Origin of the sequence: Rhodococcus sp. IEGM 27, from assembly GCF_033142305.1 — a bacterium.
GTDB classification, from domain to species: Bacteria; Actinomycetota; Actinomycetes; order Mycobacteriales; family Mycobacteriaceae; genus Rhodococcus_F; species Rhodococcus_F oxybenzonivorans.
The window spans coordinates 1-56,584 of sequence record NZ_JAWLSG010000006.1; the positions used below are offsets into that span (position 1 = coordinate 1).

At 65.9% G+C, this 56,584-nt stretch carries 57 protein-coding genes, 2 tRNA genes and 1 pseudogene (1 of these 60 cut by a window edge); 17 read left to right on the plus strand and 43 right to left on the minus strand.

Annotated features, from left to right (window positions below):
• Window positions 1–183: 183 nt before the first annotated feature.
• The 8 genes from R4P95_RS20755 to R4P95_RS20790 all read right to left on the minus strand — a co-directional run bounded on the left by R4P95_RS20755 (window position 184) and on the right by R4P95_RS20790 (window position 6,535).
• On the minus strand, window positions 184–381 hold the full coding sequence (locus R4P95_RS20755) for a hypothetical protein (protein WP_317745143.1): 198 nt from the start codon (window positions 379–381) through the stop codon (window positions 184–186).
• 48 nt (window positions 382–429) lie between these two features.
• A complete protein-coding gene (locus R4P95_RS20760; protein WP_257792467.1) occupies window positions 430–552 on the minus strand; it encodes a hypothetical protein in 123 nt (40 codons plus the stop codon).
• A gap of 41 nt (window positions 553–593) precedes the next feature.
• Window positions 594–1,025, minus strand: a complete 432-nt coding sequence (locus R4P95_RS20765) for a DUF2752 domain-containing protein (RefSeq protein WP_213577378.1) — start codon at window positions 1,023–1,025, stop codon at window positions 594–596.
• A 142-nt stretch (window positions 1,026–1,167) separates the two neighbouring features.
• A tRNA-Thr gene (locus tag R4P95_RS20770) sits at window positions 1,168–1,240 on the minus strand.
• Between the two features lie 31 nt (window positions 1,241–1,271).
• A complete protein-coding gene (locus R4P95_RS20775) occupies window positions 1,272–2,486 on the minus strand; it encodes a DNA polymerase III subunit delta' (protein WP_109326390.1) in 1,215 nt (404 codons plus the stop codon).
• Between the two features lie 52 nt (window positions 2,487–2,538).
• Complete coding sequence (gene topA / locus R4P95_RS20780; protein ID WP_317745144.1) at window positions 2,539–5,463, minus strand: type I DNA topoisomerase; 2,925 nt, start codon at window positions 5,461–5,463, stop codon at window positions 2,539–2,541.
• A gap of 136 nt (window positions 5,464–5,599) precedes the next feature.
• A complete protein-coding gene (locus tag R4P95_RS20785; protein ID WP_317745145.1) occupies window positions 5,600–6,184 on the minus strand; it encodes a hypothetical protein in 585 nt (194 codons plus the stop codon).
• A gap of 147 nt (window positions 6,185–6,331) precedes the next feature.
• Window positions 6,332–6,535 (minus strand): cold-shock protein, encoded by a 204-nt coding sequence (locus R4P95_RS20790; protein ID WP_005248460.1) that lies wholly within the window; start codon window positions 6,533–6,535, stop codon window positions 6,332–6,334.
• Between the two features lie 398 nt (window positions 6,536–6,933).
• On the opposite strand from R4P95_RS20790, the gene R4P95_RS20795 reads away from it, so the two are divergent.
• Complete coding sequence (locus R4P95_RS20795; protein ID WP_317745146.1) at window positions 6,934–9,282, plus strand: DEAD/DEAH box helicase; 2,349 nt, start codon at window positions 6,934–6,936, stop codon at window positions 9,280–9,282.
• 9 nt (window positions 9,283–9,291) lie between these two features.
• Here R4P95_RS20795 and R4P95_RS20800 read toward each other — a convergent pair whose 3' ends face one another.
• Genes R4P95_RS20800 through ssd form a run of 7 tightly spaced genes read right to left on the minus strand, consistent with a single transcriptional unit; the run spans window position 9,292 to window position 13,920 of the window.
• The gene (locus R4P95_RS20800) at window positions 9,292–9,642 is read right to left on the minus strand and encodes an Rv3654c family TadE-like protein (RefSeq protein ID WP_317745148.1); all 351 of its coding nucleotides are present in this window, start codon (window positions 9,640–9,642) and stop codon (window positions 9,292–9,294) included.
• On the minus strand, window positions 9,639–10,007 hold the full coding sequence (locus tag R4P95_RS20805; protein WP_159918988.1) for a TadE family type IV pilus minor pilin: 369 nt from the start codon (window positions 10,005–10,007) through the stop codon (window positions 9,639–9,641). Before R4P95_RS20805 ends, R4P95_RS20800 begins: the two co-directional genes overlap by 4 nt.
• Window positions 10,007–10,210 (minus strand): DUF4244 domain-containing protein, encoded by a 204-nt coding sequence (locus tag R4P95_RS20810; protein WP_159918987.1) that lies wholly within the window; start codon window positions 10,208–10,210, stop codon window positions 10,007–10,009. Before R4P95_RS20810 ends, R4P95_RS20805 begins: the two co-directional genes overlap by 1 nt.
• A 50-nt stretch (window positions 10,211–10,260) precedes the next feature.
• Window positions 10,261–10,842, minus strand: coding sequence for a type II secretion system F family protein (locus R4P95_RS20815; protein ID WP_213574401.1), 582 nt, complete (start codon window positions 10,840–10,842; stop codon window positions 10,261–10,263).
• A complete protein-coding gene (locus tag R4P95_RS20820; protein ID WP_249354080.1) occupies window positions 10,839–11,630 on the minus strand; it encodes a type II secretion system F family protein in 792 nt (263 codons plus the stop codon). Before R4P95_RS20820 ends, R4P95_RS20815 begins: the two co-directional genes overlap by 4 nt.
• Window positions 11,627–12,832, minus strand: coding sequence for a TadA family conjugal transfer-associated ATPase (locus R4P95_RS20825; RefSeq protein WP_397517709.1), 1,206 nt, complete (start codon window positions 12,830–12,832; stop codon window positions 11,627–11,629). The genes R4P95_RS20820 and R4P95_RS20825 overlap by 4 nt, the downstream gene beginning before the upstream one ends.
• The gene (gene ssd, locus R4P95_RS20830; RefSeq protein WP_317745151.1) at window positions 12,829–13,920 is read right to left on the minus strand and encodes a septum site-determining protein Ssd; all 1,092 of its coding nucleotides are present in this window, start codon (window positions 13,918–13,920) and stop codon (window positions 12,829–12,831) included. The genes R4P95_RS20825 and ssd overlap by 4 nt, the downstream gene beginning before the upstream one ends.
• A gap of 405 nt (window positions 13,921–14,325) precedes the next feature.
• On the opposite strand from ssd, the gene R4P95_RS20835 reads away from it, so the two are divergent.
• The gene (locus R4P95_RS20835; RefSeq protein ID WP_208962821.1) at window positions 14,326–15,162 is read left to right on the plus strand and encodes an HAD family hydrolase; all 837 of its coding nucleotides are present in this window, start codon (window positions 14,326–14,328) and stop codon (window positions 15,160–15,162) included.
• A gap of 389 nt (window positions 15,163–15,551) precedes the next feature.
• On the opposite strand, the gene R4P95_RS20840 is transcribed toward R4P95_RS20835, so the two are convergent.
• From R4P95_RS20840 to R4P95_RS20860, 5 genes are all read right to left on the minus strand, one after another.
• Window positions 15,552–16,301 carry an oxidoreductase gene (locus R4P95_RS20840; protein ID WP_109326370.1) on the minus strand — a complete coding sequence of 250 codons (750 nt, stop codon included), beginning with the start codon at window positions 16,299–16,301 and terminating at the stop codon, window positions 15,552–15,554.
• A gap of 32 nt (window positions 16,302–16,333) precedes the next feature.
• Window positions 16,334–18,079: a dipeptide ABC transporter ATP-binding protein gene (locus R4P95_RS20845; protein WP_397517708.1), complete on the minus strand. Its 1,746-nt coding sequence runs from the start codon at window positions 18,077–18,079 to the stop codon at window positions 16,334–16,336.
• Window positions 18,076–19,053 (minus strand): ABC transporter permease, encoded by a 978-nt coding sequence (locus R4P95_RS20850; RefSeq protein ID WP_317745154.1) that lies wholly within the window; start codon window positions 19,051–19,053, stop codon window positions 18,076–18,078. The genes R4P95_RS20845 and R4P95_RS20850 overlap by 4 nt, the downstream gene beginning before the upstream one ends.
• On the minus strand, window positions 19,046–19,972 hold the full coding sequence (locus R4P95_RS20855) for an ABC transporter permease (protein ID WP_317745156.1): 927 nt from the start codon (window positions 19,970–19,972) through the stop codon (window positions 19,046–19,048). Before R4P95_RS20855 ends, R4P95_RS20850 begins: the two co-directional genes overlap by 8 nt.
• 68 nt (window positions 19,973–20,040) lie before the next feature.
• The gene (locus tag R4P95_RS20860) at window positions 20,041–21,654 is read right to left on the minus strand and encodes an ABC transporter substrate-binding protein (protein ID WP_317745158.1); all 1,614 of its coding nucleotides are present in this window, start codon (window positions 21,652–21,654) and stop codon (window positions 20,041–20,043) included.
• Window positions 21,655–21,938: 284 nt separating this feature from the next.
• Here R4P95_RS20860 and acs point away from each other — a divergent pair, with 284 nt between their 5' ends.
• From acs to R4P95_RS20880, 4 genes and pseudogenes are all read left to right on the plus strand, one after another.
• Window positions 21,939–23,903, plus strand: coding sequence for an acetate--CoA ligase (gene acs / locus R4P95_RS20865; protein ID WP_317745160.1), 1,965 nt, complete (start codon window positions 21,939–21,941; stop codon window positions 23,901–23,903).
• 91 nt (window positions 23,904–23,994) lie between these two features.
• A pseudogene (gene nhaA, locus R4P95_RS20870) lies at window positions 23,995–24,177 on the plus strand (Na(+)/H(+) antiporter NhaA); the annotation flags it as partial.
• The gene (locus R4P95_RS20875) at window positions 24,174–24,698 is read left to right on the plus strand and encodes a phage holin family protein (RefSeq protein ID WP_213574417.1); all 525 of its coding nucleotides are present in this window, start codon (window positions 24,174–24,176) and stop codon (window positions 24,696–24,698) included. The pseudogene nhaA and the gene R4P95_RS20875, both read left to right, overlap by 4 nt.
• A gap of 9 nt (window positions 24,699–24,707) precedes the next feature.
• Window positions 24,708–25,646, plus strand: coding sequence for an alpha/beta hydrolase (locus tag R4P95_RS20880; RefSeq protein ID WP_317745161.1), 939 nt, complete (start codon window positions 24,708–24,710; stop codon window positions 25,644–25,646).
• Between the two features lie 7 nt (window positions 25,647–25,653).
• On the opposite strand, the gene R4P95_RS20885 is transcribed toward R4P95_RS20880, so the two are convergent.
• Genes R4P95_RS20885 through nth form a run of 4 tightly spaced genes read right to left on the minus strand, consistent with a single transcriptional unit; the run spans window position 25,654 to window position 29,053 of the window.
• Window positions 25,654–26,844 carry a MarP family serine protease gene (locus R4P95_RS20885; protein ID WP_317745162.1) on the minus strand — a complete coding sequence of 397 codons (1,191 nt, stop codon included), beginning with the start codon at window positions 26,842–26,844 and terminating at the stop codon, window positions 25,654–25,656.
• A complete protein-coding gene (locus tag R4P95_RS20890; RefSeq protein ID WP_159918974.1) occupies window positions 26,841–27,602 on the minus strand; it encodes an NUDIX hydrolase in 762 nt (253 codons plus the stop codon). Before R4P95_RS20890 ends, R4P95_RS20885 begins: the two co-directional genes overlap by 4 nt.
• Window positions 27,599–28,255, minus strand: a complete 657-nt coding sequence (locus R4P95_RS20895) for a TlpA disulfide reductase family protein (protein ID WP_317745163.1) — start codon at window positions 28,253–28,255, stop codon at window positions 27,599–27,601. Before R4P95_RS20895 ends, R4P95_RS20890 begins: the two co-directional genes overlap by 4 nt.
• Window positions 28,256–28,267: 12 nt before the next feature.
• On the minus strand, window positions 28,268–29,053 hold the full coding sequence (gene nth, locus R4P95_RS20900; RefSeq protein ID WP_159918972.1) for an endonuclease III: 786 nt from the start codon (window positions 29,051–29,053) through the stop codon (window positions 28,268–28,270).
• A gap of 81 nt (window positions 29,054–29,134) precedes the next feature.
• Here nth and R4P95_RS20905 point away from each other — a divergent pair, with 81 nt between their 5' ends.
• Window positions 29,135–29,407, plus strand: coding sequence for a hypothetical protein (locus tag R4P95_RS20905; RefSeq protein ID WP_109334827.1), 273 nt, complete (start codon window positions 29,135–29,137; stop codon window positions 29,405–29,407).
• Window positions 29,408–29,616: 209 nt separating this feature from the next.
• On the plus strand, window positions 29,617–30,291 hold the full coding sequence (locus R4P95_RS20910) for a Crp/Fnr family transcriptional regulator (protein WP_005256089.1): 675 nt from the start codon (window positions 29,617–29,619) through the stop codon (window positions 30,289–30,291).
• A 58-nt stretch (window positions 30,292–30,349) separates the two neighbouring features.
• Here the strand turns inward: R4P95_RS20910 and R4P95_RS20915 are convergent, their stop codons facing one another.
• Genes R4P95_RS20915 through R4P95_RS20925 form a run of 3 tightly spaced genes read right to left on the minus strand, consistent with a single transcriptional unit; the run spans window position 30,350 to window position 31,791 of the window.
• Window positions 30,350–31,141 carry an MBL fold metallo-hydrolase gene (locus R4P95_RS20915; RefSeq protein ID WP_317745164.1) on the minus strand — a complete coding sequence of 264 codons (792 nt, stop codon included), beginning with the start codon at window positions 31,139–31,141 and terminating at the stop codon, window positions 30,350–30,352.
• Between the two features lie 4 nt (window positions 31,142–31,145).
• Complete coding sequence (locus R4P95_RS20920; protein WP_317745165.1) at window positions 31,146–31,622, minus strand: RidA family protein; 477 nt, start codon at window positions 31,620–31,622, stop codon at window positions 31,146–31,148.
• Between the two features lie 4 nt (window positions 31,623–31,626).
• The gene (locus R4P95_RS20925) at window positions 31,627–31,791 is read right to left on the minus strand and encodes a DUF4177 domain-containing protein (RefSeq protein ID WP_005248493.1); all 165 of its coding nucleotides are present in this window, start codon (window positions 31,789–31,791) and stop codon (window positions 31,627–31,629) included.
• Window positions 31,792–31,845: 54 nt separating this feature from the next.
• Here R4P95_RS20925 and R4P95_RS20930 point away from each other — a divergent pair, with 54 nt between their 5' ends.
• Window positions 31,846–32,862 (plus strand): ArsA-related P-loop ATPase, encoded by a 1,017-nt coding sequence (locus tag R4P95_RS20930; protein WP_213574431.1) that lies wholly within the window; start codon window positions 31,846–31,848, stop codon window positions 32,860–32,862.
• Entirely contained in the window at window positions 32,859–33,998 is a 1,140-nt protein-coding gene (locus R4P95_RS20935; RefSeq protein WP_213574433.1) for an ArsA family ATPase, read from the plus strand. The genes R4P95_RS20930 and R4P95_RS20935 overlap by 4 nt, the downstream gene beginning before the upstream one ends.
• A 69-nt stretch (window positions 33,999–34,067) precedes the next feature.
• Here R4P95_RS20935 and R4P95_RS20940 read toward each other — a convergent pair whose 3' ends face one another.
• Entirely contained in the window at window positions 34,068–34,391 is a 324-nt protein-coding gene (locus tag R4P95_RS20940) for a WhiB family transcriptional regulator (protein WP_005248496.1), read from the minus strand.
• A 258-nt stretch (window positions 34,392–34,649) separates the two neighbouring features.
• Between R4P95_RS20940 and R4P95_RS20945 the strand changes: the two genes are divergently transcribed.
• The gene (locus tag R4P95_RS20945; protein WP_213577380.1) at window positions 34,650–36,995 is read left to right on the plus strand and encodes a penicillin-binding protein; all 2,346 of its coding nucleotides are present in this window, start codon (window positions 34,650–34,652) and stop codon (window positions 36,993–36,995) included.
• 48 nt (window positions 36,996–37,043) lie between these two features.
• Here the strand turns inward: R4P95_RS20945 and R4P95_RS20950 are convergent, their stop codons facing one another.
• Window positions 37,044–37,511: a GatB/YqeY domain-containing protein gene (locus R4P95_RS20950; protein WP_159918966.1), complete on the minus strand. Its 468-nt coding sequence runs from the start codon at window positions 37,509–37,511 to the stop codon at window positions 37,044–37,046.
• Window positions 37,512–37,623: 112 nt separating this feature from the next.
• Here R4P95_RS20950 and R4P95_RS20955 point away from each other — a divergent pair, with 112 nt between their 5' ends.
• From R4P95_RS20955 to R4P95_RS20965, 3 genes are all read left to right on the plus strand, one after another.
• Window positions 37,624–38,595, plus strand: a complete 972-nt coding sequence (locus R4P95_RS20955; RefSeq protein ID WP_317745166.1) for a metallophosphoesterase — start codon at window positions 37,624–37,626, stop codon at window positions 38,593–38,595.
• Window positions 38,596–38,649: 54 nt separating this feature from the next.
• Window positions 38,650–38,723 (plus strand) — tRNA-Pro (locus tag R4P95_RS20960).
• A 118-nt stretch (window positions 38,724–38,841) separates the two neighbouring features.
• Window positions 38,842–39,849, plus strand: coding sequence for an iron-siderophore ABC transporter substrate-binding protein (locus R4P95_RS20965; protein ID WP_317745167.1), 1,008 nt, complete (start codon window positions 38,842–38,844; stop codon window positions 39,847–39,849).
• A gap of 6 nt (window positions 39,850–39,855) precedes the next feature.
• Here R4P95_RS20965 and R4P95_RS20970 read toward each other — a convergent pair whose 3' ends face one another.
• The 9 genes from R4P95_RS20970 to R4P95_RS21010 all read right to left on the minus strand — a co-directional run bounded on the left by R4P95_RS20970 (window position 39,856) and on the right by R4P95_RS21010 (window position 49,695).
• Window positions 39,856–40,659: a metal-dependent hydrolase gene (locus R4P95_RS20970; RefSeq protein WP_317745168.1), complete on the minus strand. Its 804-nt coding sequence runs from the start codon at window positions 40,657–40,659 to the stop codon at window positions 39,856–39,858.
• Window positions 40,660–40,815: 156 nt separating this feature from the next.
• Entirely contained in the window at window positions 40,816–41,289 is a 474-nt protein-coding gene (locus R4P95_RS20975; RefSeq protein ID WP_317745169.1) for a DNA starvation/stationary phase protection protein, read from the minus strand.
• 64 nt (window positions 41,290–41,353) lie between these two features.
• Entirely contained in the window at window positions 41,354–42,823 is a 1,470-nt protein-coding gene (locus R4P95_RS20980; RefSeq protein WP_317745170.1) for a catalase, read from the minus strand.
• 49 nt (window positions 42,824–42,872) lie between these two features.
• Window positions 42,873–43,313 carry a Fur family transcriptional regulator gene (locus R4P95_RS20985; protein WP_317745171.1) on the minus strand — a complete coding sequence of 147 codons (441 nt, stop codon included), beginning with the start codon at window positions 43,311–43,313 and terminating at the stop codon, window positions 42,873–42,875.
• A gap of 48 nt (window positions 43,314–43,361) precedes the next feature.
• On the minus strand, window positions 43,362–44,048 hold the full coding sequence (locus tag R4P95_RS20990; protein WP_317745172.1) for a hypothetical protein: 687 nt from the start codon (window positions 44,046–44,048) through the stop codon (window positions 43,362–43,364).
• Complete coding sequence (locus R4P95_RS20995; protein WP_317745173.1) at window positions 44,032–45,744, minus strand: GMC family oxidoreductase; 1,713 nt, start codon at window positions 45,742–45,744, stop codon at window positions 44,032–44,034. The genes R4P95_RS20990 and R4P95_RS20995 overlap by 17 nt, the downstream gene beginning before the upstream one ends.
• Window positions 45,741–47,231: an NAD(P)/FAD-dependent oxidoreductase gene (locus R4P95_RS21000; protein ID WP_317745174.1), complete on the minus strand. Its 1,491-nt coding sequence runs from the start codon at window positions 47,229–47,231 to the stop codon at window positions 45,741–45,743. Before R4P95_RS21000 ends, R4P95_RS20995 begins: the two co-directional genes overlap by 4 nt.
• Window positions 47,228–47,752 carry a TetR/AcrR family transcriptional regulator gene (locus tag R4P95_RS21005; protein WP_213577381.1) on the minus strand — a complete coding sequence of 175 codons (525 nt, stop codon included), beginning with the start codon at window positions 47,750–47,752 and terminating at the stop codon, window positions 47,228–47,230. The genes R4P95_RS21000 and R4P95_RS21005 overlap by 4 nt, the downstream gene beginning before the upstream one ends.
• Window positions 47,753–47,910: 158 nt before the next feature.
• Entirely contained in the window at window positions 47,911–49,695 is a 1,785-nt protein-coding gene (locus tag R4P95_RS21010; protein ID WP_317745175.1) for a multicopper oxidase family protein, read from the minus strand.
• Between the two features lie 138 nt (window positions 49,696–49,833).
• Here R4P95_RS21010 and R4P95_RS21015 point away from each other — a divergent pair, with 138 nt between their 5' ends.
• Window positions 49,834–50,772, plus strand: a complete 939-nt coding sequence (locus R4P95_RS21015; RefSeq protein ID WP_317745176.1) for a formylglycine-generating enzyme family protein — start codon at window positions 49,834–49,836, stop codon at window positions 50,770–50,772.
• Window positions 50,773–50,858: 86 nt separating this feature from the next.
• Window positions 50,859–51,764 (plus strand): hypothetical protein, encoded by a 906-nt coding sequence (locus tag R4P95_RS21020; RefSeq protein WP_317745710.1) that lies wholly within the window; start codon window positions 50,859–50,861, stop codon window positions 51,762–51,764.
• Here the strand turns inward: R4P95_RS21020 and R4P95_RS21025 are convergent.
• From R4P95_RS21025 to R4P95_RS21045, 5 genes are all read right to left on the minus strand, one after another.
• Window positions 51,711–52,376, minus strand: coding sequence for a GAP family protein (locus tag R4P95_RS21025; RefSeq protein ID WP_317745177.1), 666 nt, complete (start codon window positions 52,374–52,376; stop codon window positions 51,711–51,713). The genes R4P95_RS21020 and R4P95_RS21025 overlap by 54 nt on opposite strands.
• A 98-nt stretch (window positions 52,377–52,474) precedes the next feature.
• Window positions 52,475–53,506, minus strand: coding sequence for an aspartate-semialdehyde dehydrogenase (locus tag R4P95_RS21030; RefSeq protein ID WP_213574454.1), 1,032 nt, complete (start codon window positions 53,504–53,506; stop codon window positions 52,475–52,477).
• Window positions 53,507–53,509: 3 nt separating this feature from the next.
• Window positions 53,510–54,775 carry an aspartate kinase gene (locus tag R4P95_RS21035; RefSeq protein WP_159918953.1) on the minus strand — a complete coding sequence of 422 codons (1,266 nt, stop codon included), beginning with the start codon at window positions 54,773–54,775 and terminating at the stop codon, window positions 53,510–53,512.
• 95 nt (window positions 54,776–54,870) lie between these two features.
• A complete protein-coding gene (locus R4P95_RS21040) occupies window positions 54,871–55,839 on the minus strand; it encodes a hypothetical protein (RefSeq protein WP_317745178.1) in 969 nt (322 codons plus the stop codon).
• 121 nt (window positions 55,840–55,960) lie between these two features.
• The gene (locus R4P95_RS21045) at window positions 55,961–56,398 is read right to left on the minus strand and encodes a hypothetical protein (RefSeq protein ID WP_159918950.1); all 438 of its coding nucleotides are present in this window, start codon (window positions 56,396–56,398) and stop codon (window positions 55,961–55,963) included.
• 159 nt (window positions 56,399–56,557) lie between these two features.
• Here R4P95_RS21045 and R4P95_RS21050 point away from each other — a divergent pair, with 159 nt between their 5' ends.
• A protein-coding gene (locus R4P95_RS21050) for an AI-2E family transporter (RefSeq protein WP_317745179.1) crosses the window boundary here: on the plus strand, window positions 56,558–56,584 show its start. 1,092 nt of this gene lie beyond the right edge of the window; the window shows 27 of its 1,119 coding nt (coding positions 1–27); the start codon lies at window positions 56,558–56,560; the stop codon falls past the right edge of the window.

The window sequence follows — 56,584 nt, forward strand, 5'->3', positions numbered from 1 at the left end:
CCAGGACATCTCGAACACACCAATCGAAATCAGCATCTTCGGGAAGTTCAGGCGCCTTCGTCCAACCTCGTGTCCCCGGCCCTTGCAGGCGGAGTCGGTGTCCGTGTCGCTCTGACTTCGAATAAGTTACGCGACGAACACCCGCTACGCCAAATTGCCTGGTCAGGCTGCTGGAGCGCCTTCTTACGGAACCCAGTACTTTGCGGCGAGTTCCTCGATGACCAGATCGCCGTCGGCTGCCTGCTCCAGCGCGGCAAGATCCGCATCGATCGACACCAGCCGGGGATCGTCACCTTCCGCCTCCTGGACCGGGTGGCCCCCGTCTTCGGCGAGCTGGCGGAGCAACTTCTCCCGGACCCGGTCCTTCAGCGAATCACTCATACACGAATCATGACCGTGGGACGGAGGGTTGTCGAGAGCAGCGCCCGGTCACTCTTCGGCGTCGTCGGGTGCCTTCACGTTGTCGCTCTTACCGAAGACTCGGAGCGCTGTCGGAATGAGCACGATCAATGCTCCGAGGATCGCAATCAACGAGAAAACCTGCATTGCCATCTGTGAACCGACTCTCTGTTTCATGCCGGCGGCGACCGTCGTCAAGCCGGCGCCAGCCAGCTTCCCCAAGATGTATTCCTCGTGACCGTAAACGCCGCGAGAGTGATCAGCACACCCACCATCACATATGGACGGATGACGATCGATCGAGCTCGCGCTCCCGCCCAGCGACGCTGCGCCCACCGCACCCACAGGTACACCGAGACAGCGAGCAACGGAACGATCAAGGCGTTGCTCGACAACGCGGCCCCGATGTCCAGATCGGTGAGGTCGTGGACAGCCCGAAGGCCCCCGCAGGCCGGACACCACCAGCCCGTCAATGCGTACACGGGGCAGAAGCCGTACGCACCCGACTGATGTGGATCGCGAAAGTGCAGGAGAGCGACGGCGGCGGCCGCCCCTGCAGCAACCGTCGCCGGCGCACCGAGCGCACGTAGACCCGCCACCTGTGAGGTACGGGCCCGATTCTCCATGTCCACGCTTCCAGTCTTCCGGATCTTTCCCCGCCGTGGCGGGTCTGGACTGCGAACGACACAGATCCCCGTCCTCGACGTGTCGGATCCGAATACGACTCTGGCCCTCCCCGAGGAATCGGGAAGGGCCAGAGAACCGCTGAGCTGCCTGAGAGAATCGAACTCTCGACCTTTTCATTACGAGTGAAATGCTCTACCGACTGAGCTAAGGCAGCGGTGCCTTTCGGCGGTGGCGAGTCTAGCGCCTCAACCCCGAGTATGCGAAAACGGCTCCCTGAACGCGTCGCCGAGGCTGGCCACCATGGCGTCGACAGCCCACTGTGGTTTGACGTTGACAGCGATCGCCTCACGGCATTCGAGTACCGCTTCGATGCACTTCAGCAGGCCTTCCGGCGAGGTTCTCGACGCGAGTTCCGCAGCTCGGTCGGCCATGTCGGGATGGTTTGCTGCGGCTGCCGATCCCCACGTGGCGGCGAGGGCGTCGCGGTAGAGACCCGCGAGATCGATGAGAGCGCGATCCAGCGCATCACGACCCGTGCGGGTAGCCCTCGACTTCTGCCGCTTCTCCAGATCCTTGAGTACACCGGCCGATCCTCGGATGGCCCCGGCAGCGCCCTTGCCGGTGCCTCCTGCACCGAGGGCAGTGCGCAACTCTTCCGTCTCCTGCTCGTCTCGAGCCGCACTCATCTCTTTTGCTTCGGCATCGGCTGAGCGCACCAACTCCTCGGCAGCCGCGAACGCAGTCGCGGGTCGCAATGCCGCGACCGCAAGGTCCAGGGCTTCCTTGCGACGAATGCGGGAATTCAAGTCGGTCGCCAGTCGCCGTGCCCTCCCGACATGACCGCCACTGATCGACGCGGCAAGGCGCGCCTCTTCGGGCTCCACACCATCCCTCTCGCGCAGAACCTGAGCGATCGCGTCCGCCGACGGAGTGACGAGGGCGACGTGCCGGCAGCGCGACCGCAGGGTCACCGAGATGTCTTGGGGATCGACGGAAGGAGCGCACAGCAAGAACACGGTGCGATCCGGCGGCTCCTCGACAACCTTGAGGAGAGCGTTGGCCGCGCCCTCGGTGAGACGGTCTGCGTCCTCCACAACGACGATCTGCCAGCGACCGGTACTGGGCCTGCGGGAGGCCGTCTGCACGATGGCCCGCATCTCCCTCACGCTGATGCTCAGTCCTTCTGGAACCACCCGCCGCACATCACCGTGGGTGCCTGCCATTGCAGTGGTGCAGGAGTGGCACGCACCGCAGCCAGGGACGCCGTCACTGGTGCATTGCAAGGCCGCAGCGAAGCACTGTGCGGCCACCGACCTGCCCGAGCCTGGGGGGCCCGTGAAAAGCCACGAATGCGTCATCGACGACCCCATTGAGCCGAGTCCGAGACGGGCCGCCGTAGCAGCGGCCGTCAGTTCGGCCTCGACGTCTGCCTGGCCCACCAACCGGTCGAATACGGTCACGACGTCAGACTATCCCGCACCTGCGACACCCCCGACGCCCCGCCGTACCGGCTCACGCCTTCTTGTCCGCAGCCTTCTTCGCAGCAGCCTTCTTCGCCGGTGCCTTCTTGGCAGCAGTCTTCTTCGCCGCAGCCTTCTTGGCCGGTGCCTTCTTGGCGGGAGCCTTCTTCTTGACAGGTCCGCGCGCCCGACGCTCCGCCAGCAGTTCCGACGCCCGAGCGTCGGTGATGCTTTCCACTTCATCGCCCTTGCGAAGGCTGGCGTTGGTTTCGCCGTCCGTTACATACGGTCCGAACCGGCCGTCCTTGATCACCATCGGCTTCTCACTGACCGAGTCGACGCCCAGCTCCCGCAGGGGCGGCGTCGCCGATGCCTGCCGTCCGCGGCGCTTGGGCTCCGCGTAGATCTTCAAGGCCTCTTCCAGCGTGACCGTAAACATCTGGTCTTCGGTGGCGAGTGACCGCGAATCGGTGCCCTTCTTGAGGTAGGGACCGTATCGGCCGTTCTGAACGGTGATCTCTTCCTTCGATTCGGGATCGATACCCACCACACGCGGCAACGACAGCAACTTCAGGGCGTCGTCGAGGGTGACCGTGGCCAAATCCATGGACTTGAGAAGCGAACCGGTTCTCGGCTTGGGGCCCGCTGTCTTCTTCGCCGCCTTCTTGGCAGGGGCTTTCTTCGCAGCCGTCTTGGTCTTGGTGGTGCCCTCGGCAGGCTCCGGCTCGATGACCGGCACCACGGCCGGTTCGGGCTCGGGTTCCGGCTCGGGAAGAATCTCCGTGACGTAAGGGCCGAACCGGCCCTCCTTCGCTACGATCTCGTGCCCGGTCAGTGGATCGACACCGAGCTTGCGACCCTCCTGGGGGGTCGAGAACAGCTTCTCGGCGTACTCGGGTGTCAGCTCGTCCGGCGGAAGGTCGTCGGGCAGGTTCGCCCGCTGCGAGATGAGGTCACCCTCGGGGTCGTCCGGGTTGCGAACCATCCGCTCGAGATAAGGACCGAAGCGTCCGACACGGACGTGAACTTCGCGGCCTTCGGCGTCGTCGAAGAGTCGGATGGAGTTGACCTCGCGGGCGTCGATCTCTTCGAGATTGACACCGACCATCTTCTTCAGGCCACCCTCGCGGGCGACGGAACCCTCGGCGCCGTGATCACCGCCGAAGTAGAAACTGCTCAGCCAGTTGCCGCGCTGTTCCCGGCCACCGGCGATTGCGTCGAGGTCGTCCTCCATCCCGGCGGTGAAGTCGAAGTCGACCAGCCGACCGAAGTGCATCTCGAGGAGACCGATGACGGCGAACGCGACCCAGGACGGCACCAACGCACTACCGCGCTTGTAGACGTATCCACGGTCGAGGATGGTCTTGATGATCGACGAATAGGTGGACGGGCGACCGATGCCCAGCTCTTCGAGGGTCTTGATCAGGCTCGCCTCGGTGTACCGGGCCGGTGGATTGGTGGTGTGACCGTCCGGATCGAGTTTGGTCGCGGTAACCGCCTGGCCCTCGACGAGCACCGGCAGGCGCGACTCGGCGTCGTCGGACTGGCCGCCGGCTTCTTCGTCGACACTTTCGACGTATGCCTTCAGGAAGCCGGCGAACGTGATGGTGCGGCCCGACGCGGAGAACGTGCACTCTTCGCCCGTACCTGCCGTACCCGAGATCCGCAGGGTGAGCGTGGTGCCGCGGGCATCGGCCATCTGGGACGCCACGGTGCGCTGCCAGATCAATTCGTAGAGCCGGAACTCGTCGGTGTCGAGCCGTGAGTGCAGCTGCCCCGGAGTCTGGAAGACGTCACCCGCAGGACGGATCGCCTCGTGCGCTTCCTGGGCGTTCTTCACCTTGCGGGTGTACTGGCGCGGCGACGCGTGAACGTACTCTGCGCCGTACAACTCGGTGGCCTGCGCGCGCGCTGCGGCGATGGCCGATGTAGACAACGTCGTCGAGTCGGTACGCATGTAGGTGATGTAGCCGTTTTCGTACAACCGCTGGGCGATGCGCATCGTCCGCTCCGACGTGAATCGGAGCTTGCGTCCCGCTTCCTGCTGGAGCGTCGACGTCATGAATGGTGGGTAGGGCTTGCGCGTGTACGGCTTGCTCTCCGCGGACGACACGGTGAGGTCGACACCGGCGAGGGATTCGGCGAGCCTCTGTGCGCGGGCCTCGTCGAGCACCGTGACCGTGCCGGTCTTCAGCTGGCCGTCCGAGCCGAAATCGCGACCCGACGCGACCCGTGAACCGTCGACACTCACCAGACGTGCCCCGAAGCTGCGCGGGCTCGCGTCGGCGCCTGCGTCGAGGGTGGCCGAGATGTCCCAGTAGGACGCGGACCGGAATGCCATCCGCTCGCGTTCACGCTGAACGATGACACGGGTGGCGACGGACTGCACTCGGCCCGCCGACAACTTCGGCATGACCTTCTTCCACAGGACCGGACTGACCTCGTAACCGTAGAGACGGTCGAGGATGCGCCGAGTTTCCTGGGCATCCACCAGGTCGGTGTCGAGTTCGCGGGTGTCGTCGGCAGCCGCTCGGATGGCCGGCTCGGTGATCTCGTGGAAGACCATCCGCCGAACCGGAATCTTCGGCTTGAGAGTTTCGAGCAGGTGCCAGGCGATGGCCTCGCCCTCACGGTCGGGGTCGGTGGCGAGGAATAGTTCGTCGGCGTCCTTGAGGAGGCCCTTCAGTTCCGTGACCTTGGACTTCTTCTCTGGACTGACCACGTACAGCGGCTCGAAATCATGATCGACGTCGACACCGAGTCGGGCCCACGGCTCACCTTTGTACTTGGCCGGAACGTCGGCGGCCCCGCGAGGAAGGTCACGAATGTGCCCCACCGACGCCTCGACGACATAGTTCTTTCCGAGGTACGGAGCTATCTTGCGGGCCTTGGTCGGCGACTCGACGATCACGAGGCGGCGAGGCTGGCCGGACGCTCCCGCCGCATCCTGTGCACTGCCGTTGTCACCTTTTGCCACCTGTTGCCCGAGCCTTCCTGAAGTCGATCGCTGCCACCCGATAGTTGTGCAGACAAACCGTTTATACCGGGTTCACCTATTACTAGAGTGACATACCCGCGACCCGTCCTCGCAGATCAGTACTGCCTACGCGGTCCTACACGTGGGGCCAACCGGTACGATCGTCCATATTTGCGGGTGCTTCGCCGATACTCTCGACCAGTCTGCCGAGCCTACGCCGACCCGATATTCGGAGGCCGGGACCCGACCCGCGCGTGCCGATCAACGTCGGCGCCATACCCGCCCTCATCAAGGCCTGAGCCAGTGGCGCGTGGGTGTCCGGGGCGTGAGGATCGAGTCCGAGAACGAAGCGTTCCCCGTCCGCTTCGCCGTGGCCCGCAGCCAGAGCCCAGAACCGCAGCTGCCTCCCGGACGGCACCCAGCCCGGCGGCACCGCCTTCACCGCGCCCCTCGTCCACTGCTCCGCGAGAGGCCGCACGTCGACTACCGAAGCGGTGCGCACGAGCGGGCTGCCCTCGTCGCTCCGGGTGATCTCGGCTTCCAGCCCCGCCTCCGCGATCATCTCGGCGATTCCTTCCGCCCGCCACAGCGCATCCACCACTATGGAAATCCGCGCGCGGCCGCCGCCGGAGACCACCTGGCCCGACGCTGCGAGAAGCCCACCCAGATCCGCAACCGCCGGTGGAAGTGCCTCTGCAGAGAAGAAGGAGAGCTGACTCATCGACGTACCCCCTTCTGCCACGTCACTGTGGCCGCCAGCATGGAAAAACGAATCGTCCCCCACCGCCTCGGGCGATGGGGGACGATTCGGACGGAATCGCGAGATCCCGCCTATCTGATTTTCGTGTCCACGGAATGGACGGCAGAATCAGACTGCGCGAACGCCGGTTGCCTGGGGGCCCTTGGTGCCCTGGCCGACCTCGAACTCCACGCGCTGGTTCTCCTCGAGAGTGCGGAAACCGCTGCCCTGGATCTCGGAGTAGTGAACGAAGACGTCAGCGGAGCCGTCCTCGGGTGCGATGAAGCCGAAGCCCTTTTCCGCGTTGAACCACTTCACAGTGCCCTGTGCCATGCTTTTCCTTCTCTTTCTAACCACCGGATTCGGCGGACAGCACGTACAGTCCGCCGGGCCGGTTCCGACCGCTGTACTTCTTGATTTCCCCCTCAGGAAAAGCAGAGCACCGCGTTCGCAACATCGATCCTGCGAACGCTCACTCTTTCAAGCCCACGAACACAGAAGCTGCGACCAAGATGTAGTCAACCATGAACTCCGCGAACGCAACAGTCGAAAACGGAACAATTCACACAAAATGTTGATCTTGTAGCGAACAGCCGCGAATCGACGCATCCGGTCGGCACGTGCCGTACCCCCGGAAACATCCTGAAGAGTCGACTCGCTATCATCATATATGCAGGTCGTGGCGGTGTAGAAGCTCCTCGCCCCGCTCCATCGACAGCCCGGAGAGATCAGTGAGCACACCGTTTTCGCCCCGTGACGACAGTGGAAATACTGGCGAAACATACGGTCGCGAGTTGCTCGACAGGGTGCTCGACGGCGTCCCGCCGAACGAAACGCCATTGACATTTGCCGCCGAAATGCCTGCTCGGACGTCGGCACTGACGGATTGGCCCACGTGGGCGCACCCCTCGGTCGTCTCGGCCCTCCAGCAGAACGGGATCGCCCGCCCGTGGAGCCATCAAGCGGCTGCCGCCGATTTTGCCCACCAGGGCACGAACGTGGTGGTGTCGACCGGAACGGCATCGGGAAAGTCGCTCGCCTACCAGCTACCGGTACTCACCACTCTGGCAATGGATCCGCGGGCGACCGCCCTCTACCTGTCACCGACCAAAGCCCTGGGCGCAGACCAGTTGCGGGCGGTGACCTCGATCATCGACGCTACGGACGACCTTCGGGGCGCTTGCCCTTGCATGTTCGACGGTGACACCCCGTCGGAGGTGCGTCAGTGGGCGCGCGAGAACTCACGGTGGCTCTTCACCAACCCCGATATGCTGCACATCTCCCTTCTCCGGACCCATCAACGGTGGTCGCACTTCTTCCGCAATCTGGCGTTTGTCGTAATCGACGAATGCCACTCCTACCGTGGTGTCTTCGGCTCCAATGTGGCTCTCGTCCTGCGCCGACTCCGACGCATCGCGGCGCGATACGGGGCCGACCCTGTCTTCGTCCTCGCCTCCGCCACCACAGCGGAACCCGGCGCCGCCGCGTCCCGCCTCATCGGGGCCCCGTGCGCCGAGATAGTGGACGACGGGTCGCCTCACGGCCCGCGGACCATCGCCCTCTGGGAGCCACCCCTCATGCGGGAGGTGACGGGAGAGAACGGGAGTCCGGTCCGCAGGCCTGCAGGTTCGGAGGCCGCACGCATCATGGCCACCCTGATGACCGAGGGGGCACGTACTCTCACCTTCGTCCGTTCGCGGCGCGGCGCCGAGCTGACTGCCATGGCCACCAAACGCCTACTCGCGGAGGTCGATCCCGACCTTGCCACACGGGTCGCGTCGTACCGCGCCGGCTACCTGGCCGAAGACAGACGCGCGCTCGAGGCTGCCCTCGCCGACGGCACGCTGCTCGGTGCGGCAACGACAAACGCGCTCGAACTCGGAGTCGACATCGCCGGACTCGACGCCGTGGTGGTGGCGGGATTTCCCGGGACGGTCGCCTCGTTCTGGCAGCAGGGAGGCCGCTCCGGCCGGCGCGGTGAAGGATCGCTCGTCGTCCTGGTAGCCCGCGACGATCCGCTGGACACCTACCTCGTGCACCACCCGTCCGCACTCTTGGACAAGCCGGTGGAGGCCACCGTCACCGACCCGTCCAATCCGTACGTCCTCGGTCCACAATTGCTGTGCGCAGCAATGGAGTTGCCGCTTTCCGATGCCGAAGCGGAAAAATTCGGCGGTCTCGACGTCCTCGCAAAGCTGTCCGAACAGGGCTTGATTCGCAGGCGCGCCCACGGCTGGTTCGTGACTGCGGGAACAAATCCGCATGGCGCACTGGATATCCGGGGTGGAATCGGTACACAAGTAGCAATAGTGGTGTCGGAAACCGGACGTCTGCTGGGAACCGTCGACACCGGTCGCGCCCCGGCGACCGTCCATCCCGGCGCCGTACACATCCATCAGGGGGAGTCGTATGTCATCGACGAACTCGATCTCGATCAAGGTCTTGCCCTGGTTCACGCCGAGGACCCCGATTGGACGACCTCGGCCCGGGAAACCACCGAGATCACCGTGACGGCTGTGCTGGAGCAGAAACTTTTCGGTGACGTCGAAGTGGCACTCGCCGAGGTAGAGGTAACGCACCAGGTGATCGGGTACCTGCGCAGACTGCCGTCCGGTGAAGTACTCGACTCGGTGGAGTTGGACATGCCGGAGCAGACCCTCTGCACCCGTGCCGTGATGTACACGATGACCCCGGAGCTGCTCTCCCGAGCCGGTGTCGCGGCCGAACGTGTGCCCGGATCCCTCCACGCCGCTGAGCACGCAGCCATCGGACTCCTACCCCTGGTCGCGGTGTGCGATCGCGAGGACGTCGGCGGCGTCTCGACGGCGTTGCATGCCGACACCGGCTTGCCCACCGTGTTCGTCTACGACGGACACGCCGGCGGTGCCGGATTCGCCGACCGGGGCCACGCCGAGCTCGCGCGGTGGCTGGGCGCGACCCGGGACGCGATCACTTCGTGCGAGTGCACCTCCGGTTGCCCTTCCTGTGTGTACTCACCGAAATGTGGAAACGGAAACGACCCCCTCGACAAGGACGGTGCTATCCGAGTCCTCGCGGCGGTGCTCGACGCGCTCGGATGAGCGGCCGTCTCATTCCGCAGGTCCGGCCCGAGCCACTGCCCGGGCATCTCGAATGCCCAGCGAGGACAGCAACATCGGGGCCGTGACCGTCACCACCACATCCCAGTCGTCGACTGTGCAGTCGACCACCTCGGCGTGCATCCGCTCCGCCACCGCCCGCGCCACAGCGCACGCGGACTCGCTGCCCCGGGCGAGTCCCACTCCGGCGGCCAGGGCCCCAAGATCCGCCGCGGACTGAGCCCGGTGCCGCACCGAGACCGCCGAACCGAGGTGCAGCAGAGTCGCCGTTATCACCACCAGCGCCGCGAGCCCGAAACATGCCAGCACTGTGGCGGAACCACACTCGTCGCGAGCATTCATCGCCCACCCCACCCTGCGGCGGTGGGCTCGCGTACCGCGACCGCTTCCGCCGAGATATGCACGAGCGGAAGGAGCGGACTGCGGGCGCGTACGGTGGCGACGACGAGATCCCCCTCCTCGCGCAACACCACGTCGGCGCCCTCAGGAGCCACCCTCGCCGCTGCGGACATCGCCGACTCCCGATCCCCGCGAGCAGCGAGACGAGCCGCTTCACGGGCCGAGTCGACACAGCGAACATGGAGCGTCGCCGCCGTGATCGCTCCGATGCACAGGACGACCACCACCACGATGGACGCGATCGCAATGGCCGCCTCCACCGTGACCGCCCCCGCATCCGAGCGCCGCAGCCCCCTCGACTGTGTCATCAGACCGTGGTACTCAGCGCTTTGTCGATGATATTCGTCAGCGCGGTCACAATGCTGTCACCGGTGACCACCGAATAGAGCACCGCACCGAACGCCGCCGCGGCGATCGTGCCGATTGCGTACTCGGCGGTCGACATCCCCTCCTCCTCGACCGCAAGCAGTGTCAGGCGAGCCGTCAGAGCGCGCATCGTGTTCACCATCATGTTTCCCCCTTGTTGTACCGGCGCAGTGGATCTGCACCGGGAGTGTGAAGTCAGAGCAGTCCACCATCGAGAACCCGGGAGGCGAGACCGACGACGACGGGAATGATCCCGAGGCAGATGAAGGCAGGCAGGAAACACAGACCCAGGGGACCGCTGATCAGCACACCGGCGCGTTCGGCCGAAGCCGCCGCCGAATCCTCGACCTGGGAGCGACTTTCTGTTGCCAACTCGGTCATCGAGCCTGCCAACGACGATCCTGACCTGGCCGAGCGACGAGCCATTCGGGCAAGTGATTCGGTGGCCGGATCCGACGCCGCCGACTCCCATGCGGTGGCCGCGTCCGCTCCCAGGGACAGTAGATCCGCCGCTCGGCGCAACGACTCCGACAGCGGCGCTGGGGCCGTGAGCGACACCGCCTCGGCGGCGACCGCGACAGGGAGCCCCGAGCGTAGGCACGCGGCAAGCAAGTCGAAGGTGGCTGCGACGGCGAGCGGGTCCTCGCGCCGGTGTCGATCGTCGCCGTCGTTCTGCACGAGCGGGCCACGCTCGCCCTGCAGGCGCGCGCGTGAAGGCCGGCGACCCGGAAGGATGAGAAGTGCACCGGCCATGAGCGACAGCATGATCCAGGTCATTGTGTTACCTGCGCGGTGATGCGGTCGGTCCACAGCAGTCCCGCACACACCAAGCCCGTCCCCAGCACGGCCAGACCACCGCCCAGTCCGCCGCCGAGCAACACTTCGAGTGGCGAAGCACCCATCATGTGGCCGAGGCCGATGCCCAGGACCGGAAGAGCAGCCAGCACGCTCGCCGTTGCCCTCGCGCCCGCCAGCCCCGCCTCGGTGCGCCCACGAAATCGCCGTCGACCGAGCAGATCAGCGCGCGCCGCCTCGAGTAACTCGGCGAGCGCAAGACCGTGCTTCTCCGCGACGTCCCAGATGTCGGCAATGCGCGCCAGCTCCACTCCGACTCGGGAGTCGTTGATACGCAGTCCATCTGCTGCAGTACCCCCGAGACGCGCGCGTGCCGATGCGGACCGGAAGGCCACCGACACGACACCGGAACCCTCGTCTGCGGCCGTCTCACACGCCGTCGCAGGATGCGCACCGACGCGAAGTTCGGCAGTCACCACCTCGAGACTCGACAGGATCACACGCAGGTCGGCATCTCGCGCCCGAGCCGCTCGCCGCCGTGCATATCTGAAACGAACTGTGGCGCAAGCAATGATCGCCGCGAGTACGACGGCGACCCCGCCCAGTTCGTAGGAAACGGGAAGGACGAGGAGAGCAGCCGGAATCATGCCGGACACCCTGGCGCGCGTCCGGGGTGGCCGCCGCCCGACAACCGCGAGCAACCGAGTACGGGACAACGCCGAGGGCATCGCGAGGACAGCGCAGGCCAGCACCACGAGACTTGCGATCACGTCGCCACCACACGTTCGGCAGATTCTTCTCCGATGCGGCGGGCGCAGAGTTGCTGCAGGACCGCGGCGCCCGCGTCCGACCCGGTGCCGAAAGTCCAAGCCGGGACGATGGAGACGTATCCCCGGTCGTCACTGGTAACCACACCGATCTGCATCAGCTTCCGAGTTCCATTCGAGGACCGATGCACGTGCAAGATCACTTGGACCGCAGCGGCCAGCTGACTGTGCAGGGCGCTGCGGTCCATTCCGCCCAGCGCGGCGAGGGCTTCGAGCCGGGCGGGCACTTCCTCGGGCGAGTTGGCATGGACGGTTCCCGCACCGCCGTCGTGGCCGGTATTGAGAGCCGTGAGAAGGTCGACGACCTCCGCGCCGCGCACCTCCCCCACAACTATTCGATCAGGACGCATGCGCAGGGACTGGCGCACCAGATCCCGGACGGTCACCTCGCCGACTCCTTCGACGTTGGCCGCCCGCGCCACCAGCCGGACCACGTGCGGATGTCTGGGCGCCAGCTCGGCGGCGTCTTCGACGCAGATGATGCGTTCGGCCGGATCGACGGCGCCGAGCAGCGCGGCGAGCAGCGTGGTCTTTCCGGCGCCCGTGCCCCCGGTGACCAGAAAGGCGAGCCGCGCGCGCACCACTGTTCCGAGCAGCGCGTGGGCTTCGTCGGTGAGCGCACCGCCCGACAGCAGCGCGTCGAGGCCCTGAGTGGCCGGCCGCAGCACACGCAGCGACAGGCAGGTTCCACCGTGCGCCACGGGGGCGAGCACGGCGTGGAGCCGCACTCCGAACGAGCCATTGCCCACCCCGCGCAGGCGCCCGTCGACCCAGGGCTGCGCGTCGTCGAGCCGGCGACCGGCTGACAGGGCGAGGCGTTGAGCGAGTCTGCGTACCGCCGCCTCGTCGGCGAACCGTACGTCGGTGCGTTCGAGACCGCGACCCTGATCGACCCACACCTCCTCGGGAGCGGTGACGAGGACATCCGCGACGCCGGGACGCGTGAGCAGGGACTCGAGGGGACCGGCACCCGTCAGCTCGGTCATCAGCACGCGCAACGCACCGAGAAGATCCGTGTCACCCAGTACACCACCGGACTCGGTCCGGATGGCGGCAGCGACCGTTGCCGGGGTCGGCTCCCCCGAGGTGTGGGCGAGGCGTTCACGGACCCGGTCGAGGAGGTCGGGCGTGACGAGGGAACTCACGCCGCCCACTCCCGCGAACGCGGCCTCTCGGCCGCCGTGTCGAGGATCGCCGATGCTGCAGCGATGAGCGCTGAGCGCCGGCCGGGTTTCAAGCCGCCGTGTTCGAGCATTGCGGTGAGGGAGCGCTCGGCGCGCATGGACGCGATCAGGGGCAGTTCGAGCACCTCCGCCACATCCGCGCCCCGCAGACCTCCCGGCGCCGGGCCGCGCACCACGACACCCTGGTTCGGGTTTCGCTCGGCAATCCACTGCGCGACCTTGCCGGCAGCGATGCAGGCACGGACGGTCGCCGGCACGACGAGGACTACCAGATCTGCCAGTTCGAGGACCGTTTCGGTGACCGGTCCGGGAAATCTCGACGCGTCGCATACGACGAGATTCCCGGCGTACCGACTCGCCTCGATCACTGCGCGTGCCGCTGCCGGCGTGGGCCCCGAGCTTCCGTGGCCGCTGCGACTGCAGGACAGAACCCGTAAGTACTCGCCGCGTGCGGGGAGCGCGTCTCGGAGTGCGTCGGACGAAATCCGTCCACCCTCGATCGACAGGCCCGACCACCTCAGGCCGGGAACGTCCTCGAGACCGAGGAGCACGTCCAGACCCGACCCCCACGCGTCGGTGTCCACCAGCAGTGTCGTTTCCGCTTGTGCACCGGTGGCGGCACACAGGGCTACCGCCGTTGCCATGGTGGACGTACCGGCACCACCGCAGCCTCCGACGACAGCGACGACGCTGCCGTCCGCCTCCGGCTTCTGAGGCTGCTCACCGAGCACCGTGACCAGAGTGGCTTCGTCCTCCGGTACCGCGAGGACGTGCTCCGCACCGATCGCGGTCGCGATCCGCCATTCGTCGATCCCCGGCGTTCCGGCACACAGCAACACCACCCGACGTCGGCGAGGGAGGCGGTGACACGCGATGGCGGCCCGGGTGTCGAGTACGACGAGGGGAGCACTCCCCCAGGTGTGGTGCGCATCGGCGACCTCGGCTTCGTCGATCCTGCGGTCCGCCGCGGCGGCGACCCGTCGAATGCTGTGCAGCAGTGCAGGGTCTTCGATCAAAACCAGCACTTCGCCACCGATGTCTGTGTCCATGCAGTGAGCGTGCCCGGCCCGGCATACCCGCGAAAGGGGCACAGAGCGATCTGTGGACAACTTCGACCCTGTGGATAGAAATAGGTACGTCCGTACCATTTCGAGGGGGTACGAGGAGGCCGAGGATCCGACTTGCGTCTGCCGCGCAGAACCGCACCTGCCGCACACAGAGGACGACCCTCGCCAGGGGGGGAGGAGGCGAGGGTCGTCGGTGTTCAGCCCCGGGGGGTCGGGCTGAACATGTCCGAATCAAATCCGGACATCTTTGATAGTACACCTCCCTGGATGTGTATTTGCAAGTTCAACTGTCGAACGATTGTGCCGTGTCGCGCGAATCTTTCGAGGCCACTCGCGGTGGCGTCCGGAACACAGCTTCCCTCCCGAACAGCGCATATCCTGGCAGCTGTGACCGTGAAGCCACAGATAAGTGCAAAGACAGGTCGACACACCGAGACGGGTCGAGTGGCCGCATTTTTCGACCTCGACAAGACGATCATCGCCAAATCCAGCACCCTCGCGTTCAGCAGGCCGTTCTTCGACCAAGGTCTCATCAACCGGCGGTCCGTCCTCAAGAGCAGCTACGCCCAGTTCCTGTTCCTTCTGTCCGGGGCCGACCACGATCAGATGGAGCGCATGCGTGCCTACCTGACGAGCATGTGCACGGGGTGGAATGTGGAACAGGTCCGGGCCGTCGTCGCCGAGACACTGCACGACATCGTCGATCCCCTCGTGTTCGCCGAGGCCGCCGACCTCATGGCGGATCACAAGCTGCGGGGCCACGACGTGGTCGTGGTGTCGGCGTCGGGCGAGGAGGTGGTGACACCGATCGCCGAAGCGTTGGGAGCTACCCGCAGCATCGCCACGCGCATGGCCGTGAAGGAAGGGCTCTACACGGGCGAGGTGGAGTTCTACTGCTACGGCGAAGGAAAAGTGGAAGCCATCGTCGAACTGGCCGAGAAGAACGGCTACGACCTGTCGTCCTGTTACGCCTATTCCGACTCCGTCACCGACCTCCCCATGTTGACGGCGGTGGGGCACCCGACCGCTGTCAATCCCGACCGCGCCCTACGAAAAGTAGCGGCCGGAAACGGTTGGCCCATACTGACTTTCTCCAATCCGGTGTCCCTCCGAGCACGCCTCCAGTCCCCGTCGGCGACGACGGTCGCCACCACCGCAGCAGTCAGCATCGGCGCCCTCGTGGCCGGCGCGTTCACCTACGGAGTAATGCGCCGCAAGCGCTGACGGGTGACAACACCCGACACGGCCACAAACCGAATTTGACACTTGCTGTGAGGTGGGTCACGGGGTACAAAGGAGTTACGGAAGAACGGAAGGCCAAGATCGACCCGGAAGAGAAGGATCGATCTCCCGACCGAGATTCCCGGCACGGGCACTAGGTACCCACGCGGAGCACAAGCCACTATAAGGGCAGAAGCGTTGTGGGCCTGCGAGACTCGAGTTTCATCGGCAAGGACCCTGCACCGGTTGCAGGGACGACCCGACGATCGTCGAACTCTCGCCGAGGCCATCCACACAACCCACCGAGCACGCTTGGTAACCGGTAGTCCGCGCTGACGGGCGGCGAAGTCGACGAGAGTCGGCAGCGCCGCCCGTTTCGTGTGGCGCTCGGGTCAGGTCGCTGCCGCCTCGGCGATGGACATCGCCTCCCGCGCACCTGCCTCCAGCGCCCCACAGCACAGGATCACCCAGCTGCCGACCCCCTCCGCGGCACCGGATGCGAAGGCGCCGATCCCGTTGCGGTACGCCTGCTGGCGGCGAAACCAGCTCACTTCCGGCACACCGAGGTTGTGGGGGTCGAGGCCGCTGGACACGCAGACCAACCGTGATGCCGCTCGGGCGACGACTCCGTCGCCGACACCGAAGGGCTTCAACGCCAACAGTTCGCCGTGCACTACCGCGGCAAGGACCGGCGCCGGCGCCGTGGTTCCTCCGGTGACGAGTTGCGCGAGACCGTCCAACCGTTCTGCCACGCCGGCGGCCGGGCGGGGCCTGCCCAGTAGCTCCGGATCCTCCACGAGGTCTGCGGCGGCGAGGAGGTGAAGCCTCGCGAGCGCTTGCAGCGGAGCACGCTGCCACGTCGACTGCAGTAGACCAAGCGCATCCCCGTCGAGCGCCTGGCCGACACGCAGTGCACCCGACAGGATCGGATCCGCGACCTCGCCCGGCGCCGGCAGTTCCGTGCGCCCACCGTCGAGTGAGGCCGACGCGCGAGCAGCCCGGACGGCTGCCTCCGCCGCCGTGGTCGGCCAACCACGCCGGTTGGTCTTGTGGCGATGCACCTCCCCGAGCGCGTCGCGCGCACGGTCGGCGGCGTCGCGGACACCGGGAAGGTCGACGAGGGGCTGCAACGGGTCACTCACGTCTGAGAACGCTACCCGGCGCCGAGTCGTCCTCAGGCGCCGAGCCGGATCGATCCACCCGGGATGGCCGCGAGCAGTTTCCGCGTATAGGCCGCCTTGGGCGAGCGAAACACCTCGTCGGTAGTGGCCTTCTCTACGATGGCGCCCGCCGACATGACCACGACGTCGTCGGCGATCTGCCGCACCACCGCGAGGTCGTGAGTGATGAACAGGTACGTCAACCCCAGTTCTGCCTGCAGGTCGTTGAGCAGTGTGAGGATCTGATCCTGCACCAGCACGTCCAGCGCCGACACCGCCTCGTCACACACCACCATCTCGGGTTGCAGCGCCAACGCGCGGGCGATCGCCACACGCTGGCGCTGCCCGCCGGAAAGCTCGTTCGGAAATCTCCGCATCACCGACGCAGGCAACGCGACCTTGTCCAGCAGGTCCCGTACCCGGGCCTCCCGCTCCTTGCGGGTACCCACCTTGTGCGTGCGCAGAGGTTCTTCGATGGTGCGGAAGATGGAGTACATCGGGTCGAGGGTGCCGTACGGATTCTGGAAGATGGGTTGTACGCGGCGCCGGAAAGCCAGCGTCTCCCTCCGGTCGAGCGTCGCGACATCCTTACCGTCGAAGACCACGTGCCCCGACGTCGGGGCCAACAGTCCGAGCACCATGTGCGCCACGGTCGACTTGCCCGACCCGGACTCACCGACGAGGGCGGTCGTCGTTCCCCGGCGGACCGCGAACGAGACGTCGTCGACGGCCTTGAACTCGGTGGATCTCCGTAAGCCGTGACGGATGGTGAAGACTTTGTTCAGTCGGGTCACCACCACCACATCATCGGTGACCTCACCGAACTCGCCCTCGAGCGCAACGTGCTGCTCCGCCTCACCGACCACCTCGAGTGCCTGATCCCGGATGTCGGCCCGCGCGAGCGAAGAGCTGCGTCGCTGGGAGGCCAGCGAGGGCGCTGCGGTGACGAGTTTCTGCGTATAGGGGTGTTGCGGTCGCTGCAGGATCTCGAGGGCAGGCCCGGATTCCACGACGCGGCCCTTGCTCATCACGACGAGATGTTCCGCCCGCTCGGCCGCGAGACCTAGGTCGTGGGTGATGAGGAGTACTGCCGTCCCCAGCTCACTGGTAAGCCCGTCCAGGTGATCGAGTATCTGTCGCTGGACGGTGACGTCGAGGGCAGACGTCGGTTCGTCGGCGATGAGCAACTGCGGGCGGGCCGACAGTCCGATGGCGATGAGCGCCCGCTGTCGCATGCCACCCGAGAACTCGTGTGGATACTGCCCCAACCGGTCTTCGGCATCGGCGAGCCCGGCCTCTTCGAGGAGTTCGGCCGCGCGGACCCTCGCGGCCTTCCCCTGTGCGATCCCGTTGGCCGACAGTGCCTCCCGGATCTGGAAGCCCACTTTCCACACCGGATTGAGGTTGGACATCGGGTCCTGCGGAACGAGGCCGATCTTCTGTCCACGCAAGGCGACGAAGTCTCGCTCCGGGGCACCCGCCAGGTCACGTCCTGCGAAGAGAATCTGGCCGCCGGTGACCTTCCCCGTACCGGGCAGCAGATCGATGACGGCGTGAGCAATCGTGGACTTTCCCGACCCCGACTCACCGACGATCGCCACCGTCTGCCCTGGATATACGGTGAGGCTCACCCCCCGCACCGCCGGAACCGAACCCGAACGGGACGCGAACGTGACCTCCAGGTCTCGGATATCGAGCAGCGGCGCCTCGTCGGCCGTAGCCATCGGTCCGGTGGTTTCGTTCGGGGACATCACGCTCACCGCTTCCGCGCCCTGGGGTCGAGCGCGTCCCGGAGAGCGTCGCCCATCATGATGAAGCCGAGCACCGTAATCGCCAGCGCGGCAGCCGGGTAGAACAGAATCGCCGACCCTTGACGGAGTGTCACCTGCGCAGTGCTGATATCTCCACCCCACGAGATCTCGGAGGACGGGAGGCCGATACCCAGGAACGACAGCGTGGCCTCGGCCACGATGTAGACACCCAACGAGATGGTCGCGACCACAATGATCGGCGCCAGGGAATTCGGCAGGATATGACGTAGCAGCGTCCGGAAGTTCGAGACGCCGAGCGCCCTCGACGCCATGACATAGTCGTTGTTCTTGGCCGAGAGGACCGCCCCGCGAGCGATTCTCGCCATTTGGGGCCAGCCGAAGAGGGCGAGTACGACGATCAGCGTCCAGATACTGCGATTCGCGAACAACTGCATGAGAACGATCGCAGCGAGAATGAGCGGGACACCGAAGAAGATGTCGGCTACCCGCGACAGCAACGAATCCGCCCAGCCTCCGTAATATCCGGCGAGGGAGCCGAACACGACGCCGATGAGTAAGACGATCGAGGTGACCCCCACGCCGACCAGCACCGACGCGCGGGCCCCGTAGATAGTGCGGGAATAGATGTCACATCCCTGCTTGTCGAAACCGAACCAGTGGCCGGAGGACGGGCCGCGCATGCTGAACGCGAGGTCGCAGAACCGTGGGTCGGTGCCGGTGAACAGGCTCGGGAAGGCGGCTACGGCGATGACGACGAGAATGATGACGGACGCGACCACGAACAGGGGACGTCGGCGCAGATCGCGCCAGGCATCCGACCACACACTCGCGGGCGGCTGATCGAGGGACACGGTGTCGGTCTCCCCCGGCGGCGCGACCTCCTCGGGAGCGACGAAGTGTGATTGGCGAATCTTCCGGTCTCCGGTCCGGGGCGACTCGTCGTTGACCACTTTCTCAGACATAACGGATCCTCGGATCGAGTGCGGCGTACAGGAGATCGACGATCAGGTTGGCCAGCAGGTAGATGACGATCAAGACGGTGACGAACGAAACGACCGTGGGCGCCTCGCCCCGGGTGACCGCCTGGTAGATCGTGCCGCCGACTCCGTTGATGTTGAAGATGCCCTCGGTGACGATCGCCCCACCCATCAAGGTGGCGAGGTCGGCACCCAGGAAGGTCACGACGGGGATGAGCGAGTTCCGCAGTACATGCACCTGCACGACTCTGCGCCGCGAAAGCCCCTTGGCGGTGGCCGTTCTCACGTAGTCGGCCGTCAGATTCTCGGCCACCGAGGTGCGGGTGAGCCGCAGCACGTACGCGAAAGACACCGACCCGAGGACGAAGGCCGGGAGCAGAAGATTGACGAAGCTGGTATTGCCCCCCACCGTCGGCGGTACCCATCCCCACTTCACCCCGATGAAGAACTGGGCAAGGAACCCGATGACGAAGATCGGGACCGCGATGATCACGAGGCTGACCAGCAACACGGTGCTGTCGAAGAGGCCGCCCTTGTGCAGTCCCGCAAACAGCCCGAAGCCGATCCCGAAGAGCCCTTCGATGGCCAGTGCCATCAGAGACAGCTTGATGGTGATTGGAAACGACTGCGCCAGAACCTCACTGACCGGACGTCCCGAGAAGGATGTGCCGAAGTCGAGCGTGAAGATGCCTTTGAGATAGAGGAAGTACTGCATCAGGAACGGTTGATCGAGGTGATACCGGGCGCGGAGCTGGGCTGTGACGGCGGGACTCAGCGCCTTGTCGCCGGCGAGCGCGGCGATCGGGTCACCGGGCAGGAGAAACACCATCGCGTAGATCAGGAAGGTCGACCCGAGGAACACAGGAATCATCTGGAGCACACGGCGGCCGATGTACCAGAGCATCGGGTCCCTTCCTCTCCGCAGGGCCGGTGACGGCGGAAGCTCGCCCCACCCCGTCGGCGACTCCGGTGTCAGTTCTTCTCGATGTCCGAATACATCGGGATACCCTTCCAGTCGATCGTCACGTTCGACACGTTCTCCGACCAGCCGCTCGCGGCATTGCGGTACCACGTGGGAACAGCGGGCAGATCCCTCAGAAGAACTTCCTGCGCCTGGTCGAGCAGATCTTGAGCCTTACCCGGATCGATCTCGCCGGCCGATGCGCGCAGCAGCCGGTCGAACTCCGGATTGGAGTAGTCGCCGTCGTTCGAGCTGCCGCCTGTCTGGTAGTTCTGCGCAAGGAAGCCGTACTGCTGTGGGTAGTCGCCCTGCCATCCCGAACGGAATGCGGACGGGATCGTGCGGTTGGTGGCCTCGGTCCGGATTTGAGCGAAGGTCGGGTATTCCTTGCCCTTCGCGTCGATGCCCAGCGTGTTGCGGATGCTGTTGGCCGTGGCATCCACCCATTCCCTGTGCCCGCCGTCGCCGTTGTACGCGATCTCGAAACTGCCGGTCCACGGCGCAATGGCGTCGGCCTGCGCCCACAGTCTTTTCGCAGCCTCGGGGTCGAACTTCAGATTGCCGTTACCGGCGAGCGAATCCGACCAACCCTCGATGGCCGGACTGGTGAAGTCGAGAGCCGGAGTACGGGTGTTGTTGTAGATCTGTTCCGTGATCTGGTCGCGGTTGATCGCCATCGAGATGGCCTGACGACGGAGGGTGCCTTCCTCACCACTGAAGTGCGGCAGACGCCCCGGAATGGTGAAGGTCTCGATGGTCGCGGACGGCTGGTTCACGGTGCGACCCGGCAGATCGGACTCGAAGGTGGTGACTGCGCTCGGCGGAACCTGGTCGAGAACATCGACGTTGCCGGCCAGCAGATCGGTGTAGGCGGTGTCGAGGCTGTTATACATGATGAAGTCGACTCCGTCGTTCTTCGGCTTCCGATTCCCGTCGTAATCGGGGTTGGTGACGGTGTCGATCCGCACGTTGTGCTGCCAAGCACCGGGTCCGGCCAGCTTGTACGGCCCGTTTCCGACCGGATTCTCGCCGAACGCTGCCATGTCCTCGAACGCCACCTGGGGCAGGGGGAAGTACGCGGCGAATCCGAGTCGATCGGGGAACGCCGACTCCGGTTGCTTCAGCTCGATCGTGAAGGTGGTGTCGTCCACCACCTTCAGTCCGGACATCGTCTGGGCCGTCGGGTTCTCGGCCGCCACCTCGTCGTAGCCCTGGATCGGGTCGAAGAAGGATGCCTGGAGCTGCGCATTCGTGGACAGCGCGCCGTAGTTCCATGCGTCGACGAACGACGATGCCGTGACGGGTGACCCGTCCGTGAAGGTCCAGCCGTCCTTCAGCGTCACCGTGAATGTCTTACCGTCCGTGGTGTCGATGGACTCGGCCACTTCGTTGGTAATTGCACCGTGGGCGTCATACGAGACGAGGCCGGCGAACAGGGCATCGATCACACGGCCGCCCTGGTTCTCGCTCGTATTGGTGGGGATCAGAGGATTCTGCGGCTCACCCGCCCAAGCATTGACGATCCCGCTTCCTCCTCCCGAGGATTCACCGGACGAGCAGGCGGACAGCATTCCCGCTGCAATGCCCACCGCCAGAACAGCAGTTGCCACGCGTGTCCTACGCACAACGTTCCTCCAGCCCCGGTGGAATGATGGGACGACGATATCACGTTACGGCTCCGCGGGGCCGGAGACGCAGAATCTCGTCGAAATGCCGTCTCGGCGAACCTTCGACCGGGACAGTTCGGCCATTCGGCCGCCGAGGAATACCGTCCGGCGCGCCGAAAGGACCGATCGTCGCAGAACACGCGCATGCAACCTCGTGCAACGGTGCGCTCCCGAGCCCTTGTGACTACCCTCACACGTGCTAGAACTGCCGTTTTCGAGACTGGAAAGAAGGCCGGGCCACAATGACCAGTGCAGCACAGGCGAACGGATCGACGGAGAAATCCGCACAGCCGGATGCCGTCCCGCAGGTGTACCCGCCGAGCCCCGAGTTCACCGCGACCGCGAACGCCGGACCCGAACTCCAGGCCGAGGCAGATGCCGACCGACTCGCATTCTGGGCGAAGCAGGCGCAGCGACTGCACTGGCACGCACCATTCACCGAAGTCCTCGACTGGTCCGACGCCCCCGTCGCGAAGTGGTTCGTCGGCGGCCGGCTCAACGTCGCATTCAACTGCGTCGACCGCCACGTCCTCGAAGGCAACGGCGACCGCGTCGCCATCCACTTCGAGGGCGAACCCGGCGACACCCGCGACCTCACCTACCACGACCTCCTCACCGAAGTGAGCAAGGCGGCCAACACCTTCAGCGACCTCGGACTGGTCCCCGGCGACCGCGTCGCCATCTACATGCCGATGATCCCCGAGGCCATCGTCACCATGCTCGCCTGTGCACGCCTGGGTCTGACCCACTCCGTCGTCTTCGCCGGTTTCTCCGCCAGCGCCCTGCGCTCCCGCATCGACGACGCCGAAGCCAAACTCGTCGTCACCGTCGACGGCCAATGGCGCCGAGGCCAGGCGGCCCCCCTCAAACCCTCGGTCGACGACGCTGTCGAGGGCGCCGAATCCGTCAGGAACGTGCTCGTCGTCAAACGCACCGGCATCGACGTCGACATGGCGGAGGGCCGGGACCTGTGGTGGCACGACACCGTCGAAAAAGCCTCCGACACCCACGAGCCGAAGCCGTTCGACTCCGAACATCCCCTGTTCATCCTCTACACCTCCGGCACCACCGGAAAGCCTAAGGGCATCATCCACACCTCCGGCGGCTACCTCACCCAGGCCTCGTACACCCACCACAACGTCTTCGACCACAAAGTCGGACAGGACGTGTATTGGTGCACCGCCGACATCGGCTGGGTCACCGGGCACACCTACATCGTCTACGGACCGCTGTCCAACGGCGTCACCCAGGTGGTCTACGAAGGCACCCCCAACTCCCCCGACGAGCACCGCCACTTCCAGATCATCGAAAAGTACGGTGTCAGCATCTACTACACCGCTCCCACCCTGGTGCGTACCTTCATGAAGTGGGGCCGGGAGATCCCCGACGCCCACGACCTGTCCTCGATCCGGCTCCTCGGCAGCGTCGGCGAACCCATCAACCCCGAGGCGTGGAAGTGGTTCCGTGAGGTGATCGGCGGCAACACGGCACCGATCGTCGACACCTGGTGGCAGACCGAGACCGGCGCGATCATGATCTCCCCGCTCCCCGGCATCACCGCCACCAAACCCGGATCCGCCATGGCACCGCTGCCCGGCATCTCCGCCAAGATCGTCGACGACGACGCCAAAGAGCTCGGCAACGGCGGATCCGGCTACCTGGTGCTCGACAAACCGTGGCCGGCGATGCTGCGCGGTATCTGGGGCGACATGGACCGCTACCGCGACACCTACTGGTCCCGCTACCCCGAGCAGGGCTGGTACTTCGCCGGTGACGGCGCCAAATACGACGAAGACGGCGCCCTGTGGGTCCTCGGCCGCGTCGACGACGTCATGAACGTCTCCGGCCACCGCATCTCCACCTCCGAGGTCGAATCCGCCCTCGTCGGACACCACGGAGTCGCCGAAGCCGCCGTCGTCGGAGCCGCCGACGAGACCACCGGCCAGGGCATCGTCGCGTTCGTCATCCTCCGCGAAGGCGTCGAGAACACCGGCGACGACCTGATCGCCGAACTCAAAGCCGAGGTCGCGCGGGAAATCAGCCCCATCGCGAAGCCGCGGCAGATCACCGTCGTCCCGGAACTACCCAAGACCCGCTCCGGCAAAATCATGCGTCGCCTGCTCAAGGACATCGCCGAAGGCCGCGACCTCGGCGATACCTCCACCCTGGTCGACCCGAAAGTCTTCGACGCCATCCGCGGCAAGTAGGGCGCTTTGCGCCCCGTGCACCTTTTTGGTAGCTCCCACTACCAGAAAGGCGCACGGGCGGCGGAGCCGCCTACACCCGGGCAGCCCACTGACCGCTAGCCTTCTCGTAGCGAATCTCGCAAACGCGGGAATCGGTGACGGCAGCACGGCCGACATGGTGAAGGTCGGGCTGCTCGTGACATCGTCGGCAGTTACTGTGACGACGATGTCGGGCACACATGGCCAGAACGAAGACTCGGACGTGCAAGAGCTACCTGGAGGGGTCGACAAGTGAGCATCACTCACGGCAAGGGAGACAGCCCGCGTTACACGGGAGACGGGGTGCCGAACACGGTGTCGTCGATCCCGCTCACCGACGCGGACATTTCACCGTCCGGCGAGGTGACCCTCGGCACACTGGTCAAGCACGCAACCGCGCAGGTCTCCACGCTCGTACGCGCCGAGGTGGAGCTCGCGAAGGCCGAGGTGACCGGCGAGGTCAAGAAGGGCCTGCAGGGCAGTCTGTTCTTCATTCTCGCGTTCACCGTGCTGCTGTTCAGCTCGTTCTTCTTCTTCTTCTTCCTCGCCGAACTCCTCGACGTCTGGATCGCACGCTGGCTGGCCTTCCTCATCGTCTTCCTGATCATGGTCGTCGTCACGGCGATTCTGGGTCTGCTCGGCTATCTGCGGGTCCGCAAACTACGTGCACCGGAGAAGACGATCGATTCCCTCAAGCAGGCCAGAACCGTGCTCCCGACGTCGTACTCCGATGCGGAGGCCCACCTCGCGTCTCCCAGCGGACGACACGCACGATAGTTCCGTCCGGTGGCACCACCCGATCCGTCAACCGTCCGTTTCGACGGCCCGTGGATTCACCGTGACATCCATGCCAACGGAATCCGTTTCCACACCGTCGAGGTCGGCGCATCCGCACCGGATGCGCCGCTCGTCGTCCTGCTGCACGGATTCGCGGACTTCTGGTGGTCGTGGCGACATCAGCTGATCGCCTTGTCCGACCAGGGTGTCCGCGCCGTGGCCGTCGACCTCCGCGGTTACGGCGACTCCGACAAACCTCCCCGCGGCTATGACGGCTGGACCCTGGCCGGTGACATCGCGGGCCTGATCCGGGCGATGGGCTACAGCGAGGCCACGCTGGTGGGGCACGCCGACGGCGGCTTGGTCTGCTGGGCTACCGCGGTGCTCCACGCGCGTCTGGTGCGGTCGATCGCACTGATCAGCTCCCCACACCCGATCGCCCTGAAGCAGGCGGTTCTCCGCGACCGTCACCAACGCAAGGCCGTTCTGCCCCCGTTCGTGTCATACCAGTTGCCGTGGCGGCCCGAACGACGGCTCACGCGTGACGGTGGGGCCGAAGTCGAGCGTGTGATCGTCGAACGGTCGGGGCCGGCGTGGCCGAAGTCTTCGGAATTCGACCTCGTGATGTCCCGGATGCGGTCGGCGATCCAGATTCCCGGCACCGCGCACTGCACGCTGGAATACCAGCGGTGGGCGTTCCGTAGCCAGTTCCGCCCGGACGGCCGCCGGTTCATGGCCTCGATGGATCAGACGCTGCGGATACCCGTACTCCACCTCCACGGTGACCTCGACCCCTACGTGCTCGCCGACACCGTGCGGCGCAGCCGTCGCTTCGCCCCCACACAGCAGCTCGACACGATTCCCGGTGTCGGGCACTACGCGCACTGGGAAGCGCCAGAGCGGGTGAACTCCGCCCTGCAGGGGCTGGTCTCGACGCGCCGCGTGTAGGGCTCGCTCAGAGGATGCAGCCTCCGGTGTCCACTGCGGCGGTCGCGCCGGACGCCGTCTCCAGCTGACGCGACACCTCGGCGGCGGTGAGAACGAAGCCGGTGTCACTGTTGTCGACCGCGGCGCCGAAGACCACCCCGAGCACCATGCCCTCACCGTCGACGAGCGGTCCACCCGAGTTGCCCTGCCGGATGGAACCGCGCACCGTGTACACCTCACGCTGAACCGTTCCGGCCCGGTAGATGTCGGGACCGCTGAGGTCGAGGATCTCGCGTATCCGCGCGGCACTGGCCGTGTAGGACCCGCCGCCCGGGTATCCGAGAACCAGCGCACTGTCACCTGTTCGTCCCGGCTCCGGCGCGAAGTTCAGCACGGGAGCGTCGAGGCCCGGTACCTCGAGAACGGCCACGTCAGTCGACGGGTCGAACAGCACCACCTCGGCGTCCATGGGTCCGTCTGCGGTGTCCACGACGATTCCCGCCGTGCCCGCCACGACGTGCGCGTTGGTCATCACCCGTTCCGGCGCGACCACGAAGCCGGACCCTTCGAGCGCACGCTGACAACTGGGCGCCACACCCCGGATACGGAGCACGCTGGACTGCAGGGAGGATGCCACCGGGCTCTCGAGAACGCCGGCGTCGGGCGGATCGACCGTGGTGATCGGGGTGCGTCCGAACGGACCGATGACGTCCGGAAGTCCGGAGGTGTCGAGTAGCGCGGAGAACTCGGTGGGGAGTTGTCGCATCCACGCCGGTGCAAGGTTGTCGACGGTCTCGAGCACGCTCGAGCCGCGCACCGCGGCTGCGAGTTGCGGTTGAGACGAGGACGTCAGCGGGATGGCCAACAGCCACGCCGCCACGAATACCGCGACCGCCTGCACACAGGCACCGATGACACTGTCCACGGAGCGCGCCACCGGACTGTGCATGCTCCCGCGGGCGGCTCGGCCCAGGACCATCCCCGCCACTTCCCCGATGATCACCAGCACCACGATCAACGCAATTCCGACGAGCACCCGGCCGCGTCCCTCGTCGACGTGCACCAGCACGTGCGGGGCGATGAGGATGCCTGCGACCGCACCGAGCAGCACACCGACGAAGGCGAGTACCGACGCCACCGCACCCTGCCTCCAACCGGAGCTGGCCGCTATGAGCGCGATCAACACGATCGCCAGATCGATCCAGCGCGACCCTGTCATCGCTCACCCACCCGATGTCCGTGCTTGTGAGGCAGATGGTCGTCGTCGATGTCGTTCTCCATTTCGGCCAGGACGGTGTCGAGGTCCCGGATGTCCCGACGGTCCCACTCCTGTTCCCAGCCCGAGATCGCGAACAACGCCGCCAGGATGCCCGCCGTGAATCCCCACACCAGCATGCCGTCGGCCGAAAATGCCGGACCCTGGTAACCGGCGGGGTGGCGCACCTGGAACCGGTTCCGCGGGTCTATCAGGGTGTGCAGCGGAACCCGTGCCACCCGCGCCGCCTCCGCGGGATCGACGACTCCCACTGCGCTCGGCTTCTCCCAGTACGCAAGAACCGGGGTGACCTCGAAGCCGGACGGCGGGACGAAAATCTGTTCCAGAACGGCGAGCGGCTGCACCCCGGCCGGATCCAGCCCCGTCTCTTCCTGCGCCTCGCGCAGGGCGGTCGCGATGGGACCGTCGTCGCCGGGATCGCTGGCACCGCCCGGAAACGCGACTTGCCCGCTGTGCTGACGCATGGTGGCCGCGCGCTGGGTGAGCAGGACGTCGGCGCCCGCGGGCAGTCCCCCGGACATCAGGGGGTCTGCCTCGGCAGGACCGCCGAACAACACCAGTACCGCAGCCTCGCGCGTGGCCGCCCCGCTGGGGGCACGCCGATTCAGGACCGGATTGATGCGATGCGGGTCGGCCGGTGTGCGCCGCACGACCTCACGCAACCAGGTCGGAACGGCTGCGCCGTCGACGGACGCGGTCATGCCGCAACCCCCAGGTTCTGCTCGACGGCGGCGGCGATCTCCTCGACACTGCGGAACGGCTGCGGCAGGATTTTCGCCACGCTGCCGTCGTCCCGGATCAGCACGGACACAGGCAGGACCGCGGGCGCCCCCACCGCAGCGGCGACCCGCCCGTCAGCGTCCTGCACACCGGGCAAGGTGACGGAGTAGTCGACGAGCCGCGACAATGCGCTGGCCTGCTGGGGATCGGTGTGCACGGTAAGGACGGTAACGGCGTCACCGGCCCGATCGGAAAACTGCTGCATGTAGGGCAGCTCCTCCGCGCAGGGACCACACCAGTACGCCCACAGGTTCAATAGCGCAGGCCGGCCGGCGAGAGCGGATGCGAGATCGACCCCGCTGCCGTCGCCCACGCATTCGAGCGTGATGCCGGCAAATACCGAGTCGGCAGCGGGCGCCGAGGAGGGTGCGGGACAGGGCTCGAGCGCCGCATCCGAACGCAGCGCGGAGAGGGCGCCAGGATCGGCGCCGACGGACATCGGCGTGCTTCCGCCCGGACCGAAACGGTCCTCGTACGACGGTGCCTGCGCATCGTTCCCGCGCGGCCAGATCGCGACGACGAGAGCTGCGACAACGACGAGGGCGGCCACACTCCACCGCGCTGCACTAGACACTCGTATCGATCCTCACCGGCCGGCCAGACGAAGCAGATGCTCGGTCTCCGGTCCGCGCACCAACTCGGCAGCGACGTCGGGGTCGACCGGGCCCAGACCATACGACGGACAGTCCTTGGCCAGAACACACACGCCACACGCCGGCTTGCGGGCATGGCAGACGCGCCGGCCGTGGAAAATCACCCGGTGGGACAGCAAAGTCCATTCCTTGCGTTCGATGATTGCCCCGACCGCGTGCTCGACCTTGACGGGATCCTCCTCGTCGGTCCATTGCCAGCGCCGGACCAGCCGACCGAAATGCGTGTCGACGGTAATTCCCGGGACATCGAAGGCGTTGCCCAGAATCACGTTGGCGGTCTTGCGGCCGATACCGGGGAGCTTCACCAGTTCCTTCAGGGTGTTCGGAACCTCTCCGTCGTGATGCTCGAGCAGAGCCTGCCCGAGGCCGATCAGCGACGTCGCCTTGTTGCGGTAGAAACCGGTGGACCGGATGTACTCCTCGAGCTCCGTGCGGTCGGCTTCCGCATACGCCTTCGCATCCGGATAGCGGGCGAACAACGCCGGCGTCGTCATGTTGACCCGGACGTCGGTGCACTGCGCGGAGAGGATGGTCGCGACCGCGAGTTCCAGTGGAGTGGTGAAGTCGAGCTCGCAATAGACGTGCGGGAAAGCCTCCGCGAGGCGGCGGTTCATCCTCCGGGCGCGTCGCACGAGGCCGAGCCGGGATTCCTCCTGATTCGCGGCCCGGGAACGGGCGCGTCCACGCAGACTGGAGCCGTCACTGGGGGTCACATGCACGGGTCCAACTCTACGGACACGGCCGCAATCCGAATCGCCGCTGTGTCGCATCTGAGACATTCGCAGTGTTTACTACCCGGTATGCAAGGTCTCGCTGTGGTCCTCTTCCCAGTGCTGCTGATGCTGTTTGCGCTGGCCATGGAACGTGTGGAGTTCCGGCTCCGCCGGCTCACCGTTCGGCAGCAAGAGGTGGAAGAGTTTCTCGACCAGGCAAGTCACGACGAAGTGGCCACCCTGGCACACGAGGGATTCCCGCATGCCCTTGCCCGCTTCCACCGGCGGCGCAGAGGGCACTCGCGGTTCGACAGCGACGACGCTGCGGTGACGGAAGTCGGCTCACGTCGCGCCAGCTGACCACCGGAGAATGTGTTTCGGAGCACGTACGTACGGTCAACTTTTCCGACTTGCGTGGTATCGGTCACTCAGACCGAGCCGTCTCAACGTAGACTTCAGAGCCGTACCTGTTGCACAGCGACACGCCGCCGATGACCGGGGCGCCGTCGCCGTGCAGCAAATCGCGCACAATATGACTACAGACGAACGAATATTCCCAAGGAGCGCACGTGGACGACGTCCTGGCAAGAGCCGGCATCTTCCAAGGAGTCGAGCCCTCAGCAGTAGCGGCGCTGACGAAGCAGCTGCAGCCTGTCGACTTCCCCCGCGGACATGTCATCTTCAACGAAGGTGAGCCCGGTGACCGCCTGTACATCATCGTCTCGGGCAAGGTGAAGATCGGCCGCCGCTCACCGGACGGCCGCGAGAACCTGCTCACGATCATGGGGCCGTCGGACATGTTCGGCGAACTGTCCATCTTCGACCCTGGCCCGCGTACGTCCACCGCGACCACGGTGACCGAGGTTCGCGCCGTGAGCATGGATCGCGAAGCACTCAAGGCGTGGATCGACCATCGTCCCGAGATCGCCGAACAGCTCCTCCGGGTGCTCGCGCGCCGTCTGCGGCGCACCAACAACAACCTTGCCGACCTGATCTTCACGGATGTTCCCGGCCGTGTCGCCAAGGCCCTGCTGCAGCTCGCTCAGCGGTTCGGCACGCAGGAAGCCGGTTCGCTGCGCGTCACGCACGACCTCACGCAGGAGGAGATCGCCCAGCTCGTCGGCGCCTCCCGCGAGACGGTCAACAAGGCGCTCGCAGACTTCGCACACCGCGGCTGGCTGCGTCTCGAAGGCAAGAGCGTGCTGATCTCCGACTCCGAGCGTCTGGCGCGTCGCGCCCGGTAGCTTTCGCGCTCGACAACGCTTCGGCCACTCCTGCAATCAGGGGTGGCCGAAGCGTTTCTCAGTTGGGTGCCCGCAAGTACGCGAGCTGCACGTTGACCGACTTCTCGGCCGCCGGCCACAGCTGCGGATCGACGTCCGAGTACACGTGCTCGACCACCTCCCTGGCCGTGGCTTCCTCGCCCAGGTCCGCGATCGCTGCCTGAACCTGAGCGAGACGCTCCTCACGATGATCGAGGTACTGTCGGGCGACGGTGTGCAAGTCGGACAACTCGGGTCCGTGCCCGGGCATGACGCGGTGACCGGGCCCGAGCTCGAGTAGACGACGCAGCGAAGATAGATAGTCGCCGAGGTCGCCGTCCGAGTCGTCGAGGACGGTGGTGCCGCGCCCGAGGATCGTGTCCCCAGTGAGGACCGTGCCTTCGCCTTCGACCGTGAAGGACACCGAGTCACGGGTATGACCCGGTGTCGCGACAACACTGATGGTGAGCCCGGCGACGTCGATGATCTCGCCGTCGACGAGCGGCTCCCCGCCTCCGCGGAGGAACTCGGGGTCGACCGAACGCACCGGGGCTCCGGTCAGTTCGAAGAAACGCTGCACCCCGCCGGTGTGATCGACGTGACGATGGGTGATCAACGTCACGGCGACCGGACCGAGGGCGGCTACCCGGGCGAGGTGCTCTTCGTCCTGATCGCCCGGATCCACCACCACGCACTCGTCCCGCCCCGGTGCTCGCAGAATCCAGGTGTTGGTGCCGTCGAGCGTCATCATGCCGGGATTGTTCTCGAGCAGGACCGAGACGATCGGGGTGACCGCACGGACCTGCCCGTAGGCGGGATGATCAAGCGTCATCGCTCTACGCTTCCGTCCGCACTTCGGCGATGACTTCCACCTCGACGGGTGCACCGAGGGGCAGTTCCGCGACACCGACAGCGGACCGGGCGTGCGCGCCGGCCTCACCGAAGATCTCACCGAAGAACTCGGATGCGCCGTTCACGACACCGGGCTGACCGGAGAATCCCTCGGCGGACGCGACGAAGCCGACGACCTTGATGATGCGCACCACGGAGTCGATGCCCACCAGCGCGTCGATTGCCGCCAGCGCATTGAGTGCACAGGTGCGCGCACCCACCTTTGCGTCGTCTTCCGACACGTCGGCGCCGACCTTGCCCTTGGTGGTCAGCTTGCCGTCGACGATCGGCAGCTGTCCCGAGGTGTACACGTAGTTGCCGGTGCGCAGGGCCGGGACGTAGGCGGCGACCGGTGGCACGACGGGCGGCAGCGTCACGCCCAGCTCGGTCAGGCGGGCCGACCAGTTCTGTGTTTCCGTCACGCTCTCAGCCCTTCGGACGCTTCAGGTACGCAACGTGCTGCTCACCGGTGGGTCCGGGGAGAACTGTGACCAGTTCCCAGCCGTCGGTTCCCCACTGGTCGAGGATCTGCTTGGTGGCGTGTGTGAGCAGCGGAACGGTGGCGTACTCCCAGGAAGTCAATTCACTCATGCCGGTGAGCCTATCCCCCGCACATCCCGGCTCCCAGACTTATAGGCTCGACGCGTGGTTGCATCCCCAGAGCAGTTCACCCCGACATGGCCAGAGAAGGCGGCGCGCGCGCGGCTGCACTTCGTGTCCGGAAAAGGTGGCACCGGAAAGTCCACGGTCGCCGCCGCGTTGGCCCTCGCACTGGCGGAGGGCGGGCGTCGTGTGCTGTTGGTCGAAGTCGAGGGCAGGCAGGGCATCGCCCAGCTCTTCGACGTGCCTCCACTGCCGCCGCAGGAGACGAAGGTCGCGGCGGCCGAAGGAGGCGGCGAGGTGATGGCGCTGGCCATCGACATCGAGACAGCCTTCCTCGAGTATCTCGAAATGTTCTACAACCTCGGCTTCGCGGGCAGGGCGATGCGCAGATTCGGTGCCATCGAATTTGCCACCACCATCGCGCCCGGACTTCGCGACGTGCTGCTGACGGGCAAGATCAAGGAATGCGTCGTGCGCACCGACAAGTCCGGACGGCGGGTCTACGACTCCGTGGTCGTCGACGCTCCCCCGACGGGTCGCATCAGCAATTTCCTCGACGTCACCAAGGCAATGGCGGACCTCGCCAAGGGCGGCCCTGTTCGCTCGCAGAGCGAAGGCGTGGTGCGGCTGCTTCATTCGGACGACACCGTGGTGCATCTGGTCGCGCTGCTCGAGGCACTGCCTGTGCAGGAGACAGCGGACGCGGCTGAAGAGCTCGCCCGGGCCGATCTCCGCTTGGGAACCATCGTCGTGAACCGAACGAGCCCGCAGTTCCTTCCGGACGAGACCTTGGCCGAGGTCGCGAAGGGACGCATCGACGCGGACGCCGTTCGTGCGGGGCTGGAGAAGAGCGGAGTTACGGTGAACGACGAGGACTTTGCCGGTCTGCTGACCGAGACCATCGAGCACGCCTCGGTACTCGAAGCCCAGCAGGAGAGTGCCGGACAGCTCAGCGAAGTGGACGGGGCGCGGCTGCACCTTCCCTCCCTCGCCGACGGTGTGGACCTGGGCGGGTTGTACGAACTCGCGGAATTTCTGACGGAACAGGGTGTCCGATGACCCAGACGATGGAACACGAGCGGCGGCGAACCGCTCCCGCCCTCGACATGGCCGGCATTCTCGCGAGCCCGGCCACCCGGATCGTGGTGTGCTGCGGAGCCGGTGGTGTCGGCAAGACAACGACGGCTGCGTCGCTGGCGCTGCGGGCGGCGGAACGCGGAAGGAAGGTGGTCGTGCTGACCATCGATCCGGCCCGCAGGCTCGCCCAGGCTCTCGGGGTCCAAGAACTCGACAACTCGCCGCAGCCGGTGCAGCTCGGGCCGGGTGCCACCGGCGAACTCCACGCGATGATGCTCAACATGCGCCGCACGTTCGACGAGATGGTGATCGAGCATTCCACGCCGGAAAAGGCGCAGCAGATTCTCGCCAATCCCTTCTATCAGACCGTCGCCACCTCGTTCTCGGGAACGCAGGAGTACATGGCGATGGAGAAGCTGGGCCAGCTCGCGTCCAGCAAGGAATGGGACCTTGTGGTGGTCGACACCCCGCCGTCCCGCAACGCGCTGGACTTCCTCGACGCGCCACAGCGTCTCGGCGCCTTCCTCGACGGTCGCATGATCCGGTTGCTGACCGCGCCCGGACGCGGCCTCACCCGGCTCGTGACCGGCGCGATGGGCCTGGCGCTACGCGGCGTGTCCACCATCGTCGGTAGTCAGATGCTGTCCGACGCATCGAGTTTCGTGCAATCACTCGACTCGATGTTCGGCGGTTTCCGCGAAAGGGCAACGCGTACTTACGAGTTGCTCCGACAGCCCGGCACCAGCTTTCTGGTGATCGCAGCGGCGGAGCCGGATGCCCTGCGGGAGGCGGCGTTCTTCGTGGACCGGCTCTCGGGCGACGGCATGCCGCTCGCGGGCCTGGTCTTGAATCGGACGCATCCCACCCTCAGTTCCCTGCCCGCCGATCATGCGGTCACAGCCGCCGATCAACTGGGGGACCAGGATCCCCTCACCGCCGCTGTCCTGCGGATTCATGCCCACCGAGCAGTGATAGCGAAGCGAGAGGTACAACTGCTGAGCCGGTTCACGGCCGCCCACCCTCGAGTGCCGATCGTCGGCGTTCCCTCATTGCCGTTCGAGGTGTCGGATCTCGAGGCGCTGAGAGCGGTGGGTGATCAGCTCACCCGCAGGAGCTGATCAGCTCCGCCGGATAAACGGCTCACCCACCTCGCGAAATTCTTCCGTCAGCCCACGCGAAGTGGGAGGTCAGACGGCGGACTGGTGCTGCCGCTGCGCTTCGAAGAAGTCGGACCACGACTCGACCTCGGGATGCTGCTTGAGCAACGCCCGACGCTGACGTTCCGTCATGCCGCCCCACACCCCGAACTCGACACGATTGTCGAGAGCATCGGCTCCACACTGCATCAACACCGGGCAATGCCGGCAAATCGTCGCAGCCTTGCGCTGCGCTGCGCCACGTACAAAAAGTTGATCGGGATCGACTTCCCGGCAACGGGCCTGCGTAACCCAGGCGATTCGGGCTTCTGCTTGCTCGACGTCCAGACGGCTGGTTGGGGTGGTCATGTGCATTCGTTTCCCCTTTTCGAGTCTGCGCAGCCCAGCACTTATCACGGAAGAGCTGCACCACATTCGCAATAGAGTGTTACCTCCATCACACTGTTCCAACAACTTAAGTAAAGAAACCGCAACGCGCAAGACGGGGAAGACGCTTTTTTGGTACGCCCGTCCATACCCCGTGCTCAGGGCAGTTTCTTCGTCGAAATCCGCGCCCAACCAGGGCACCCGCGGAGCCCACGTAGTCTGTAGATCGTGTCGATTGCAAAAACAGTGGGGAAGCTCGCCGGATCCTCTGCCCTGGCAGGTGTACTGCTCGCCGGCGTGATGTTCCCGCTCGCCGGCGGCTTCGGTTTCATGTCCAACAGAGCGGCTGACACCGTCGACAACGTCTCCGCCGAATTGGTCGAGGGCACCGTGCCGGCCGTCTCGACGATGGTCGACTCCGCGGGCAACCCCATAGCCTGGCTGTACGAGCAGCGACGGTTCGAAGTCCCCAGCGAGAAGATCTCCAACGAGATGAAACTCGCGATCGTCTCGGTCGAGGACCGCCGATTCCCCGAGCACAAGGGCGTCGACTGGCAGGGCACCATGCGCGCCTTCCTCACCAACACGACCAGTGGTGAGGTGCAGCAGGGCGCGTCCACGCTCGACCAGCAGTATGTGAAGAACTACCAGCTGCTCGTCGTCGCGAAGACCGACGCCGAACGCCGCGCGGCGATCGAGACCACTCCGGCGCGGAAGATCCGCGAGATCCGAATGGCGCTCACGCTCGACAAGGAGCTCACCAAGGACGAGATCCTCACCCGGTATCTCAACCTCGTTCCCTTCGGCAACGCCTCGTTCGGAATTCAGGACGCCGCGCAGACATACTTCGGCATCGACGCGTCCGAACTGAACGCCGGCCAAGCCGCGATGCTCGCGGGCATGGTGCAATCGAGCTCGGCACTCAACCCGTACACCAATCCGGAGGGCGTGCTCGAGCGCCGCAACGTCGTCCTCGACACGATGATTGCCAACATCCCCGACCGCGCCTCGGAGTTCCGGGCCCTCAAGGAGACCCCACTCGGGGTGCTGCCCGAGCCCAACCGGTTGCCGCGCGGGTGCATCGCCGCGGGTGATCGCGGCTTCTTCTGCGACTACGCCCTGCAGTATCTGGCCAACGCCGGAATCAGTCGCGAGCAGATCGACAAGGGCGGCTACCTGATCAAGACCACGCTCGACCCGGCCGTGCAGGCGTCGACCAAGGCAGCGCTCACCGCGAATGCCAGGCCGAATCTCGACGGCATCGCGAACGTCATGAACGTCGTCCAGCCCGGACAGGACTCGCATCGGATCCTGGCGATGGGCAGTAGCCGTACCTACGGGCTCGACGCCAACGCCAGTGAGACCGTCCAGGCGCAGCCGTACTCACTGGCCGGTCACGGCGCCGGATCGATCTTCAAGATCTTCACGACGGCCGCCGCCATGGAGAAGGGCCTCGGCACCAGTGCCGTCCTGGACGTTCCCGGTCGATTCGAGGCCCGCGGCATGGGTAGCGGTGGCGCGCGAGGATGCCCTGCGGCCACCTACTGCGTCGAGAATGCGGGCCGGTATCCGGCGGCACTGTCGGTGACCGATGCGCTGGCGCAGTCGCCGAACACGGCGTTCGTGAAGTTGATCCAGGCCACCGGCGTTGCCCCGACTGTCGACATGGCGGTGCGTCTGGGACTGCGCTCCTACGCCCAGCCCGGCACTTCCGGCTTCGACGAGCGCAGCATGGCCGATTTCCAGAAGGATCAGAATCTGGGGTCGTTCACCCTCGGGCCCACCTGGATCAACCCCCTCGAACTGTCGAATGTCGCCGCGACGCTCGCCTCGCACGGCAAGTGGTGCCCGCCCACCCCGATCGACTCGGTGTTCGACCGCGAAGGCAAGCCCGTTTCGGTGACCCAGCAGGCCTGTGAGCAAGTTGTCGAGCCTGGACTGGCCGATACCCTCACCAACGCGATGAGCAAGGACGACAAGCCCGGTGGCACCTCTGCGGCCGCGGCGGGCAGCGTCGGCTGGACGCTCCCCATGGCCGGTAAGACCGGCACCACCGAGTCGCACATGTCCTCGGGCTTCCTCGGGTTCACCAACAACCTCGCGGCAGCCGTGTACGTGTTCGGTGACTCCCCCACACCGGGCGAGATCTGCTCGAGCCCGCTACGCCCCTGCGGTGACGGCAACCTCTTCGGTGGTAACGAACCGGCCCGCACGTGGTACGCGGCGATGAACCCGATCGTCAACAACTTCGGTCCGACGACCCTGCCGCCGGTCGACCAGAAATATGTGCGGGGATCCCAGAACGGCCAGGTTCCGGATGTCGTCGGACTCAGCCAGTCGGCCGCCACCTCGCGGCTGCAGGCAGCGGGCTTCACCGTCAACGCAGTGACCACGCAAGCTCAGGCGGCCAAGGGAACGGTGACGGGCGCGTCGCCCTCCGGATCGGCCATCCCCGGTTCGACCATCACGATCTACGTCAGCGACGGATCGGTGCGGGCGGCACCGCAGCAGCTACCCGGCCAGGGCATCCCCCTACCGCCCATCCAGTTGCCCGGTCTGCCGCCGATCCAGCTGCCGCCCATACCGCGGTGACCATGCGTGCGTGGGAAGTGCGAACACACACTTCCCACGCACGTGGGTTCAGAGGCGCGACTTGACGGCGTGGGACAACCTCGAGCCATCGGCCTTGCCGCCGGCGAGTGCGGTGGCCGCCTTCATGACCTGACCCATCTGGCGCATACCGGGGCGCTCACCGATCTCCTCCGCCACCTGAGCGATGGCCGTGTCGACGACGTCCACGAGTTCCGCATCGTTGAGCGGGGTCGGCAGGTATTCGTCGATGATCTGGGCTTCGGCACGTTCCTGCGCCGCCAGTTCCCCGCGGCCGTTCTCGGTGTAGATCTCGGCGGACTCTCCGCGCTTCTTCGACTCCTTCGCGAGGACCTTCAGCACCTCGTCGTCGGTGAGTTCACGGGCTTCCTTGCCGGAGACCTCCTCGGTCTGCACGGCGGCCATGAGCATACGAATAGTGGCGGTGCGCAGCGAATCCTTCGCCTTCATGGCGGCCGTCATGTCGGAGCGCAGTCTTGCTTTCAGTGAATCTGGCATGGCCGAAACGCTACGCGCTCGCACGCACGAGAATGCCGCGTCCCACGCACGGGAATGCGGAGCATCCTTTTGTACCCTGCACCTCGATCGCACGCACCCGTATCCTGAAAGGGTGTCCAACGAGTTCCGCACCACCCTGACCCGTGCCGCGCTGGGTACAGCGGGCGCCGCCGCCCTCGGTGTCGGCTACGCCTCCCTCATCGAACGCAACGCGTTTGCGCTCCGTGAGGTCACGATGCCGGTGCTCGCGCCCGGGTCGTCCACGCTGCGGGTGCTGCACATCAGCGACCTGCACATGATGCCCGGACAGCGCCTGAAGCAGAACTGGCTGCGTGAGCTGGACAACCTCGAACCCGATCTGGTGGTGAACACCGGCGACAATCTGTCCCATCAGCGGGCCGTCCCCGCGGTGGTCCAGGCGCTGGGGAATCTGCTCGCGCGCCCGGGCCTGTTCGTGTTCGGCAGCAACGACTACTTCGCGCCCAAGCCGAAGAACCCGCTGAAGTACTTCAGCAGGGAGCACAAGCGCGTCCTGGGTGACCCCTTGCCGTGGGGCGATCTCCGCGCTGCCTTCACCGAGCGGGGCTGGTTCGACGTCACACATGTGCGCCGCGACCTCGAGGTGTCGGGGGTCCGGATCGCGTCGGCCGGGGTGGACGATCCCCACTTGCAACGCGACCGTTACGACACCATCGCCGGGCCGCCGAATCCGTTGGCGGATCTACGCCTGGCCCTCACCCACTCCCCCGAACCGCGGGTGCTCGACCGGTTCGCCGACGACGGGTACGACCTGGTACTGGCGGGCCACACCCACGGGGGTCAGCTGTGCCTGCCGTTCTACGGGGCACTGGTCACCAATTGCCAGATCGACCGTTCTCGGGTCAAGGGTCCGTCGAAGTGGGGTGCCCACACCCGCTTGCACGTGTCCGCTGGTATCGGCACGTCGCCGTGGGCTCCGGCCCGCTTCTGCTGCCGTCCCGAGGCGACGCTGCTGACGTTGGTACCCGCCAAGCGTGGCGGCTCGGACAGCGGCGCGGGCGAAGGTCGGACGCAGCCCTCGGAAAGCTCGGTTATACGCCGCTGAACTGCGGATTTAATCGCGGCTGACTCTGTGCTGTAAGCTAGCCGAGGTTCGACACGGGGTGTGGCGCAGCTTGGTAGCGCGCTTCGTTCGGGACGAAGAGGTCGTGGGTTCAAATCCCGCCACCCCGACAGTGTGGGATTGATGTGAGACCCCTTCCGCTCAGGCGGGGGGGTCTTTCTCATCCCCGGACCCGGTGCCAACGACTCCCGGACGCCCGCCGCCAGGTCGGTAGGCTAGCCTGCCCTCATGTCTACGAGGCCTCCCCTGAAGGCCGGGCTCGTCGCCCTGGCCACCGTCTTTCTCGCCGCCTGCGGCACCACCGACACCGGGTCCAGCTCCGGCAACACCGACGTCGCCACCGGCGGACGGCTGTTCGCCACCGCCGACGAGGAGACCGCCAAACTGGGTAGTGATGCCGAACCCGGCGCATTCCCGCGCACCGTCACGCACGCACTGGGCGAGACGGTCATTGAGAAGAAGCCGGAACGGGTCGTCGTCCTCGACGGCGGCGAACTCGACGACGTCCTGTCGCTGGGAATCACCCCCGTGGGATTGGCGAGTCCGGAGAGCGCGGCGGGTCAGCCGTCGTATCTTGCCGACAAGCTGGCGGGTGTGCCCGACGTGGGAACGATCAACAACCTGAACATCGAAGCGATCACCGCATTGCAGCCCGATCTGATCCTCGGCAGCAAGCTGCGGGCCGACAAGCTCTACCCGCAGCTCTCCTCGATCGCACCGACGGTGTTCAGTATCCGTCCCGGCTTCCCGTGGAAGGAGAACTTCCTCCTGGCCGCCGACGCGCTCGGTGAGGAAGCGCAGGCCGAAGAGGTGCTCAACGCATATCAGACCCGGGCCGGGGAGGTCCGGGACGCGATCACCGGCGAGCCCACGATCTCGTTGGTGCGCTTCATGTCCGGCAAGATCCGGCTGTACGGCAACCTGTCGTTCATCGGTGTCATTCTCGAGGATGTGGGGCTGCCCCGCCCGCAGGTGCAGGACGTCGACGAACTCGCGGTCGAGGTCAGCCAGGAGACCATCTCGCAGGCCGATGCCGACCGAATCTTCTACTCCAGCTATGGCGCGCCCGAGACGACCGACGAGTCCGCTGTGGTCGGTGGACCGCTGTGGAACCAGCTTCAGGCGGTCAAGGACGGCCACGCCGTGCACGTCAGCGACGAAACCTGGTTCCTGGCGCTCGGTCCCACCGGTGCCATGCTGGTACTCGACGACCTCGAGAAGATGCTCGCAGCCTGACGCGTCCTACGGGGTTACGGGCATGAACGCGTCGTAGATCGCCTCCGGTGCACCGTCGACTGCCCAGATCGTCATCAGCCCGACGGCGATGGTGAGGGCGGGCCCGAGAACGAGTTTCTCGAAGGGCCCGCCCGCCCGGATGGAGAGGAAGGACGGCAGCCGGAACTCCCACCACCGCTCCCTGCCCAGCGGCAGGAACGGGGCGAGGAAGGGCACACCTTCTTTGGTGATGGCATCGCCGAGGCAGTGGGTGGCGCAGCCGAGGGCCACCGCGACTCCGAGCCCGGTGGAACCGGCCTCCGTGGGATACGACTGCCAGGTGAGCGCCGACAACACCGCGGCCACGGCCGAAACGGCCAGCCAGCCTTTTTCTTTGGCGAACTCACCGGCCAGGCCGCGGAGTGCCAGCCCCAGGCAGAGAAACAGCGTGGCGATGATGGCCGGCTTGCCGAACTGCACCACGAGCGCCGACACGCCTGCTCCGAGCCCGGCGGCGAACAATGCCGTGTGCGTGAGCGTGCGGTGCCCGCCGCGGCGCTTACCGTCTCGTTTGCCCTTGGTCACCGTGTAGAAGCCGAGCGACACCGCGTCGACTCCCTTGGCCGCGATACTGCTCACGGGGCCGAAGGACCGCGAAACGGTCGACTGGCTGGTGTCGAGGTCGGGTAGCAACGCCGCGCCTGCGCATACGGCCGCGAACGTGAACGTCTCGGCCGTCGAGGTAGGCCCACCCCATTCCAGCGGGAGCAGATCTGCCGTCGCCAAACCGACGGCAGCACCGGACATTGCGTGGGTGGGACCCATCACCATGGAAGAACGCACCTTTCGAACCCGACCCGGGACACGGTCATCCGAGCCGGTGTCCTGACACCGCTCAACCTAGCAACACCATCCGACACTCCAGTCACACGCCGTACGTACTCCGGCACCGTCGGCGGCGACGAAGTACGTCCGGACCCGAAGTGCTCAGACGCCCTGCGCCTGCCACATCCAATGCAACTGCTCGAGCCGCGCGGTGATGGAGATCAGCAGGTCCTGCGTCACCGGGTCGGCGTTTTCGGTGGCCGCGATACGGTCGCGGAGTCGGTCGATCAGGGCGGCGAGGTTACCGACGATCGACGCGGTGATCTCGGCATCCTTGGTCCACCCTTCGCCGATGCCCTTGGCCCCGGAATCCTGTGCGACCGTGGCCGCGCGGCCGTCGGGACTGACGCCGATCGCGGTAGCGCGTTCCGCCGCCTCGTCGGTGAAGTCGCGGGCCGCGCTCACGAGCTCGTCGAGCGCGAGATGCACCGATCGGAAGTTCTGGCCGATCACATTCCAGTGCGCCTGTTTGGCGATGAGGGTGAGGTCGATCAGATCCACGACGGTGGCCTGTAGTGCGTCGCCGGCAGTCTTCTGCTGAGCGGGATCCAACGTGCTGGTGATGGGATTACTCATGATGTATTTCCTCAGTGGTCGTGTTTCGTTGCGGGCGCATCGACACCGACGCCGGTGGTGCGCCTCAGGCCTTGTTCTGTCCTTCGCGGACACCGATTTCCACGCGCTTGCCGAGGTCGGCGTCGACGTTCTTCCAGTACTCGAAGACGCGCAGCAGAACCGGTTCGCTGACGCCATCGAGCGCGTGCCCGACGATGTTGTTCACCAACCGCTCGCGTTCGTCGTCACCGAGAACCTCACGTACGAGCGTGCCGGCCTGGGTGAAGTCGCCGTCCTCGGAGTGCTGGATATAGCCGGCGCGCACCGACTCTCCGTCGAAGGCCCACAGGCCCTCGTCCCCGGCGAGGGACGCGTCCGCTTGGGGACCGCCGTACGAGTTGGGCGCGTACACCGGCGTTTCCGGCGAGTTGGTCGCGTACCGCATCGCCCCGTCCTGCGAGTAGGAGTTGACCAGGTTCTTCGGTGCGTTGACCGGCAATTGGGCGTAGTTCGCGCCGATCCGGTACCTGTGTGCGTCAGCGTAGGAGAAGACACGCCCGAGCAGCATCTTGTCGGGCGAGAAGCCGATTCCCGGAACCACATTCGACGGCTCGAACGAGGCCTGCTCGATCTGCGCGAAGAAGTTGTCGGGGTTGCGGTTCAGGGTCCACTCGCCGACCTCGATCAGCGGGTAGTCCTTCTGGGACCACACCTTGGTGAGATCGAACGGGTTGAATCGGTACCCCTCCGCCTCGGCGACCGGCATGACCTGCACTTTCAGCGTCCAGCTGGGAAACTCGCCGCGGGTGATCGAGTCGTACAGGTCGGCTCGGTGGTGGTCGGGCGACGTGCCGGCCAGCTCGTCGGCCTCCGCCTGGGTGAGGAACTCGATGCCCTGGTCGGTCTTGAAGTGGTACTTCACCCAGAACCGCTCTCCCTCGGCGTTGACCCACTGATAGGTGTGGGAGCCGAAGCCGTCCATGTGACGCCACGTCTTCGGAATCCCGCGATCACCCATCAGCCAGGTGACCTGGTGTGCCGACTCGGGCCGCAGGGTCCAGAAGTCCCACTGCATGTTGTGGTCGCGCAGGCCGGAACCCGGCAGACGCTTCTGTGAGTGGATGAAGTCGGGGAACTTGATGGGGTCCTTGATGAAGAAGACCGGCGTGTTGTTGCCGACGAGGTCGTAGTTGCCGTCCTCGGTGTAGAACTTCACCGCGAATCCGCGGGGGTCACGCCACGTGTCGGGACTACCCTGCTCGCCCGCCACCGTGGAGAAGCGCACGAGCGACTCGGTCTTCGCTCCCGGCTGGAAGAGCTTGGCCTTCGTGTACCGGCTCACGTCGTGCGTGACGACCAGCTCACCGAAGGCACCGCCGCCCTTGGCATGGACCACCCGCTCCGGGACACGCTCGCGGTTGAACTGGGCGAGCTTTTCGACGAGGTAGTGGTCGTGCAGAAGGATGGGGCCCTGCGGTCCCGCGGTGAGCGATTCGTTGTCGCTGACGACAGGAATTCCGGCGTTGGTGGTGGTAGCGCGCTGTGTTTCAGGCATGGCAAAGCCTCCAGAGTGCTTCATTGTGAGGGTGGTAGATGAAGACGGGTCAGGACTGGGTTGCCGTCGGCCCGGGCCGGCACTGTTCGCACAGACCCCAGAAGACGACTTCGGCCTCGTCGACCTGGAAACCGTGCGACTGCGACGGCTCCAGGCACGGCGCCTCACCGACGGCGCAATCGACGTCTGCAACGGTGCCGCACGATCGACACACGAGGTGGTGGTGATTGTCTCCGGTTCGCGTCTCGAACCGTGCGGGTGACCCCGCGGGTTCGATACGGCGAAGGAGACCGGCGGCCGTACACGCTTTCAGCACGTCGTACACGGCTTGCGTGGACACCGAACCCAGCTGGTCGCGCACCACGGCAGCGATGTCGTCGACGTCGGAATGCGGCTGCGCGGCAACCGCATTCAACACCGCCACCCGGGGCGCAGTGACACGGAGGCCCACGTCACGCAATTGCGCTCGGGGATCGTGGTCGTGTCGCATGTGTTCCAGTATGGCCCTTTTTTGGAATTAGTCAAGAAAAGCGATCGCTCAGCGCAGCTTTGCCGGCCCGGTGGTCATACGGCCGTCCGTGATCACGACACCATGATGAGTTCCGGCCACCAGCCAGTCGGCCAGAGTGGGACCCTCTGCCCGAACGCTCACCCGGGCGTACCGGAAGTGCCCGCGCAGGCGGGCCGACGCCGTCACCAGGCGTCCGCCCGACTCTGCGGGCTGAGCGAACCCCAAGGCGCCCGCGATCGGCAGCCGCGGACCGCGCGGGTGCGCCGTCGTCGACACACGCCACGCCCCGAAGGACGACGCGGATGACGCCTCGAAGGACGACGCGGATGACGCCTCGAACACACCGTGGACGTCGCCGTCGAACGCTGCCGGGACCTTGGGCAGGCTCCAGTGCACGCGTCCGCCGTGGACGGACGGTTCCGAGTCGACCGCGATGAACGGCACGGCCATGCGCGGCAAGGGACCGCTGCGACGCCCGGGCGCCCGCAGCACCGGGCTGGCCAGGATCTCGCGATACGGCCCGACGGGCGAGTCGAGGTAGTCGACCATCATGGCGAGGGTCACCGGCAGCACCGCACCCTCGGGTCCGAGATCACGGGCGACGGCGGTCGCGCGATGCCACCACAGCGTTGCACGCACCCCGGCCGGCCACGGCGGCGGCGCGCTCTCGGGCCATTCGGTGCGGTCGGTGGCCGATTCAGGCACGCTCCACATCGACGGCCTCCTTTCGAGTCGTCACGGTGAGCGGAAGTCGCAGGGCTCCCGGCGCGTCGGCCGGTACCACCGGGAAGCGCGGCGGCGTCGGGTCGATACGTACGTATGGCTCACCCGGATCAGGTCTGGGGTCCAGCTCTCCCTTGTTCGGCCACAACGCGAACGCCCGCTCCGCTTGCGCCGTGATGGTGAGCGACGGATTGACGCCCAGGTTGGCGCTGACCACGGATCCGTCCGCCACGTGGAGTCCGTCGTGTCCGTAGGCCCGCAGGTACGGGTCGACGACTCCGGTGTCGGGCGAGTCGCCGATCGCGCAGCCACCCAGGAAATGGGCGGTCATCGGGATGTTCACCACGTCGCCCAGCGAGCCACCGGGGTCACCGTCGATCTTGTCGGCGACCTTGCGGATGGCCGTGTGCCCCTGAGGTATCCACTCCGGCGGCGGAGCGCCGGGACCGGGCCGACTGGTGACCGCGCGCCCGAGGCGGCCCCGCCCCTTGGTGAGTTCCAAGGAATTATCGTCGGTCTGCATCACCAGCGCGATGACCGTCCGCTCGGACCAGTGCCGCACCGACAGACTGCGCAGGAAGGCGTCGGGTCGGCGCAGTGCGACACCGACGGTCTTCAGCAGTCGAGGTGTCCGGCCGCCGCCATCACTGAGGACGGTCTGTAGCAGCCCGATCGCATTGCTGCCCTTGCCGTATCGGACAGGTTCGATGTGGGTGTGGTCGTCGGGGTGGAATGAGGACGTGATGGCGATGCCACGCGTGAAGTCGGTGCTCCGGTTCTTCGCGGTGGCCGCGAGTACGGCCTCCGAATTGGTCCGGACGACCGTTCCGAGCCGCGGCGACAACCGCGCCAAGGTCCCGGCCTCCTTCATCGCGAGGAGCAGCCGGGCCGTTCCGTACGTGCCGGCAGCCACGACCACCTGGTCGGCGGTGAAGGTGCTCTCCCGCTTACGGATACCGTTCGTTCGACGAGTACGCACCTCGTATCCGCCGCCCTGGCGTGGACGTAGTTCCTTCACCGTGGTGAGCGGATGGATCCGCGCACCGGCCTGTTCCGCCAGGTACAGGTAGTTCTTGACCAGCGTGTTCTTGGCCCCCACGCGGCACCCGGTCATGCAGCCACCGCACTCGGTGCAGCCGGCCCGATCAGGGCCCTTGCCACCGAAGTACGGGTCCGCGACCGCGACTCCGGGCTCGCCGAAGAAGACACCGACCGGCGTGGATGTGAACGTCTCACCGACCCCCATCTCTTCCGCCACCTCGCGCATGATCGCGTCGGCCGGGGTGAACAGCGGGTTGGTCCGCACGCCCAGCATCCTCTTGGCCTGGTCGTAGTACGGCGCCAACTCCGACTGCCAGTCGGTGATGTGCGCCCACTGCTTGTCTTCGAAGAAGCGCCGGGGCGGCTGATACAGGGTGTTGGCGTAATTGAGCGATCCACCGCCGACGCCGGCACCCGCCATCACGAGCACATCGGGAAGTAGGTGGATACGTTGCATGCCATAGCAACCCATCCACGGGGCCCACAGATAGCGACGCAATCTCCAGCTGGTCTCCGGCATTTCGTCGTCGGCGAAACGCCGTCCTGCCTCCAGCACTCCGACCTTGTAGCCCTTCTCGGTGAGCCGCAGCGCAGCCACACTGCCGCCGAAACCCGAGCCGACCACCACCACGTCGTAGTGCGTCACGCGACGGCCTCCTTCTCCGACCTCCGACGCGCCACGTAGTTCTCCCTGTCGAAGCGCTGCAGTTGCGAACGGAATCTGAAGGTGAACGTCGGCCACTGCACCGAATTACGGCCCTCCGCATCGTAATACCAACTCGAACAACCACCCTTGTTCCAGACGGTGCTCTGCAAGCCGGATTGAATCCGCGCGTTGTACCGTCGCTGCGCCTCCTCGGTGACCTCGAACGCCGTGATGTCGTTGTCGCGCATGGCATCGAGCGCGTCGGTGATGTACGCAGACTGCGATTCGAGCATGTAGACGATGGAGCTGTGCCCGAGGTTGGTGTTGGGTCCGTACATCAGGAAGAGGTTGGGGAATCCGGCAACCGTGGTCCCCTTGTAGGCGTGCGGACTGCCCTTCCAGTGCTCGGCCAGCGTGTGCCCGTCGGTGCCCCGGAGTGCATGCGCGACAGGAGGTTCCGTGGGAGTGAAGCCGGTGGCGAAGATGATGGTGTCGACCTTGTGTTCGTTGCCGACCGCGTCGACCACACCATCCTCGGTGATACCCGCCAGGCCTGCGTCGACGAGTGTGACGTCCGGCCGGTCGAGCGTCCGCAACCAGTCGTTCGACAACAACATGCGCTTGCAGCCGATCGTGAAATCGGGGGTCAGCTTCTGTCGCAGTTCCGGGTCGCGCACCTGCCGACGCAGATGTGCCCTGGCCACCATTTCGAACAACGGCAGCAGTCCGGTGGCATGGGCCAGGACTCCGCCGAGCGCTTCCCGGAAACTGTAGACAGAAGCACGGACAGCCTTCTGCACCAGAGGTATCCGCCGATACAGACGCTTTTCGGGATCGGAGAGCACTCGGTCGAGCCGCGGGATGACCCACGCCGGCGTACGTTGAAAGACCGTCACATGCTTCGCGCGGGGCGCGATTTCCGGAACGAACTGCATCGCCGAGGCACCCGTGCCGATGACGGCCACCCGCTCACCGGTGAGGTCGTGATCGTGATTCCACGTCGCGGAGTGGAAGGTGGTGCCGCCGAACGTATCGAGTCCCGGCATATCCGGGATGCTCGGGGTCGACAGGGCGCCGGTGGCCGCCACCACCACATCGGCGGTCAACGAACCACGGCTCGTGCGCACATGCCACACAGCCTTGGCGTCGTCCCAGTCTGCCTGCTCCAGGGCGCAGTCGGTCACGACCCGGGACAGGATGCCGGTGTCGGCCGCGACCTTCTTCAGGTACCGGTAGATCTCCGGTTGCCGGGCGAAGGTGTGACTCCAGTCGGCGCTGGGCGCGAAGGAGAACGAGTACAGCGACGTCGGGACATCGCACGCACACCCCGGGTAGGTGTTGTCGCGCCAGGTTCCGCCGACATCGTAACCGCGCTCGATGATCAGGACGTCGGCCTCCGGACGGGACCGCAGGATCCGCGCCGCGAGACCCATTCCTGCGAAACCGGCTCCTACGACCAGCGTGTGTACATGTTGCGGAAGACTCACGACTTCTTCACCTTCGATTCCCACGCCGGCAGCAGCCGCGCGCGTAGTGAGCGATCGGCCTCGGGCGTCCGGAACAATGCCGACACCGCGAGACCGCGAACCAATTCGATGCCGATCTCGATGGTGTCGGCGTCGTACCGATCACCGAACACCTCTGCAGACCCGTGTCGCAGGGCCTCGGTGACCTTCCGCTCCAGCGGAACCATCGCCTCGAACAAGGCGGGGTCGGTGCGGGCGGCCACCCACAACTCGAGTGCCGCATAGAACAACGGGCCGGAGAAGGCGTCGGCCAGCACGTCGATGCCGCGGTCGGTGTCCACCTCGGCGGCGAGAATCTCCGCCATCCGCTTGTCGACGAGGTACTCCACTGCCGCCACCACCAGCGACTCCTTGGTGGGGAAATGGTGGAGCTGGGCTCCCCGCGACACACCCGCCCGGCGGGCGATGCCCTGGGTGGTGGTGCCCGCGTAGCCGAGCTCGACCAGCGAGTCGACCGCGGCCTCGAGCAATCGTGTGCGCATCGCGGCGGTGCGCTCGGCCTGCGTACGGGTCGGTTTGGCGACTGCTATGTCGGAGGTCACATCTGCACTGTAGGCCGAAAAATCAAAACAGTCCAGACTGCTTTTAAATTGCGCAAACGCCTGTGAGTGCTTGTCAACAACGGGAGATTAAGAAGTACTCACGTGGCGAGGCGGTACTTCAGCATCATGTCGTGGTCCTCGTGATCGAGCATGTGGCAGTGCCAGACGTAACCCCGTAGAGGTTGGGGCGCCTGCCCGGTGTGTCCACCCGAGTGGTCCGTCGCATGGGCCGACATGCCGAAGGTCGCGTCGGGATCGAAGCCCAGTTCCTCGGCTGCCGGAAACCGCACGACGACTCGGGTGACGGAGTTGGCGTCGGCGATCACGGTGTCCTTGAAACCGGACTCCCACGGCTGCGGCGACAGCACCGGTCCCCGGGTGAACGGATCCGGAGACGGCGTCCACCGTGTCCCGACCGCGGGGAGCGGCGACGCCGACATCATTGCGGCCGTATCGACCGCCTGCCGCCCGAGTACGCGGAACCTCACCAGATGCAGATGAATCGGGTGCGGCTCCGGGGTGGCATTGACGATGTTCCACTGTTCGACCGTGCCCTGCCGAGGCATTTCGATGTCGTCGGTGGTGTAGCGCAGGTTGTTGAGGGACATGAGCGGTGACGGTTGCCCGAGGCCCTGTCCGATCTGCAGTACCGAGACATTGCGTACCACCTGAGGTTGCGCGACCGGTGCCAGTAAAGGCGGCTGCCGCCGGCCGCCGCGCAGGGACTGCGGCACCGGGCCGGTGAACCCCGCGGCAGCTCCCACGCGGAAACGGCAGAAACGCGGCATGGGCAGGACTCCGCGCTGCGCCACCTGGTCGGGGATCGCTTCGTCGTTGCGCAGCTCGACGGTCGCGCCGGGCGCCAGAGCACCGAAGTCGACGAGCAGGTCGGCGCGCTCACCCGGTCCGAGGCGAACATGGTCGACGGGGACCGGGGCGTCGAACAATCCGCCTTCGGCGCCGATGACCCAGAACCGCATTCGATTGTCGAAGAAGAGGTTCCACACGCTGAACGAGGCGGCGTTCACCATGCGCAGGCGGTACAGCCCGCGCGCCACGGCCATCTCCGGCCACACCTTGCCGTTCACCACGCCGGTGTCGCCGGGGGTCGCCGCTTCCCAGCTGCCCTGCGGGTTCAGCGGGTTGGAGCGGACGCTCTGCCTGCCGTCCTCCGTGAAATTCTTGTCCTGCAGAATCAGCGGAACCTCGAACTCGCCGGCGGGCAGCCCGAGCGGATTGCCCACGGTACCGGTGTCGAACTCGTCGCGAAGCAGGTATAGACCGGCCAGTCCAGCGAAAATGTTGAGCCGGGTGACCCCCATCGCGTGGTCGTGATACCAGAGTGTGCACGCGTCCTGCTGATTCGGAAACTCGTACACCAGCCCTTGCCCGCGCCGCAGCGTGTGCTCGGGGTGCCCGTCGAACTCGGGCGGATTGGACCCCCCGTGCAGGTGCAGCGCGGTCGCCACGTCGGTGCGGTCCGCTTCGGTCACACCGTGCAATCTGGTGTCCACATCGGCAGCGAGAGGATTACTCGCGATGTCGTTGCGGTAGACGAGCGATGTCCGTTCGCCGACCCGGGCCTCGATCGTCGGTCCCAGGTAGTCGACACCGCCGTACGCGAGCGCCGGGGAGGCGGGAAGGTCGGAGTGGAACGTGTGCATCGTGCTGCTCGCGTGCACCTCGACGGAAGTGCCACCGAGCGTCGGCAGCAGGGGAAGTGGGTCCCGAAACGGTTCGAGCGGCGGTGACCGGAAAACGAACGGCCGTAGGGGGTCGATGCCGAAGGGGAAGGCGCTTGCCGAGCCGACCCCTACGGCGCCCAGCCCGGCCGTCAGTGCCAGTCCACGAACGAACGACCTGCGCGGAATTCGTCCATCCATTCGCCGGCGCCCCCTGCACGATGAATATCCTGTTGCGACTCGGAAAGCCGACGGTACCTCGAGTGGGGTACCCCTCAGCCCGGTTTCAGCACCGGGGATTCTGTCGCACCTGCGCGCCGACCATGCCACGCTGGCCTCATGACTCGAGCGGTACCGAAGAACATGGCATGGATTCCGGGTGGCACATTCTGGATGGGATCGGAGGACTTCTATCCCGAGGAGCGCCCGGTCCACCAGGTGACGGTCGACGGGTTCTGGATGGACTCGCACCCGGTAACCGTCGCCGAGTTCCGGCGGTTCGTGAAAGACACCGGTCACGTCACCACCGCCGAGGTCGCGCCCGACCCCGCGCAGTACCCGGACGCGGACCCGTCGTTGCTGGTCCCCGGCTCGCTCGTGTTCACCCCGACACCGGGACCGGTGCCGCTCGACGACTACACCCGCTGGTGGTCGTTCACGCCGGGAGCGGACTGGCGTCATCCGGAGGGTCCGGGCAGCAACGTCAGCGGACGTGAACGCCACCCCGTCACCCATGTGTCGTGGTTCGATGCCCGCGCCTACGCGGAGTGGGCAGGCAAAGATCTGCCGACGGAAGCGGAGTGGGAATTCGCGGCGCGCGGCGGACTGGACCGACAACCGTTCGTGTGGGGTGACGAGCACGAGCCGGGTGGCAGGCCCGGCGGAAATGTCTGGCAGGGCCAGTTCCCCTGGGAGAACCTACTCGCGGACGGCTTCGCCGGCACGTCGCCGGTGGGTCACTTTCGGCCCAACGGATACGAGCTCAGCGACATGGCCGGCAACGTGTGGGAATGGACCACTGACCATTTCACCGCTGATCATTCCGCGAGCGGGAAAAATATCGCGCCGACCAGTTCCTGCTGCATCCCGGCCAACCCGCGCGTCGACACCGCGCGCACCGAGAACCCCGGCGAACCCTATGCGCGGCGAGTGATCAAGGGTGGTTCACACCTCTGCGCACCGAATTACTGCCTTCGTTACCGGCCGTCGGCTCGGCAAGGCGACACCGAGGAGACGTCGACCTGCCACATCGGTTTCCGATGCATCGTCCGCGAGTGAACGGGTGCCGGGCTCACCTGACGGGGATGAAGACAGATCGCGTTCACTGCGGTTGAGTAAGTAAGGTGCGGTCGACCAAGTTGTCAGTGATGCTGGCTCGGGAAGCTCTCGCGGCGCGGACCGAATCGGCCAACGGCTGGATGCAGGGCACTCCTCCGGGCCGCACGGTTCGACGCGTCATAGACGGGCTGATCGAGATCGAACTCGTCGACCGGTCGATGACACTTGCCGCGCGGATCTTCACGTCGGTGCTCCCCGTGATGATTGCGGCCTCGACGTTGAGCAGTTGGCACCTGACCGCCCGCACCATCAAGACCCAGTTCGGTTTCGACCCCGCGGAGTTGTCCTCCACTTCCGGCACCGTGGACACCACGGACCCGTCGTTCGCGGCCTTCGGGGTGGTCGGCCTGCTGATGATCGCGATCAGCGGCACGTCGTTTGCCCGGGCCCTCGCCCGGATCTACGGGAAGATCTGGAACGTCCCGTCGATCAATCTCCGGGACGCCTGGCGGTGGCTGGTGGTCCTGTTCGCCGTTGCGTTGTCGAGTACAGCGATCGGCCTGGCGAGTGAGCTCACGAGCGTCCGGTTCATCGGACCACCGCTCGCAGTCGCCGGGGAGTTCGCGGTGTGGATGGCCGTCTGGACTCTCAGCCCGTACCTGCTGACGATGGGCACCCTCGAGGGCCGCGTGCTCTGGGCCACCGGGGCGCTGACCGCCGCAGCACTGACCACTCTCCACGTCGGCGGACGTATCCTTCTCCCCCGGATCACCGCCTCGGCACAGCATCAGTTCGGGTCACTCGGCCTGGTGTTCACCGCGATCAGCTGGCTCTTCGTGATGTCCGTCGTCATCGTGGGAGCAGCGGTGATCACCAAGGCGCTCGCGCTGGACGAGGCCTACATCGGTCGGTACCTCCGCGGGCCGGACGCGGTCGCGTCAGAACGCTCCGCCGAGTCCCTTCCCGAGAACGACGGCTCCCATCACCAGTAGCAGCACGCTCATCACCGCGGCGTTGTTGGCCTGCAGCCAGACCTTCAGATTGTCGAGGGTGCCGCGCATCTTGTCGGCGGCGACTGCGTAGGCGACCACGGGAACGATCACCGTCGACCCGGCCAGCACGGTGAACACCGCCAGCGCGATCGCCTGCTCACCGCCACTCACACCGGACGAGCCGATCACCACGCCCGCGGAGACACACAGCAGAAGGTTCTTCGGATTGATTGCCGCCAGGACGAATCCGAGTCCGATCGATTTGACGATGTTCAGGTCATCGATTGCCCGCATCCACTTCGGTTGTTCCGCGTCGGCATTGCGACTTCTCCACTGCCGTCCGGCGAGCACGAGCAGGAGCACGCCGAGGACGATCTTGACCCATGACGTTGTCGCCGACGGACCATCGGAGTCGGTGGTATCGATACCGGCGGCGAAGAGCAGGACAATGCCGGTAGCCACAAGGATTCCCGCGATCCACCCCATGCCGAAGCCCGCGCTCGCACCGCCGGCGCGCTTCGACAACAACATCAGAATGACCGCGATGATCGGGATCGGTGAAATGGCGACACCGACTGCAAGCGGCAGCATTTCTCCGAGAACTGAGCCCATGTCCGAACCCTAGGGCCCGCGAACTCGTGTGCGCCTCGCACGTGCCGGGTGAACCGCACGTGAGTGGCAGAGCGTGCTCTGCCACTCACGTGGGGAGATCACACCAGCAGTTCGGCGATCTGAATGGTGTTGAGCGCCGCACCCTTACGCAGGTTGTCGCCCGATACGAACAGCGCCAGACCGCGGCCCTCGGGGACACCCGGATCCTGTCGGATGCGACCGACCAGCGACGGATCGCTTCCCGCGGCCTGCAGCGGGGTGGGCACGTCGACGAGCTGCACCCCGGGAGCCTTCGACAGAATCTCCTTCGCGCGTTCCACCGACAGCGGACGCTCGAACTCGGCGTTGATCGACAGCGAATGACCGGTGACGACGGGGACGCGGACACACGTACCCGACACCAGGAGGTCGGGCAGGCCGAGGATTTTGCGGCTCTCGTTGCGGAGCTTCTGATCCTCGTCGGTCTCACCGCTGCCGTCGTCGACGAGGGAGCCGGCGAGCGGGAGCACGTTGAACGCGATGGGCGCGACGTACTTGTTCGGGGCGGGGAAGTCGACGGCGCTGCCGTCGTGGACCAGCTTCTCCGCATTGTCGATGACGGCGCGCGCCTGGCTCACCAGTTCCTCGACGCCGGCGATACCGCTGCCCGACACCGCCTGGTAGCTGGACACGATGAGGCGCTGCAGACCGGCCTCGTCGTGCAGCACCTTCAGGACCGGCATCGCGGCCATCGTGGTGCAGTTGGGGTTGGCGATGATGCCCTTCGGCGGGTTCTTCGCCTCCTCCGGGTTGACCTCGCTGACGACCAGGGGAACGTCGGGGTCCTTGCGGAACGCGGACGAGTTGTCGACCACGACGGCGCCGGCAGCGGCGAAGCGTGGGGCCTGCTCGCGCGAGAGCGTCGCACCGGCCGAGAAGAGGGCGATGTCGATGCCCTTCAGGTCCTCGTCGGAGGTGGCGGACGCATCTTCGACGACGATTTCCTCGCCGCGGAACGGCAGCTTCTTGCCCGCCGACCGCGCCGACGCGAAGAACCGCACCGTGTCGGCGGGAAAGTTCCGTTCCTCGAGAAGAGTGCGCATGACGATGCCGACCTGCCCGGTGGCACCGACGACAGCGATGGTGGTCATGATTTACCGTCCCGTTCCTGCGTGCACGACAGCTTCTTCGTCGCCGCCGAGTTCGAATGCGTCGTGGATCGCCTTCACAGCCTTGTCCAGATCGGTGTCCTTGACGAGCACCGAGATGCGAATTTCGGACGTGGAGATGAGGTCGATGTTGATCCCGGCCTCGGCGAGCGCCTCACAGAAGGTGGCGGTGACGCCGGGGTGGCTCTTCATGCCGGCTCCGACCAGGGACACCTTGCCGATGTGATCGTCGAAGACGATCTGGGTGAAACCGATCTCGCCCTGCAGCTTGGACAGCTTCTCGACGGCGCGCGGCCCGTCGGCCGTCGGCAGGGTGAACGTGATGTCCGTCTTCCCGGTCTCGACCTTGGAAATGTTCTGCAGCACCATGTCGATGTTGATCTCCGCGTCGGCGACCGCGCGGAAGATCTGCGCGGCGTAACCCGGGGTGTCGGGGAGGCCGACGACAGTGACCTTGGACTCGCTGCGGTCGTGCGCGACTCCGGTGAGAATTGCTTCTTCCACGGGGATGTCCTCCATCGATCCGGACACGATGGTGCCCGGCTTGGTCGTGTATGACGAGCGGACGTGCACAGGCACGTTGTAACGGCGGGCGTACTCGACGCAGCGCAGCATCAGCACCTTTGCGCCGCACGCCGCGAGTTCGAGCATCTCCTCGAACGACACCGTCTCGAGACGCTGCGCGTCGGGAACGATGCGCGGGTCCGCGCTGAAGATGCCGTCGACGTCGGTGTAAATCTCGCAGACGTCCGCCTTCAAGGCAGCCGCGAGAGCCACGGCGGTGGTGTCGGAACCGCCGCGTCCGAGCGTCGTCACATCCTTGCTGTCCTGGCTGACGCCCTGGAATCCGGCGACGAGGACGATCGAACCCTCGTCGAGCGCGTCGCGAACGCGACCGGGTGTGACGTCGATAATTTTGGCGTTGCCGTGCGCACCGGTGGTGATGACACCTGCCTGCGAGCCCGTGAACGAACGGGCTTCGGCACCGAGCGAATGGATCGCCATCGCGACGAGAGAGTTGGAGATGCGCTCACCGGAGGTCAGCAGCATGTCCATTTCGCGGGCGGGTGGGGCTGGGCACACCTGCTGAGCCAGATCGAGCAGCTCATCGGTGGTGTCCCCCATCGCTGAAACCACGACGACGACATCGTTGCCGGCCTTCTTGGTCTCGACGATCCGTTCAGCCACTCGTCGGATTCGCTCGGCGGTTGCCACCGAGGATCCGCCGTACTTCTGGACGACGAGAGCCACGCGTTTCTACCTCCAGGTCGAAGAATCTGTACTGGTCCAGCTGTCGAGCTTACCGGCGCAGTCCAATGTGATCCCGGGTGAGTCCGTCGGGCCGCCTATCCGAACACCGTGGTCGCGGCCTCCGCGACCCTCGAGACTTCGGTGCAGTTCGCCCCGTGAACAGTGACGACTGCACCCGCGGAACCGAGCCTGCGGGTGAACTGGTCGACCTCGGCTCCGGGCCGCGTGATGTCGATCGGCTCACCCATCGGGCTCGTCCAACGGCACCGGTCGCCGATCGTCTCCGGTCCGGCGGGAACGGTTGGTCGGTTTTCCTTGACCGGCGACACGGTGAACGACACAGTCACCTCACTTCCGGGCACCCGCTTCGGGTCCGGAAACAGGACGCAGTCGAACGGCGTCGGCGGTGCGTCCGGATCGACGACGCGTCCGCCGGCGTTGCCCAACACGTCGAGGACTTCGCACGGGTCGTGGACCGCGAGTGCCACCTGATTGCGGGCCGCGGCGTCACGCGCGGGCAGTCCCGACCGCATGCTGTCGATCGCGGAGTCCAGCACCGCGTCGGCCAGCGGGCAGGCGTCCTCCCCGGCGACAGTTCCGACGCGGACGGTCGCGAGCTGGGGGTTCGCGCGTTCCTCCAGCGTTCCGAGGTTCAGCCGAAAGACGCGTTCACACGTCCCGCGCGCGAGGTCCGCGCCCGCGCCGCGGTAGACAGTGACCCCGTCTACCGTGTCCGGCCGGGTCAGCGCTGCGTCCGACAGCATCGATGGCAGCACAGACACGTCCACGTAGGTCGTCGCGCCGCCGGGCCGGGCAATCAGCGCCGAACACACCGGCAACTGCACAGCGGATCCGAATTGCTGAACCGTCCCGAACTGTCGCACCACGCCCTCGTCCAGAAGCGCGCACGGATCGGCGGCGCGCAGGGCGTCCTCGACGTCGATGTGACGTTGCTGCCCTGGATTCAACTCGTCCAGCGGAGACGCCCCCGCAGTCCCCGACACGTTGTGCGCACACCCGGACGTGATGACGGCGCACAGGAGCACCGCGGCAATTCTCTTCATTCGACCCCCCTCGAATCGGGCCGAACACTACCGGCGGCTCCGCCACCCGTGAGTGGTTAACGAGTCCCTGCACTCGTTAACCACTCACGGGCGCGAAGCGCCTTTCGCGCACGTCCTCGTCTCAGTACGTGGCGGTGTCGTACTTGCTGGTGTCCCAGGTGGTGACTGCCCAGATCACGACCACGTCGAGGGCGATGATGAGAATCGACCACAGCGGGTAGTAAGGAAGCCACAGGAAGTTCGCGAGGATGGACAGTGCAGCAATACAGACGGCCACGATTCGCGCCCAGGTAGCGCCCGTCATCAGACCTACGGCACTGGCGATCAGGACGAGACCCAGAACGATGTGAATCCACCCCCACGTGGTGGTGTCGAACTGATAGGTGTACTCGACGCCGATGACCAGCAGGTCGTCGGAAGCGACTGCGGCAATTCCCTGGAAGAACGAAATCACGCCGACTGTCAGCAGCAGAATCGCCGCTGCCAGGGACGTTCCCGCTGCAAAACCCTGCTTTACCGGGCTGTTCGTTCTGGACTCGGGATTGGTCGTCATGTCCATGCCCTTCTCGAAAGTGTGTTTGCGAACAGTTGAATGGTCCGGCCTCGTTCGGCCGTGGACATCATCCGCGCCGGGTGATCCTCATCTGCAACGGATGATGTGCGTCGGCGCATCGAATGCGAGAGTCGATCCGGCCGACCTTTGCGAAGGGGACACGCGATGACGGAACCTCAGGACCGGTCCGGT

What these genes read in the sequence shown, in the direction of transcription:
- R4P95_RS20755 (WP_317745143.1), bottom strand. Translation starts at nt 381, where the DNA reads ATGAGTGATTCGCTGAAGGACCGGGTCCGGGAGAAGTTGCTCCGCCAG.
- R4P95_RS20760 (WP_257792467.1), bottom strand. Translation starts at nt 552, where the DNA reads ATGGCAATGCAGGTTTTCTCGTTGATTGCGATCCTCGGAGCATTGATC.
- R4P95_RS20765 (WP_213577378.1), bottom strand. Translation starts at nt 1,025, where the DNA reads ATGGAGAATCGGGCCCGTACCTCACAGGTGGCGGGTCTACGTGCGCTC.
- R4P95_RS20785 (WP_317745145.1), bottom strand. Translation starts at nt 6,184, where the DNA reads ATGAGTCAGCTCTCCTTCTTCTCTGCAGAGGCACTTCCACCGGCGGTT.
- R4P95_RS20790 (WP_005248460.1), bottom strand. Translation starts at nt 6,535, where the DNA reads ATGGCACAGGGCACTGTGAAGTGGTTCAACGCGGAAAAGGGCTTCGGC.
- R4P95_RS20800 (WP_317745148.1), bottom strand. Translation starts at nt 9,642, where the DNA reads ATGAATGCTCGCGACGAGTGTGGTTCCGCCACAGTGCTGGCATGTTTC.
- R4P95_RS20805 (WP_159918988.1), bottom strand. Translation starts at nt 10,007, where the DNA reads ATGACACAGTCGAGGGGGCTGCGGCGCTCGGATGCGGGGGCGGTCACG.
- R4P95_RS20810 (WP_159918987.1), bottom strand. Translation starts at nt 10,210, where the DNA reads ATGATGGTGAACACGATGCGCGCTCTGACGGCTCGCCTGACACTGCTT.
- R4P95_RS20815 (WP_213574401.1), bottom strand. Translation starts at nt 10,842, where the DNA reads ATGACCTGGATCATGCTGTCGCTCATGGCCGGTGCACTTCTCATCCTT.
- ssd (WP_317745151.1), bottom strand. Translation starts at nt 13,920, where the DNA reads ATGGACACAGACATCGGTGGCGAAGTGCTGGTTTTGATCGAAGACCCT.
- R4P95_RS20850 (WP_317745154.1), bottom strand. Translation starts at nt 19,053, where the DNA reads ATGTCTGAGAAAGTGGTCAACGACGAGTCGCCCCGGACCGGAGACCGG.
- R4P95_RS20855 (WP_317745156.1), bottom strand. Translation starts at nt 19,972, where the DNA reads ATGCTCTGGTACATCGGCCGCCGTGTGCTCCAGATGATTCCTGTGTTC.
- acs (WP_317745160.1), top strand. Translation starts at nt 21,939, where the DNA reads ATGACCAGTGCAGCACAGGCGAACGGATCGACGGAGAAATCCGCACAG.
- R4P95_RS20885 (WP_317745162.1), bottom strand. Translation starts at nt 26,844, where the DNA reads ATGACAGGGTCGCGCTGGATCGATCTGGCGATCGTGTTGATCGCGCTC.
- R4P95_RS20890 (WP_159918974.1), bottom strand. Translation starts at nt 27,602, where the DNA reads ATGACCGCGTCCGTCGACGGCGCAGCCGTTCCGACCTGGTTGCGTGAG.
- R4P95_RS20905 (WP_109334827.1), top strand. Translation starts at nt 29,135, where the DNA reads ATGCAAGGTCTCGCTGTGGTCCTCTTCCCAGTGCTGCTGATGCTGTTT.
- R4P95_RS20915 (WP_317745164.1), bottom strand. Translation starts at nt 31,141, where the DNA reads ATGACGCTTGATCATCCCGCCTACGGGCAGGTCCGTGCGGTCACCCCG.
- R4P95_RS20925 (WP_005248493.1), bottom strand. Translation starts at nt 31,791, where the DNA reads ATGAGTGAATTGACTTCCTGGGAGTACGCCACCGTTCCGCTGCTCACA.
- R4P95_RS20935 (WP_213574433.1), top strand. Translation starts at nt 32,859, where the DNA reads ATGACCCAGACGATGGAACACGAGCGGCGGCGAACCGCTCCCGCCCTC.
- R4P95_RS20940 (WP_005248496.1), bottom strand. Translation starts at nt 34,391, where the DNA reads ATGCACATGACCACCCCAACCAGCCGTCTGGACGTCGAGCAAGCAGAA.
- R4P95_RS20950 (WP_159918966.1), bottom strand. Translation starts at nt 37,511, where the DNA reads ATGCCAGATTCACTGAAAGCAAGACTGCGCTCCGACATGACGGCCGCC.
- R4P95_RS20965 (WP_317745167.1), top strand. Translation starts at nt 38,842, where the DNA reads ATGTCTACGAGGCCTCCCCTGAAGGCCGGGCTCGTCGCCCTGGCCACC.
- R4P95_RS20970 (WP_317745168.1), bottom strand. Translation starts at nt 40,659, where the DNA reads ATGGTGATGGGTCCCACCCACGCAATGTCCGGTGCTGCCGTCGGTTTG.
- R4P95_RS20975 (WP_317745169.1), bottom strand. Translation starts at nt 41,289, where the DNA reads ATGAGTAATCCCATCACCAGCACGTTGGATCCCGCTCAGCAGAAGACT.
- R4P95_RS20980 (WP_317745170.1), bottom strand. Translation starts at nt 42,823, where the DNA reads ATGCCTGAAACACAGCGCGCTACCACCACCAACGCCGGAATTCCTGTC.
- R4P95_RS20985 (WP_317745171.1), bottom strand. Translation starts at nt 43,313, where the DNA reads ATGCGACACGACCACGATCCCCGAGCGCAATTGCGTGACGTGGGCCTC.
- R4P95_RS20990 (WP_317745172.1), bottom strand. Translation starts at nt 44,048, where the DNA reads ATGTGGAGCGTGCCTGAATCGGCCACCGACCGCACCGAATGGCCCGAG.
- R4P95_RS21005 (WP_213577381.1), bottom strand. Translation starts at nt 47,752, where the DNA reads ATGCGCACACGATTGCTCGAGGCCGCGGTCGACTCGCTGGTCGAGCTC.
- R4P95_RS21010 (WP_317745175.1), bottom strand. Translation starts at nt 49,695, where the DNA reads ATGGATGGACGAATTCCGCGCAGGTCGTTCGTTCGTGGACTGGCACTG.
- R4P95_RS21015 (WP_317745176.1), top strand. Translation starts at nt 49,834, where the DNA reads ATGACTCGAGCGGTACCGAAGAACATGGCATGGATTCCGGGTGGCACA.
- R4P95_RS21025 (WP_317745177.1), bottom strand. Translation starts at nt 52,376, where the DNA reads ATGGGCTCAGTTCTCGGAGAAATGCTGCCGCTTGCAGTCGGTGTCGCC.
- R4P95_RS21030 (WP_213574454.1), bottom strand. Translation starts at nt 53,506, where the DNA reads ATGACCACCATCGCTGTCGTCGGTGCCACCGGGCAGGTCGGCATCGTC.
- R4P95_RS21040 (WP_317745178.1), bottom strand. Translation starts at nt 55,839, where the DNA reads ATGAAGAGAATTGCCGCGGTGCTCCTGTGCGCCGTCATCACGTCCGGG.
- R4P95_RS21045 (WP_159918950.1), bottom strand. Translation starts at nt 56,398, where the DNA reads ATGGACATGACGACCAATCCCGAGTCCAGAACGAACAGCCCGGTAAAG.